Origin of the sequence: Cohnella sp. SGD-V74 (assembly GCF_003001675.1) — a bacterium.
In the GTDB taxonomy this organism is placed as follows: domain Bacteria; phylum Bacillota; class Bacilli; order Paenibacillales; family Paenibacillaceae; genus Cohnella.
On record NZ_PVYW01000028.1, the window covers coordinates 57,672 to 115,342 of the forward strand.

Annotated in this window: 53 protein-coding genes (2 of these 53 cut by a window edge); 48 read left to right on the forward strand and 5 right to left on the reverse strand. The window is 58.8% G+C overall.

Going from position 1 to position 57,671, the window contains the following annotated elements; genetic code table 11:
• The 11 genes from cobD to B0G52_RS31410 form a co-directional block, all read left to right on the forward strand.
• Positions 1 to 188, forward strand: the final stretch of a protein-coding gene (cobD, locus tag B0G52_RS31360) for a threonine-phosphate decarboxylase CobD (protein WP_094050377.1). 934 nt of this gene lie to the left of the window's left edge; 188 of the gene's 1,122 nt are visible here — the last part of the coding sequence; its start codon lies off the left edge, out of view; it ends in the stop codon at positions 186 to 188.
• Entirely contained in the window at positions 185 to 730 is a 546-nt protein-coding gene (locus B0G52_RS31365; RefSeq protein ID WP_094050378.1) for a bifunctional adenosylcobinamide kinase/adenosylcobinamide-phosphate guanylyltransferase, read from the forward strand. Before cobD ends, B0G52_RS31365 begins: the two co-directional genes overlap by 4 nt.
• Positions 727 to 1,482 (forward strand): adenosylcobinamide-GDP ribazoletransferase, encoded by a 756-nt coding sequence (cobS, locus tag B0G52_RS31370; protein ID WP_094050379.1) that lies wholly within the window; start codon positions 727 to 729, stop codon positions 1,480 to 1,482. Before B0G52_RS31365 ends, cobS begins: the two co-directional genes overlap by 4 nt.
• Before the next feature lie 4 nt (positions 1,483 to 1,486).
• Complete coding sequence (locus B0G52_RS31375) at positions 1,487 to 2,200, forward strand: adenosylcobinamide amidohydrolase (RefSeq protein WP_094050380.1); 714 nt, start codon at positions 1,487 to 1,489, stop codon at positions 2,198 to 2,200.
• Between the two features lie 2 nt (positions 2,201 to 2,202).
• Positions 2,203 to 3,213 carry an adenosylcobinamide-phosphate synthase CbiB gene (cbiB, locus tag B0G52_RS31380; RefSeq protein ID WP_094050381.1) on the forward strand — a complete coding sequence of 337 codons (1,011 nt, stop codon included), beginning with the start codon at positions 2,203 to 2,205 and terminating at the stop codon, positions 3,211 to 3,213.
• A 53-nt stretch (positions 3,214 to 3,266) separates the two neighbouring features.
• Entirely contained in the window at positions 3,267 to 3,938 is a 672-nt protein-coding gene (locus tag B0G52_RS31385) for an SOS response-associated peptidase (RefSeq protein ID WP_094050382.1), read from the forward strand.
• A 91-nt stretch (positions 3,939 to 4,029) separates the two neighbouring features.
• A complete protein-coding gene (gene wrbA, locus B0G52_RS31390; RefSeq protein WP_094050435.1) occupies positions 4,030 to 4,644 on the forward strand; it encodes an NAD(P)H:quinone oxidoreductase in 615 nt (204 codons plus the stop codon).
• 133 nt (positions 4,645 to 4,777) lie between these two features.
• A complete protein-coding gene (locus B0G52_RS31395) occupies positions 4,778 to 6,406 on the forward strand; it encodes a spore germination protein (RefSeq protein WP_094050383.1) in 1,629 nt (542 codons plus the stop codon).
• A 16-nt stretch (positions 6,407 to 6,422) separates the two neighbouring features.
• The gene (locus B0G52_RS31400; protein WP_094050384.1) at positions 6,423 to 7,517 is read left to right on the forward strand and encodes a GerAB/ArcD/ProY family transporter; all 1,095 of its coding nucleotides are present in this window, start codon (positions 6,423 to 6,425) and stop codon (positions 7,515 to 7,517) included.
• Entirely contained in the window at positions 7,514 to 8,680 is a 1,167-nt protein-coding gene (locus B0G52_RS31405; protein WP_094050385.1) for a Ger(x)C family spore germination protein, read from the forward strand. Before B0G52_RS31400 ends, B0G52_RS31405 begins: the two co-directional genes overlap by 4 nt.
• 84 nt (positions 8,681 to 8,764) lie before the next feature.
• Positions 8,765 to 9,349 (forward strand): thymidine kinase, encoded by a 585-nt coding sequence (locus tag B0G52_RS31410; protein WP_094050386.1) that lies wholly within the window; start codon positions 8,765 to 8,767, stop codon positions 9,347 to 9,349.
• 103 nt (positions 9,350 to 9,452) lie between these two features.
• Here the strand turns inward: B0G52_RS31410 and B0G52_RS31415 are convergent, their stop codons facing one another.
• Positions 9,453 to 10,553, reverse strand: coding sequence for an ATP-binding protein (locus B0G52_RS31415; protein WP_094050387.1), 1,101 nt, complete (start codon positions 10,551 to 10,553; stop codon positions 9,453 to 9,455).
• A 194-nt stretch (positions 10,554 to 10,747) separates the two neighbouring features.
• On the opposite strand from B0G52_RS31415, the gene B0G52_RS31420 reads away from it, so the two are divergent.
• The 23 genes from B0G52_RS31420 to B0G52_RS31530 all read left to right on the forward strand — a co-directional run bounded on the left by B0G52_RS31420 (position 10,748) and on the right by B0G52_RS31530 (position 39,774).
• A complete protein-coding gene (locus B0G52_RS31420; protein ID WP_094050388.1) occupies positions 10,748 to 11,689 on the forward strand; it encodes an ABC transporter permease in 942 nt (313 codons plus the stop codon).
• Between the two features lie 45 nt (positions 11,690 to 11,734).
• Positions 11,735 to 12,616 carry a carbohydrate ABC transporter permease gene (locus tag B0G52_RS31425; protein ID WP_094050389.1) on the forward strand — a complete coding sequence of 294 codons (882 nt, stop codon included), beginning with the start codon at positions 11,735 to 11,737 and terminating at the stop codon, positions 12,614 to 12,616.
• A 125-nt stretch (positions 12,617 to 12,741) separates the two neighbouring features.
• Positions 12,742 to 14,346, forward strand: a complete 1,605-nt coding sequence (locus B0G52_RS31430; protein ID WP_094050390.1) for an extracellular solute-binding protein — start codon at positions 12,742 to 12,744, stop codon at positions 14,344 to 14,346.
• 115 nt (positions 14,347 to 14,461) lie between these two features.
• A complete protein-coding gene (locus B0G52_RS31435; RefSeq protein WP_094050391.1) occupies positions 14,462 to 15,490 on the forward strand; it encodes a response regulator transcription factor in 1,029 nt (342 codons plus the stop codon).
• Positions 15,487 to 17,337, forward strand: a complete 1,851-nt coding sequence (locus B0G52_RS31440) for a cache domain-containing sensor histidine kinase (protein WP_094050392.1) — start codon at positions 15,487 to 15,489, stop codon at positions 17,335 to 17,337. The genes B0G52_RS31435 and B0G52_RS31440 overlap by 4 nt, the downstream gene beginning before the upstream one ends.
• Positions 17,338 to 17,375: 38 nt before the next feature.
• Positions 17,376 to 18,143, forward strand: a complete 768-nt coding sequence (locus B0G52_RS31445; RefSeq protein WP_094050393.1) for an SDR family NAD(P)-dependent oxidoreductase — start codon at positions 17,376 to 17,378, stop codon at positions 18,141 to 18,143.
• A 30-nt stretch (positions 18,144 to 18,173) separates the two neighbouring features.
• Positions 18,174 to 20,477 carry a DUF4962 domain-containing protein gene (locus B0G52_RS31450; protein ID WP_094050394.1) on the forward strand — a complete coding sequence of 768 codons (2,304 nt, stop codon included), beginning with the start codon at positions 18,174 to 18,176 and terminating at the stop codon, positions 20,475 to 20,477.
• 109 nt (positions 20,478 to 20,586) lie between these two features.
• On the forward strand, positions 20,587 to 20,904 hold the full coding sequence (locus tag B0G52_RS31455; protein WP_094050395.1) for a cupin domain-containing protein: 318 nt from the start codon (positions 20,587 to 20,589) through the stop codon (positions 20,902 to 20,904).
• Positions 20,905 to 21,671: 767 nt separating this feature from the next.
• A complete protein-coding gene (locus B0G52_RS31460) occupies positions 21,672 to 22,601 on the forward strand; it encodes an ArsR/SmtB family transcription factor (RefSeq protein WP_094050396.1) in 930 nt (309 codons plus the stop codon).
• A 206-nt stretch (positions 22,602 to 22,807) separates the two neighbouring features.
• Positions 22,808 to 24,148, forward strand: coding sequence for an ABC transporter substrate-binding protein (locus B0G52_RS31465; RefSeq protein WP_094050397.1), 1,341 nt, complete (start codon positions 22,808 to 22,810; stop codon positions 24,146 to 24,148).
• 88 nt (positions 24,149 to 24,236) lie between these two features.
• On the forward strand, positions 24,237 to 25,127 hold the full coding sequence (locus tag B0G52_RS31470; RefSeq protein WP_094050398.1) for a carbohydrate ABC transporter permease: 891 nt from the start codon (positions 24,237 to 24,239) through the stop codon (positions 25,125 to 25,127).
• Positions 25,128 to 25,934 carry a carbohydrate ABC transporter permease gene (locus B0G52_RS31475; RefSeq protein ID WP_094050399.1) on the forward strand — a complete coding sequence of 269 codons (807 nt, stop codon included), beginning with the start codon at positions 25,128 to 25,130 and terminating at the stop codon, positions 25,932 to 25,934.
• Positions 25,931 to 26,944, forward strand: coding sequence for an acyltransferase family protein (locus B0G52_RS31480; protein ID WP_094050400.1), 1,014 nt, complete (start codon positions 25,931 to 25,933; stop codon positions 26,942 to 26,944). The genes B0G52_RS31475 and B0G52_RS31480 overlap by 4 nt, the downstream gene beginning before the upstream one ends.
• A gap of 35 nt (positions 26,945 to 26,979) precedes the next feature.
• A complete protein-coding gene (locus tag B0G52_RS31485) occupies positions 26,980 to 29,439 on the forward strand; it encodes a family 43 glycosylhydrolase (protein WP_158223966.1) in 2,460 nt (819 codons plus the stop codon).
• A 30-nt stretch (positions 29,440 to 29,469) separates the two neighbouring features.
• A complete protein-coding gene (locus tag B0G52_RS31490; protein ID WP_094050402.1) occupies positions 29,470 to 31,230 on the forward strand; it encodes a glycoside hydrolase family 2 protein in 1,761 nt (586 codons plus the stop codon).
• Positions 31,231 to 31,402: 172 nt separating this feature from the next.
• Positions 31,403 to 32,206 (forward strand): alpha/beta hydrolase, encoded by an 804-nt coding sequence (locus tag B0G52_RS31495; RefSeq protein ID WP_369827178.1) that lies wholly within the window; start codon positions 31,403 to 31,405, stop codon positions 32,204 to 32,206.
• 66 nt (positions 32,207 to 32,272) lie between these two features.
• A complete protein-coding gene (locus B0G52_RS31500) occupies positions 32,273 to 33,676 on the forward strand; it encodes a sensor histidine kinase (protein WP_094050403.1) in 1,404 nt (467 codons plus the stop codon).
• Between the two features lie 155 nt (positions 33,677 to 33,831).
• Positions 33,832 to 34,491 (forward strand): response regulator transcription factor, encoded by a 660-nt coding sequence (locus B0G52_RS31505; RefSeq protein ID WP_233163243.1) that lies wholly within the window; start codon positions 33,832 to 33,834, stop codon positions 34,489 to 34,491.
• Positions 34,492 to 34,961: 470 nt separating this feature from the next.
• Positions 34,962 to 35,681: a YwaF family protein gene (locus B0G52_RS31510; RefSeq protein ID WP_158223967.1), complete on the forward strand. Its 720-nt coding sequence runs from the start codon at positions 34,962 to 34,964 to the stop codon at positions 35,679 to 35,681.
• 14 nt (positions 35,682 to 35,695) lie between these two features.
• Positions 35,696 to 37,297, forward strand: a complete 1,602-nt coding sequence (locus B0G52_RS31515) for a DUF2339 domain-containing protein (protein WP_094050406.1) — start codon at positions 35,696 to 35,698, stop codon at positions 37,295 to 37,297.
• A gap of 72 nt (positions 37,298 to 37,369) precedes the next feature.
• Positions 37,370 to 38,149, forward strand: a complete 780-nt coding sequence (locus B0G52_RS31520) for a formate/nitrite transporter family protein (protein WP_094050407.1) — start codon at positions 37,370 to 37,372, stop codon at positions 38,147 to 38,149.
• A 22-nt stretch (positions 38,150 to 38,171) separates the two neighbouring features.
• A complete protein-coding gene (locus B0G52_RS31525; RefSeq protein WP_094050408.1) occupies positions 38,172 to 39,101 on the forward strand; it encodes an L-lactate dehydrogenase in 930 nt (309 codons plus the stop codon).
• 16 nt (positions 39,102 to 39,117) lie between these two features.
• Complete coding sequence (locus tag B0G52_RS31530; protein WP_094050409.1) at positions 39,118 to 39,774, forward strand: SGNH/GDSL hydrolase family protein; 657 nt, start codon at positions 39,118 to 39,120, stop codon at positions 39,772 to 39,774.
• A 122-nt stretch (positions 39,775 to 39,896) separates the two neighbouring features.
• Here B0G52_RS31530 and B0G52_RS31535 read toward each other — a convergent pair whose 3' ends face one another.
• Positions 39,897 to 40,205, reverse strand: coding sequence for a hypothetical protein (locus B0G52_RS31535; RefSeq protein WP_094050410.1), 309 nt, complete (start codon positions 40,203 to 40,205; stop codon positions 39,897 to 39,899).
• A gap of 101 nt (positions 40,206 to 40,306) precedes the next feature.
• Between B0G52_RS31535 and B0G52_RS31540 the strand changes: the two genes are divergently transcribed.
• The 8 genes from B0G52_RS31540 (at position 40,307) to B0G52_RS31575 (ending at position 48,060) form a co-directional block, all read left to right on the forward strand.
• Complete coding sequence (locus B0G52_RS31540) at positions 40,307 to 41,233, forward strand: AEC family transporter (RefSeq protein WP_094050437.1); 927 nt, start codon at positions 40,307 to 40,309, stop codon at positions 41,231 to 41,233.
• 264 nt (positions 41,234 to 41,497) lie between these two features.
• On the forward strand, positions 41,498 to 42,622 hold the full coding sequence (locus B0G52_RS31545; protein ID WP_094050411.1) for a Gfo/Idh/MocA family protein: 1,125 nt from the start codon (positions 41,498 to 41,500) through the stop codon (positions 42,620 to 42,622).
• A gap of 11 nt (positions 42,623 to 42,633) precedes the next feature.
• Entirely contained in the window at positions 42,634 to 43,707 is a 1,074-nt protein-coding gene (locus B0G52_RS31550) for a Gfo/Idh/MocA family protein (protein ID WP_094050412.1), read from the forward strand.
• Positions 43,708 to 43,747: 40 nt separating this feature from the next.
• On the forward strand, positions 43,748 to 44,620 hold the full coding sequence (locus B0G52_RS31555; protein WP_094050438.1) for a sugar phosphate isomerase/epimerase family protein: 873 nt from the start codon (positions 43,748 to 43,750) through the stop codon (positions 44,618 to 44,620).
• Positions 44,613 to 45,476 (forward strand): AraC family transcriptional regulator, encoded by an 864-nt coding sequence (locus tag B0G52_RS31560; RefSeq protein WP_094050413.1) that lies wholly within the window; start codon positions 44,613 to 44,615, stop codon positions 45,474 to 45,476. Before B0G52_RS31555 ends, B0G52_RS31560 begins: the two co-directional genes overlap by 8 nt.
• On the forward strand, positions 45,463 to 46,230 hold the full coding sequence (locus B0G52_RS31565) for an SDR family oxidoreductase (RefSeq protein WP_094050414.1): 768 nt from the start codon (positions 45,463 to 45,465) through the stop codon (positions 46,228 to 46,230). The genes B0G52_RS31560 and B0G52_RS31565 overlap by 14 nt, the downstream gene beginning before the upstream one ends.
• 42 nt (positions 46,231 to 46,272) lie before the next feature.
• Positions 46,273 to 47,331 (forward strand): mannonate dehydratase, encoded by a 1,059-nt coding sequence (gene uxuA / locus B0G52_RS31570; RefSeq protein WP_094050415.1) that lies wholly within the window; start codon positions 46,273 to 46,275, stop codon positions 47,329 to 47,331.
• 51 nt (positions 47,332 to 47,382) lie between these two features.
• Positions 47,383 to 48,060: a bifunctional 4-hydroxy-2-oxoglutarate aldolase/2-dehydro-3-deoxy-phosphogluconate aldolase gene (locus tag B0G52_RS31575; protein ID WP_369827179.1), complete on the forward strand. Its 678-nt coding sequence runs from the start codon at positions 47,383 to 47,385 to the stop codon at positions 48,058 to 48,060.
• Positions 48,061 to 48,312: 252 nt separating this feature from the next.
• Here the strand turns inward: B0G52_RS31575 and B0G52_RS31580 are convergent, their stop codons facing one another.
• Positions 48,313 to 49,545, reverse strand: a complete 1,233-nt coding sequence (locus B0G52_RS31580; protein ID WP_094050416.1) for an aminopeptidase — start codon at positions 49,543 to 49,545, stop codon at positions 48,313 to 48,315.
• 195 nt (positions 49,546 to 49,740) lie between these two features.
• Between B0G52_RS31580 and B0G52_RS31585 the strand changes: the two genes are divergently transcribed.
• From B0G52_RS31585 to B0G52_RS31600, 4 genes are all read left to right on the forward strand, one after another.
• Positions 49,741 to 50,664 carry an AraC family transcriptional regulator gene (locus tag B0G52_RS31585; protein WP_094050417.1) on the forward strand — a complete coding sequence of 308 codons (924 nt, stop codon included), beginning with the start codon at positions 49,741 to 49,743 and terminating at the stop codon, positions 50,662 to 50,664.
• A gap of 109 nt (positions 50,665 to 50,773) precedes the next feature.
• The gene (gene melA / locus B0G52_RS31590; protein WP_094050418.1) at positions 50,774 to 52,282 is read left to right on the forward strand and encodes an alpha-glucosidase/alpha-galactosidase; all 1,509 of its coding nucleotides are present in this window, start codon (positions 50,774 to 50,776) and stop codon (positions 52,280 to 52,282) included.
• Between the two features lie 234 nt (positions 52,283 to 52,516).
• Complete coding sequence (locus B0G52_RS31595; RefSeq protein ID WP_094050419.1) at positions 52,517 to 53,137, forward strand: helix-turn-helix transcriptional regulator; 621 nt, start codon at positions 52,517 to 52,519, stop codon at positions 53,135 to 53,137.
• 15 nt (positions 53,138 to 53,152) lie between these two features.
• Positions 53,153 to 53,962, forward strand: coding sequence for a pyruvate, water dikinase regulatory protein (locus B0G52_RS31600; protein ID WP_094050420.1), 810 nt, complete (start codon positions 53,153 to 53,155; stop codon positions 53,960 to 53,962).
• A gap of 87 nt (positions 53,963 to 54,049) precedes the next feature.
• On the opposite strand, the gene B0G52_RS31605 is transcribed toward B0G52_RS31600, so the two are convergent.
• Both B0G52_RS31605 and arfA read right to left on the reverse strand, forming a co-directional pair.
• The gene (locus tag B0G52_RS31605) at positions 54,050 to 54,367 is read right to left on the reverse strand and encodes a LytTR family transcriptional regulator DNA-binding domain-containing protein (RefSeq protein ID WP_094050421.1); all 318 of its coding nucleotides are present in this window, start codon (positions 54,365 to 54,367) and stop codon (positions 54,050 to 54,052) included.
• Between the two features lie 388 nt (positions 54,368 to 54,755).
• Complete coding sequence (gene arfA / locus B0G52_RS31610; RefSeq protein WP_094050422.1) at positions 54,756 to 56,270, reverse strand: arabinosylfuranosidase ArfA; 1,515 nt, start codon at positions 56,268 to 56,270, stop codon at positions 54,756 to 54,758.
• Between the two features lie 178 nt (positions 56,271 to 56,448).
• Between arfA and B0G52_RS31615 the strand changes: the two genes are divergently transcribed.
• Both B0G52_RS31615 and B0G52_RS31620 read left to right on the forward strand, forming a co-directional pair.
• Positions 56,449 to 57,378, forward strand: a complete 930-nt coding sequence (locus B0G52_RS31615) for an ArsR/SmtB family transcription factor (protein WP_094050423.1) — start codon at positions 56,449 to 56,451, stop codon at positions 57,376 to 57,378.
• A protein-coding gene (locus tag B0G52_RS31620; RefSeq protein ID WP_094050424.1) for an RluA family pseudouridine synthase crosses the window boundary here: on the forward strand, positions 57,375 to 57,671 show its start. 636 nt of this gene lie beyond the right edge of the window; only the first 297 of its 933 coding nucleotides appear in the window; its start codon is at positions 57,375 to 57,377; the stop codon falls past the right edge of the window. Before B0G52_RS31615 ends, B0G52_RS31620 begins: the two co-directional genes overlap by 4 nt.

The following is a 57,671-nucleotide window of genomic DNA, read 5'->3' on the forward strand; positions in this document are numbered from 1 at the left end:
TGTCCGCCCACTGGACGGCGGAACGGCTGCAGGAAGCGCTTGGGCCGAGAGGCGTGCTTGTGAGAAGCTGCGCCAAGTACGACGGACTGACCGAACGGCATATCCGCATCGCGGTGCGCGGCCGCGCGGACAACGAGCGGCTGCTCGCGGCACTGGAGCAAGCGGACAGGGAGGAGACGCCGCGATGAATCTCGTCATGGTCAGCGGAGGCGTCCGCTCCGGCAAGAGCGCTTATGCCGAACGGCTCGTTCGGGAGCGCGCCGTCGTGCCCTCCAACGTTCTGTACGTCGCCACCGGCCTCCGCTGCGACGGAGAGATGGACGAGCGCATCGACAAGCATCGGGCCCGGCGGCCGGCCGAATGGGATACGCTGGAATCCGCGCTCGAGCTGTCCGCGGCGGCCTATGAAGGCTACGACATCGTGCTCGTCGACACGCTGTCCGCATGGATCGCCAACCGACTGATGGAAGTGCCCGAAGAGAAGCTCAGGGAGCCCTCGACGACGGACCGTATTTTGGGCCGAATCGACGAATATATCGACGCGCTGGCCGCGTCCCGGCTGCGCGAAGCGATTGTCGTCACCGACGAGGTCGGCTGGGGAGGCGTGGCGATGTCGCCGCTGGGACGCTGGTTCCAGGACGTCGTCGGAGAAGCGAACCAGCGGCTCGCTTCCTGCGCGGACGAGGCGTTCGTCGTCGTAAGCGGGCTGCCGTGGAGGTTGAAAGGATGAACGCATTTTGGCAGGCGGTCGGATTTCTGACGCGATTCCCCGTTCCGAAGCGGGCGCAGACGCTCGAAGGCTGGAACGGCAGCCCGAAATATTACCCGCTCGTCGGCTTGCTGCTCGGCTTGTCCATATGGCTCGTCGGCAGCTTCTCCGCCTGGCTGTTCGGACACGCTTCGCTGCCGATTGTCGCGGTCGTCGCCGTCGCCTTCTGGATTTACGCGACCGGAGCGCTGCACCTGGACGGCTGGATGGATCTTGCCGACGGGCTGGGCAGCCAGCGCGGACGCGAGCGGGCGCTGGAAATCATGAAAGACAGCCGCGTCGGCGCGATGGGCGTCGTGGCGGCGATCGTGCTGATTCTGCTCAAGGTCGCCGCCGTGCAGCAGTTGGCCGCTGCGGGAGCGCTGGCCGCGCTCGCGGCCGTTCCGGCGATGGCGAGAGCGGCGCTGCTCGCGGCGATCCGCTTTTTTCCTTATATTCAACAACAGGGACTCGGCAGCGGCTTGCGCGGCGGCGTCACACCCGCCGTCCTGCTCGTCAACGGGCTGCTTGCGCTCGCAGCTTCCTTCGGAATCGCGGGCTGGCAGGGCGCGATCGCCTTCGCGGCTGTGCTGCTGGCGGGCTGGTTGTTCGGACTATACATCGTACGCAGGCTGGGCGGGTTCACGGGAGACGTCTACGGCGCGCTGATCGAAGGCGCGGAGACGCTCGCGCTGCTCGTTCTGCTGGTTTTAATGGACGGGAGGCTCTTATGATACTATGACACAACCATTTCGCGGAGGCGCCGATTCGTATTCGTCGCTCTTGTGGCCGGAACTGCGGATCGGCTTTCGGCAAGATCATCTATCGGTGGAATGCGGACGCGTCTATCAAACGCTGAGCAACGCTCCCTACCGGGGAGGACCCGGCAGCGGCGAGCGGTTCGTCAATTGGAAGGTGCCGCTGAGTTACGATTGCACCGATCCGTCGGCGATGATGCGCGAGGCGCTGCTCGGCTGGGGCTACGATCCCGAATCGGCGGTCGGCCTGCAGACGGCGGCGCATCTGACGCATGCGTCCTTCTTCGAGGAAGCCGGGGACGAATGCCGGCTGCTCGTCTGCGCGTCCGCCGGAACGGGCAACGCTGCGAGGGCGGGCATGGCGCGAGAGACGTTCTCCGCTTACGAGCCGGGGACGGTGAACCTCATCGTCATGGTCGACGGGCAAATGACGGAGAGCGCGATGGTCAACGCGGTCATCAGCGCGACGGAAGCGAAGAGCGCCGCCTTCGCCGATCTGGACATCCGCGATCACAGCCACGGCTGCCCGGCGACGGGAACGTCGACGGATGCGGTGCTCGTCGCCGTCAGCCAGTCGGACCGCTGCCGGCACGTTCATCGCTACGCGGGAGCCGCGACGACGATCGGCAACGCGATCGGACGGCTCGTCTACGCCGCTGTGCACGAAGCGGTGCGCACTCAGGGAGAGCCGTAAAGATGAGCATCGACATCGCAATCGTCGCAAGCGCCTTCCTCATCGATCTGGCGATCGGAGATCCGCGGGCGCTGCCGCATCCCGTCGTCGGCATGGGGCGTCTCATCTCCAAGCTGGAACAGCCGCTCCGCAGAGCCGCCGCCGGCCCGCTGCTGCGGCGGCTTGCCCGTCCGCTGGGCGGCGCTTCCGACGAAGACAAGGCGCTCAAGCTCGCCGGAATCGCCTACCCGGTCGTCCTCGTCGGAGGCTCCATCCTGCTCGGCTGGACGATTCTTTTCCTGCTCGGACTGCTCCATCCTTGGCTCGCTTACGGCGCGGCGGCCTGGATGATCTCGACGACGATTGCGGCGAAGGGACTGGGAGACGCGGGTATGGACATTTACCGGCTGCTTAAGAAAGACAAGCTGCCGGAAGCCCGCTATGCGCTGTCGATGATCGTCGGAAGGGATACCGACAAGCTCGGAGAGAGCGAGATTACGCGCGGCGCGGTAGAGACGGTGGCGGAAAACATCGTGGACGCGATTGTGTCTCCGCTATTCTACGCGTTCATCGGCGGAGCGCCTCTCGCGCTTGCCTACAGGGCCGCGAATACGCTCGATTCGATGGTCGGCTACAAGAACGAGAGATACAAGGACCTGGGCTGGGCGTCCGCCAGGTTCGACGATCTGGCCAACTGGATTCCGGCTCGGCTGTCGGCGCTTGCCATCGCGGTCGCCGCGGCTCTGCTGCGGCTGAGAGCCGGCCGGGTGCTCGGCACGGTCCGCCGTTACGCCCGTCTCCATCCGAGCCCGAACAGCGGCTTTCCGGAATCGGCCGTCGCCGGGGCGCTCGGCGTGCAGCTCGGCGGATTGAACTATTACAAAGGCGTCGCGTCCGACCGCGCCAGAATGGGAGAGCCGCTGCGTCCGCTCGCAGCAGAGCATATCCGTCTGGCTGTCCGAATCATGTACGTCTCCTCAACTTTGTTCGCCGTCGCAGCCGCCGCACTGGCATTCGCTGTCGTTCGTACATAATGTTCCAGGCAAGAGCCCATACTGAGAACGAGTAAATTCTTGGAAATGGGCTGATGCACATGTGTAACCGGTACTCGTTGACGGCGGAGCTTAACGATTTGACGGAAAATTTTCGCATCGACAGAGTTCACGTGCCGTACCTGATGCGGTACAATATCGCACCGACGCAGCAAATTCCGATCATCCAGCAGATCGGAGAGGAACGCTGTCTCAACCAGCAGCGCTGGGGCTTAATGCCTTACTGGGGCAAAAATTCGATCAACGCGAACGTCGACACCTTGTCCGACAGACGGTACTTGCGCAACATGCTGACGAAGAAGCGGTGCGTCGTGCCGTGCAGCGGGTTTTACATCTGGAAGATCGAAGGGAAGACGAAGAGCGCGTGGCGCGTCGTGCACCGGACGAAGCCGACGTTCGCCATGCCGGGCATCTACGACGTCTGGCTCGATTCCGAGCGGAACGAATATCCGATGTGCACGGTCATTACGCGCGGCAACGCGTTCGGGACGAATCATCCGCTGCCGGTCGTGCTGGACGAGGAGTCGATCGAGCTGTGGCTGAATCCGAAGGAGACGAGAACGGAAGTGCTTCAGACGACGCTGCGCTCGCTCGAGGACGCCGACTTCAGAATCTATCCGGTCACTCCGTACGTCGAGAACTTGGCCTGGGAGACGCCCGACTGCATCGAGGAAGTGCATCCTTCCATGGCGCTCACCAAAGTGTAAGCCGGTCTTCCGCCGGAGCGGATCTGCATAATCGACTGGACGCAGAGGCATTCTTAAGGGGAAGTTCGATTACCCTAAGGAGATGATTCCGCTGTCCGACGTCAAATTAGCCGTGATCTACTATAGCTCTACCGGAACGAACTATCAGCTGTCGCAGTGGGCCGAGGAAGGCGCGAAGCAGGCGGGCGCAGAGACGAAGCTGCTGAAGGTGCCCGAGCTCGCTCCGGAGGCCGCGATCAACGCGAATCCGGGCTGGAAAGCCCATGTGGAAGCGACCAAGGACGTTCCAACCGTCACGAACGCCGATCTGGAATGGGCGGACGCCTATATTTTCTCCGTGCCGACCCGCTTCGGGAACATGGCTTCCCAGATGAAGCAGTTTTTCGATACGCTCGGCGGGCTGTGGTTCAACGGGAAGCTGGCCAACAAAGTCGTCAGCGCCATGTCCAGCGCGACCAACTATCACGGCGGCCAGGAAGCGACGATTCTGTCGCTGTACACGTCGATCTACCATTGGGGCGGCATCGTCGCCGCGCCGGGATATACCGATCCCGTCATTTTCGCGGCTGGAGGCAATCCGTACGGCACGAGCGTCACGGTCGACCAATCCGGCAAAATGATCGAGGACGTGCGCCCGGCGGCGATCCATCAAGGCAAGCGAACCGCGACGGTGGCGGGTTGGGTGAAGCAGGGTTTGCAAGGTTAGCGCTAGCGCGATAAGCGATATCGGGTAAGGGACTCTCACGATCATCTGCGGATGGTTGCGGGGAGCCCCTTGTTCGCGTTTCGGGATAAATTTGGAAAAGAGGGGGGAACCTATTCCGAAGGGGTTGGAAAGCATGCTCAAATGGATTATCGCCCACATTCCGAGTTGGTATTTATTCCTGCAGGCGGCGGCGGTGGGCTTGGTACCGTACGGGGTGTCCCGAATCGGCGCCAAATTGAACGCCATGGCCATGTTCAGCCAGCCGAACGGCAAACCCCGTCCCCCCGAAGAAGAAGCAGGCGATCCGCTGACGGGGAACTTCGACGACGATTTGGCCGTTTTCGAGCAGTGGATCGAAAACTATGCCGACGTCGGCATCCGGAATTTCGAATTGGGCGTCGACTCCGGAATCAAGGCGGCCGTTATTTACGCCGAAGGCTTGTCGGACCGCACGGTCATCGACCGGCAGGTGCTGCAGGCGCTGATGAACGCCGACTTCGAAGCCTCGCCCGACGTTCCGCTTGCCGAGCGGGTGCTGCGCCGGCTGCCGGTGCTCAAGACGATGGAGTGCGGCAATGTCCGGCAAGCGATGGGCCAGGTACTGATCGGCTGGGCCGCCTTGATCGTCGACGGGGTTCAGGGGGCGTTCATGCTCGGAGTGTTCAAGGGCGTGCCGAGGCAGATGGACGAGCCGGAATCGGAAGGGTTGATTCGCGGAGCAAGGGTCGGGTTTAACGAGAATCTGCACGACAATACGGCCATTTTGCGCCGATTCGGCGAAAATCAAAGCTTGTTCATTCTGAAAATGAAGGTCGGAAGACGTGCGAAGAGAAACGTTGCGATCGCCTATATCGAGGATGTCGCCGATCCGGCCATCGTCGAGGAGGTCAAAAAGAGACTCAGCCGCATCGACCTCGACAGCGTGCCGGAATCCGGCTATATCGAGCAGATGATCGAGGACAGCTCCTTGAGCCCGTTTCCTCAAATTCAAAGCACGGAACGGCCGGACCGCGTATTCGGCGCACTGATGGAGGGGCGGGTTGCCGTTTTGCTGGCCGGGACCCCGTTCGCGCTCATCGTTCCAGCGACTCTCTCTATGTTTTTGCAGTCTCCCGAGGATTATTTCGAACGTTGGCTGCCCGGAACGATGTTCAGGCTGCTGCGCTTTTTTGCCCTGATGGTGTCGTTGCTGGCGCCTTCCCTGTACATTTCGTTCATCTCGTTCCATCCCGGGCTGATTCCGACGAAGCTGACGATGTCCATCATCGGGTCGCGCGTGAACGTTCCGTTCACAGCGCTCGTCGAAGCGTTGATCCTGGAAGTGTCCATCGAGCTGCTGAGGGAGGCCGGACTCCGGTTGCCCAAGCCGATCGGACCCGCAATGGGCATCGTCGGCGGTCTCGTCATCGGTGAAGCGGCCGTACAGGCGGGCATCGTCAGTCCGATTCTCGTCATCGTTATCGCCGTGACCGCGATCTCTTCGTTTGCCATCCCGCATTACAATATCGGGCTAAGCTTCAGGATGCTCCGTTTCGTCTCGATGTTCTGCGCGGGCGTGTTCGGATTGTTCGGCGTCATTATGTTTTTTCTGGCGCTCTGCATCCATCTGGTCAATCTGCGGAGCTTCGGCGTCCCGTATGCAGGGCCGCTCGTCTCCTATCAATTTGAGGACTGGAAGGACTTTCTGGTGCGGGCGCCGCTGGCGGCCATGAAGCGCCGTCCCCAAATGCTGAAGCCGAAACAGCCGATCCGTAAAGGATGACAGGGAGGAACGAGTCGTGAACACCGGTTCCAACAATCAGATTTCCACGCAGCAGGCGATCGTCATTCTGATCAACTACATCCTTGCGGCCGGCATTCTGACGCTGCCTCGCACGAGCGCGGAGCAGGTCGGCACCCCCGACGTATGGCTCGCGGTGCTGATCGGAGGGGGGATTGCGATTGCGGCGGGAAGCGTGATGGCGAGGCTTAGCGCGCGATATCCGGGGCAGACCTTCTTTCAGTATTCGTCCGTCATCGCCGGCAGATGGATCGGGGGAATCGTCTCCCTTGCGATGATCGTCTACTTCATTTCGATCTCGGCGTTCGAGGTCAGGACGATGGCGGAGGTCACCTGCTTCTTTTTGCTGGAGGGTACGCCCAACTGGGCGATCGTGATCGCCTTCATGTGGGTCGGCATCTACTTGGTCTCGGGCGGAATCGATCCGATCGCCCGCCTGTTCGAGATCATTCTTCCGATCACGATTATTATTTTCGCGATCGTCACGCTGCTCAGCATGCGGATCTTCGATTTCGAGCGGCTGCGTCCGGTACTCGGTCTCGGCTTCTCCCCCGTTCTGAAAGGGGTCAAAACGACGACGCTCGCTTTCCTGGGGCCGGAAATCATGCTGATCATTACGGCTTTCATGAAGCGGCCGCCCGCGGCGATCAAGGTCGTTGTCGGCGGGGTGTCGATCGCAGCCGCTTTCTATCTGGCTACCGTCATTCTCGTGATCGGCGGCTTGTCCTTGGACGGCGCAAGGGCCAGCACTTGGCCGACTATCGATCTGATCCGCAGCTTTGAATTGAAAGGACTGCTGCTGGAGAGGTTCGATTCGCTGCTGCTCACGATCTGGATCATGCAGATTTTCTCGACGTTCACGATTACGCTGTACGCGGCGGCCAAAGGGGCCTCCGATCTGTTCAAGCGCGAATTCAAACCGTTTGCCTACTGTTTTCTGCCGATTATTTTTCTGTGCGCCATGTTGCCCAAAAATATTAACGAAACCTTTCAGCTAGGGGATACGATCGGTGATATCGCGCTTTATTTGTTCGGAGTCGTGCCGCTGCTGTTTCTCGTCCTGTCGCTCTTGAGGAGGAGGAAGAAGGGATGAACCTGTGGCGGCGCGTCGCATCGCTGGTGCTGGGGCTGACTGCGGGGTTGATGCTGGCGGGATGCTGGAGCAGCAAGGAGATCGACCAACTGAGCGTGCTGATCGGAGTGGCGCTTGACCGGAACGAATCGAAGAACGCCGCCTCCGAAGGCCGCCTTGAGGTCACGATTCAGACGCTGACGACCGGGGCAAGCTCGCTGAATTCTCAAGGCCAGGGGCAGACGACCAGCAAACCGTACATCAACATGATCGCCACCGGCAACTCCGTCTACGAGGCGATTCGCGAGATGTCGCTGCGCACGGACAAGCCGCCGATCGGACACCACTTGAAGGCGATCGTCGTCTCCGCAGATCTGGCCAAGCACAACAGCTTGGAAAATTTGCTGGACTTCTTCATGAGAGACAATGATATTCGGCCCGGCTCGCTCGTCTTCGTCAGCAGCGGCCAAGCCAACCGCGTGTTCGAGCTTAAGCGCAGTGAGGAAATCCCTTCCTTTCACATGGCGGGAATTACCGAGAATCGTTACCGCACTTCGAAAATTTTGCCCCCGACCACGCTCGGCAAGATCAAAGGGGAGATTAAGGGGGGCTCCAGCATGCTGCTGCCCAATATTATCGTCCGGGACGGCAAGCTCAAGCTTTCGGGAGCCGGCGTCATCCGGGGCAAGACGAAAAAGCTCGTCGGCCTGTTAAGCGAGGAGGAGGTGCTCGGAGTCGTCTGGGCGACCGGGTCGGGCAAGGGCGGAGTGATGTCGGCCGTCGATCCGGCGACCAAGCGGCCGCTCGTATACGAGGTCAATTCGATGCACAGCACGATCCGTTCGTTCGTCTCCGGCGATCGCGTTTCTTTTAACGTCAGCATTCGTTCGATCGGAAGGATGATGGAAAACTGGTCGAAACCGGAAGAGTCCTCGAACCAACAGTTTCTGGATGATCAGACGAAGCTGTTCGAGCGTAAAATCCTCGATCTGGTCGAGCAGACGATCGAGAAGGTTCAACGGCAGTACAAGACGGACGTGCTCGGCTTTGGAGACAGGCTGCGGATCGAGCATCCGCGCGCGTGGGAACGCCTCAAGGCGAATTGGGACGAGCGGTTCGCGGAGGCGGACATCAGAACCGACGTCAAAATCCGCATCGAGGACTACGGCCTGGTCGTCGAATAGAAGAGAGGGATTTGCCGCTACTGCATTGTCGAGATCTGTTGTATAATGTTTGCTATCTATCAACTTGGTTGCGGAGGTAGCGCATTGGCTCAGCTGTATTTCAAATACGGGACGATGAACAGCGGCAAATCGTTCGAAATTATTAAAGTCGCGCACAATTACGAGGAACAAGGCAAGCCGGTGTTGATATTTACGCCCGTCATCGATACGCGCAACGGCGCGGACCAAGTCGGCACGAGGGCGGGCTTCACGCGCCCGGCCATTCCCGTCGACGAGAACACCAACCTGTACGACGCCGTCAGAGATCAGCTCGACGAATCGGGCCGCTATTATTGCGTGCTCGTGGACGAAGCTCAGTGGCTGAAGAAGCGCCATATTCTCGAACTTACCCGAATCGTCGACGAGCTGGACGTACCGGTGATGGCGTTCGGGCTGAAGAACGATTTTCAGAACGAGCTGTTCGAGGGCAGCTACAATTTGCTCGTATACGCGGACAAGATCGAGGAGATCAAGACGATCTGTTGGTACTGCGACCGCAAGGCGACGATGGTCATTCGCTTCAAGGACGGAGTGCCGGTCAACGAGGGCGAGCAGATCCAGGTCGGCGGCAATGAGGACTACAAGCCGGTATGCCGGCGGTGCTATAACGAAGCTTTTAAGCGGAAATGAACTAAGAGCCGTCGGCGAGGGGCAATTGGATGCTCCCTTGCAGGCGGCTCTTCGACGTTTAGGGGAATCCCCTGACGGGGCGGCGGCGCAAAGCGGTGAAACGCTAGGCGTTCGAGCCGCAGCCTGCGGCATCGCCGGCCCGGGCGGTCGGCGGTTGATTCTGCCCGATGGGCAGACGTATTTTCACTCTCGTTCCTTCTCCCACTTTGCTTTCGATCTCTATGCGGCCCCCATGGTTCTCGATGATCTTGAAGCTGATCATCATGCCCAGCCCATTCCCGTTCTCCTTAGAGGTGAAGAAGGGCTGCCCGATCTTCTCCAGCTGGTCGTCCGGAATTCCGGCCCCCTGGTCGCTGACGACAATCTGAACTTCGTCCCCGAGCAGCTGCAGATCGATAAGCGCTTCTCCGCCGTCCGGCATGGCGTCGATCGCGTTTTTGACGAGGTTGATAACGACTTGCTTGATCTGGTTCTCGTCGCAATCTATGTATATCAACGGCAGAGCGCAGACAAACCGAATGCGCACGTTGCTCATGATCGATTGGGATTCCATCAGCGTCACGACTTCCGACAGCAGCTGGTTGAGATCCTTCGATTCCATTTTGGCTTCCTGAGGCTTGGCCAGCACGAGCAATTCGGTCAAAATCAGTTCGATGCGGTGGAACTCCGAGAACACGATATCGTAGTATTGCTCCTTCACGCCTTCGGACTTCATCAATTGCAGAAAGCCTTTTACGGCAGTCAGAGGATTTCGGATTTCATGGGCGACGCCTGCGGCCATTTGTCCGACCAACGACAGCTTTTCCGAATTGTGCAACAGCAGTTCGGTCTTCCTCCTGTCCGAGATGTCCTGGATTTGCGCAAGGATGTAAGGCGCGCCCGTCGACTCGCTCATCACCTTGGAGGCATGAACCGCTACCCAGATCAGCTGCCCGTTTTTATGAACATAGCGTTTTTCGAGCTTGACGATGTTGATTGTTCCTTCGATAAGAAGGTTGAAGTTTTCCCAGCTTGTTCCGCGATCCTCATGAAAGGTAACGTCGGAAAAAGTACGTCCCAACAGCTCGGCCTCGGGGTACCCCAATATGTCGCATAGCGATCGATTGACGCGCAGCCACGTTCCGGAAGCGGATACGAGCGCCATTCCTATCGGGGCATGATTAAAGGCTGCGGAAAAAAACAAGGTATCATTGGATTTCAACAAGTTGTGGCCCCCCCATATGAATGCATGCTTCGACTTATCTAGTTCTATAGCCGTTGGACTATACCTTCCGATCAGAATGATTATTTCCGCACACGACTCGGGCCGACCGGCGCGGCCGTTGGTCGGGACACCTAAAAAAAACACAAGCCGTATTAAAGCGATTCCATTGTTCGGGAATGCCCCCAGCGACTAGGATGAGAGTATGTACACCGCCATTGAACAACAAGGAGGGACGGCTCTTGCTCGGTTTCATGTGGAAGTACCGGACGCTGTATGTGATCTCGATCCCGGGCATCTTGTTTTTTCTCGTTTTCAAGTACGTGCCGCTGCTCGGCTCGGTCATCGCGTTCCAAAATTACAATCTGTTCGCCGGGTTCAAGGGGAGTCCGTGGGTCGGCCTGGAGCATTTCGAGCGGATGTTCCGGCATCACGACTTCCTCCGCATTCTGAAGAATACGCTGCTGCTCGGCACCTACGACATCCTGTTCGCGTTCACCGCGCCGATCGTGCTGGCGCTGCTGCTGAACGAAGTCAGGCTTGCGCTGTACAAAAAAATCGTCCAGACGATCATCTACGCGCCGCACTTCCTGTCGTGGGTCATCGTCAGCGGCATTTTCGTCGGCATGCTGTCTCCTTCGTCAGGCATCGTCAACGTCATTCTCGGCTGGTTCGGCGTCGAGCCGATTTATTTTCTCGGAGAAGATTCGTTCATTCGCACGATCCTCGTCGGCTCCGGCCTGTGGCGGGACGTCGGCTGGGGAACGATCATTTACCTGGCCGCGCTGACCGGCATCAATCCCGAGCTGTACGAGGCGTCGCAGATCGACGGGGCGGGCCGCTGGAAGCAGACGCTGAGCATTACGATTCCCGCGCTGCTGCCCGTCATTACGGTGCTGTTCCTGCTCAAGATCGGCGATTTCATGGACTACGGCTTCGAGCGCGTGTTCGTGTTCCAGAATCCGCTCAACATTCAGAACAGCGAAATTTTGGACACGTACATCTACAAGGCCGGTCTGAAGCAGCTCCAATACAGCTACGCCACCGCGATCGGGCTGTTCAAATCGGTCGTTGGACTGTTCCTGCTGGCGATCGCCAACACGCTCAGCCGCAAAGCCACGGGCGAGTCACTTTATTGACGCGATCAAAATCGGACTTTTTGAACCACCACTCAAAGGGGGGGGATGGCCTTGACTGGACGCGAGCACTGGAGCAGGAAGCTGTTCCTCATCTGCAACTATTTGTTTCTGACGGGTTTGTCCTTGTCGATGCTGCTGCCGTTTCTGAACGTCATTGCGCAGTCGTTCAGCGGAGCCGTCGCGATCGACCGCGGGGACGTGCTGTTCTGGCCGGTCGACTTTACGCTCAATTATTATCAGTACGTCTTCGACGACGCCTCGATCTGGCGCGCGTTCGGAATTACGGTATACATTACCGTCGTCGGTACGCTCATCAATTTGGCGGCGACGTCGTCGCTGGCGTACCCGCTGTCGCGCACCGAATACGTCGGGCGCAAGTACGTGCTGCTGTTCGTGCTGCTGACGATGATTTTCACCGCGCCGCTTATTCCCCAGTTCATCCTGATGCGCGAGCTGGATCTCGTCAATACGCTGTGGGCGCTCATGATTCCGACGGCGATCAGCGCCTTCAATCTCATTGTTCTGCGATCGTTCTTCGTGCAGATTCCACCGGAGCTGATCGATAGCGCCAGAATCGACGGCTGCGGGGAGCTGCGCATTTTGTGGAGCCTCGTGCTGCCGCTCTCCAAGCCGGCCTTGGCGACGATCGGCATTTTCTACTCGGTGACGAACTGGAACAAGTACATGGACGCGTTGTATTATTTGAATGACCGCAAGCTGTATCCGCTGCAGGTCAAGCTGCGCGAGCTGCTGATCAACGACGATCTGGTCGACACGGGCAACCTGCCGTTCGACGTTTCGTCGCAATCGGTGCAAGGCGTGCAAATGGCCGTCATTCTCGTCGCGACCGTGCCGATCATTATGCTGTATCCGTTTCTCCAGAGGTACTTTATTAAGGGCATGCTGATCGGATCGATCAAATCGTGACGACATAAAAAAACGACAAACAGAGCCAAACGCATTCCATTGTGGCGACCCTCCGCCCTTCCTATACTGAGGTTGAGTTTGAAAGCGCTATAACGTCACTAATCCATGAGGAAAAGAGGGAGTCCATGAAAAAGGTATGGGTACTCGCACTAATCGCGTCATTGGCCGCCACGAGCTTGGCGGCCTGCTCCAAGAAGGAGACGCCCGGAGCCAGTCCTTCGGCCAGCTCTCCGGCCGGCGCTTCGGCTTCCGCCGAGCAGCCGTCCGAATCGGCCGCGGCCGGACCGACCGCGTTCTCGATCTCGATGCGGACGCTTAACGTCGCATACGTGGAACAGCATCCGGACATCAACAAGGACAAGTACGTGCTCGAGCTGGAGAAAATGACGAACACCGATCTGGACATTCGGCTGATTCCGCACAACGAGTATCAGGACAAAATGGTGCAGATGTTCGCGACGAACGACATTCCGGACGTCGTGCAGGGAAGCGGCGGCATCAGCGGCTCGGAGCTGGCGGGTTCGGTGGAAAGCGGCGTCTTCCTGCCGCTGAACGACCTGCTGCAGGAGCATGGGCAGAACCTGCTGAAGTTCATTCCGCAGGACGCCTGGGACCGGATGACCGATTCGAAGACGGGCAACGTCTACGGCATACCGGAAGTGCTCAGCAACCCGTCCAGAAGGGCGACGTGGATTCGCACCGACCTGCTGGAGAAGGCCGGCAAAGCGGTTCCGACGACGGTGGAGGAGACGCTGGACGTGCTGCGGGCGTTTAAGCAGCTGGGCGTCGAGCATCCGTTCGCCGGCCGCAAAAACTTCAAATACGCCGACACGTTCTTCGGTTCTTACGACGTCTTCGGGTATTTGAACCAGTTCAAAGAGTTCCCGGACGGCAAGGTGAAGCCGAGCTTCTTCGACGTCGAGGCGATGAAGAAAGCGATCCAGACGTACAAGACGATGTTCGACGAAGGGCTGATCAGCAAGGAGTTCGCGACGGTCGAAGCCGCCGACTTCAAGAGCATCGTCACGAGCGGCAAGGCGGGCATGTGGTCGATGAACGCCAACGAGCTGCCGATCTGGGGGGCGCAGCTGATCGCCAGCGTTCCCGACGCCCAAGTCGCGCTCATTCCGTCTCCGGTCGGCGACGACGGCAAAGGCGGGTACGCGCACTACAATCCGGTGACGAGATCTTATCTGATCAACGCGAAGGCGAAGGATAAGGCGGCGGGCATCGTCCAGTTTTTCGATTGGATGGTCGGCGAGCAGGCGGAGCTGTTTTTCAGCTACGGACTTGAAGGAGAAGACTACCAGAACGAAGGCGGCACGATCAAATACGAGCAGCCGACGGATACGGAGGGCACGAACAAGCAGCGCTACTTGAACTATTGGCTGTGGATGGTTCAGGACACGACGTACAACAAGCGCATCTCCGAGCTGTCGGAGTCCGGCAAGCAAATGGTCGACGCGTTCGACAACATGCTCGCCAAGGAAGGACGCAGAGGCATCGAATTCGATCCGCGGCTGGACGCGCTCGTGAAATATCCGGATTTGAGCCCGATATCGGACCAGCTTCCGCCGCTCGTTCTCGAGCATGTGCTGAAGATGGTGTACGGCAAGGAGCCGATCGACTCGTTCGAGCAAGTGCTCGAAGAGTATTTGTCCAAAGGCGGCAGCGAAGTGATCGAGGAAGCGACGGCCCGTTACGCCAACAAAGAAAACGCATTCAAATAAGGGTCGCGAACGCTCCCCGCTTGTACTAGAATGACTGTATAACGGCAAGATGCCCTCCGCGCGGGGGCATCTTGCTCCCATTCCGGCTCGTCCCGAGCGCGAGGAGGACGCATCCATGTACCGCATTCTAGTCGTCGACGACGAACCGATGATCCGCAGAGGATTGCAGAAGCTGATCGGAGACGCCCACCCGGCGATCGTGTCTTCGGACACGGCCGACAACGGCGTCGAAGCGTTGGAGAAGATCGCTTCCTGCCGTCCGGATCTGCTCTTCACCGATATCAAGATGCCGAAGATGGACGGACTCGAGCTGTGCCGCGCAGTCAGCGAGCGGTATCCCGACTTGCCGGTCGTCGTCATCTCGGGCTACGGCGATTTCGAGTATGCCAGACAATGCGTCGCTTACGGCGTTAAGGAATATATGCTGAAGCCCGTGACCAAGACGGCCGTCGGCCGCACGGTAGCGAAGCTGATCGAAGGTCTGGAAACCCGGCGGAACGCCTATATTCCGCTGTCCGCGACGGAGGAGTGGCTGGATCGGCTGCAGGATGCCGTCTGGCATCTGCGGACGGACGACGTCGATCGGGCCGTGGAGCAGGCGGAAGCGTTCTGCGTATCCGCCAAAATCGAGCCGTCCCGTCTGGAGGAACTGGTGCGGGAGTTGGGAGACAAGCTCGTCGACAGACTGAACGCGATGGACGTGTATCCGTTCGAGCGGCTGCATTGGGAAGGCGGTTCGAGCTCTCCGTTCGCTTGGCTGGGAGAGTCGGCCCGTTCCATGCTGGAGCAGCTTCGCGTCAAGCGCAAGGGAAACCTGAAGGAGCCGGTCGAGGAAGCGAAAGCCTATATCGAGCTTCACTTGAGCCGCGAGCTGTCGCTGGAGGAAGTGGCCGACAGGCTCGGCCTCAATCCTTCGTACTTCAGCCAGCTGTTCAAGCAGATGACGAAGGAAACGTTCGTGCAATATCGGACGAAGCGGCGAATGGAGCGGGCGAAGAAGCTGCTCTCGATGCCTCACCATAAAATTACGGACGTCTCCGCTGAGGTCGGCTTTGCCGATCATCCGCACTTCACAAAGACGTTCAAGAAAGTGTGCGGCGTAACGCCGTCCGAATACCGGGAGTCGCTGGGGATTCGGGGATGAGGCTGAATTTGTCGCGCAAGCTGTTTCTGTACTTTTTCATCGTCATTTTGTTCTCCCTGTCGATGGTCGGCATTTTCAGCTATCTGGAGTCTTCGGACGCAATCGACAAGCAGGTGGAGAAATATATGGCCACCGTCATCAATAACGCCGGCATGCAGACGGACCTGCAGCTGGAGACGTTCGAGCGGGTCAGCAACTCCATTTTGTCGCAGGTGTCCGTGAAGAAGTTTCTCGACATGGACCCGGCCGACAGCTACGAGTATTACCGCTTCACGAACGTTATTCGGCAGGACGTCTTTCAGAAAATTTTCATCACGTACCCGACGCAAATTCATATGATGTACATTTTGGGCGATCACGGCCGGTCCATTTTCGATCAAAATCAAAGCTTCTCCTCGCTCTCGGTCGATCCGACTGCCAGATACGAGGAACTGAAGGCCAAGACGCCGGGCAACGGAGAGATCGCCATTCTGGGAACGGGGCTGACGAACAGCGAACGGGTCATCACGATCGCGCGCAAGATCAGGGGCTATTCCTCCTACTCGGTCAAAGGCATTCTGGCGATCGAGATGAACGAGCGGCAGCTGTCCAATCTATGGAACCAGGTCGATCTCGGGGACAACGGCTTCTTCTTCATTCTCGACGCGCAAGGGGCCGTCGTCTATGCGCCGGACGGCGCGATTCGCGAAGAGCTGCTCGGCTCCGGCGTCGCGCAGCGGATCGAGGGCAGCAACGACTCCCGGTTTCCGTGGCGGCTGAACGGGAAGGACATGATGATCGTCACGAAGCGTTCGGACTATTCCGGCTGGAGTCTGGCGATTGCGATGCCGCTCGACGAGCTGCGGGCCCCGATCTCCGGCATTCGTTCCACGACCGTCACGGTCGGAGCGATTACGCTGGCGATCGCCCTCGTGCTCGCTCTGCAATTCGCCAGTTCGATCGTGCGTCCGATCCGGACGCTGAAGAACGGCATGCGCGAGACGGAGAAGGGCAACTGGAAAAGCGTGGAGATGAAGCCGCGCGACGACGAGATCGGCGGTCTCATTCACAGCTACAACCTGATGGTCAGCCGGCTGTCGGACATGATCGAACGAGTGTACGACACGGAGCTGACGAGTCAGAAAACGAAGCTGCAGCTTCAGGCGATCGAGCTGGAGCGGCACAAGGCGGAATTCCAGGCGCTGCAGCTGCAGATCAACCCGCATTTTCTGTACAACACATTGGAGACGATCAACTGCTACGCGATCGTGCAGGATTCGGACGAAATTTCGGAAATGGTCGAGGCGATGGCGTTCATGCTGCGCTATTCGATCCAGACGAATCTGGAGGAAGTGACGCTCGCCAACGAGCTGAACCATGTGCGCAACTATATGATCATTCAGAAGCACCGCATCGGACGCGATTTCGAGATTGAGGTGGCGACGCCGCCTTCGCTGCTGTTATCCCGAATGGTCAGGCTGACGCTGCAGCCGATCGTGGAAAATATTTTCCAGCACGCATTTTCCGAAGGCATCGAACCCGAGCATACCATTCGCATCGACACATACGCTGATGGGAACGAACTGCTTGTTCTCGTGGAGGACAACGGCGTCGGAATGTCGGAGGCGAGGCTGGAGGAGCTGCGGCGCAGGCTGGGGAAAAACAGGCTGGCCGAGGAGGAGATTGCATCTCGTCCGGGGCGAAGAGGCGGGATCGGGCTCGTGAACGTTCACCGGCGCATCCAGATGGTATACGGCGACGAATACGGACTTCGCGTCGATAGCGCCCCAGGAAAGGGCACGCGGATCGAACTGAGAATGCCGCAAGAAGATCGCGCGCGGGAGAAGACTCGGACAGAGTCGGCTTAGCGATGCGGATATCACATACGGAGCAGGAGGAACATCGAATGAATATCGATTTGACGGGAAAAGTCGCGCTGGTGACCGGCGCAAGCGGAGGCATCGGCCGGGCGATTGCGGTTCGGCTGGCGCTGTCAGGCGCGAAGGTCGCGCTTAATTATTTGAACAGCAAGGAAGCGGCGGAGGAAGCCGTCAACGCGATCCGGGCCGAAGGAGGAACGGCGGTTGCGATCCGCGCCGACGTCTCGCAGCCTGAGGAGGCGCAGCGGCTCGTTCGCGAAACGGAGCAGGCTTTCGGGCGTTCCGTCGACTTTCTGGTGAACAATGCGGGACATCTCGTGCAGCGGCTCGCGAACGAGGAGATGACCGAGGAGCTGTACGATCGCATTATGGACGTGAATGTGAAAAGCGCAGTTTTCGTCGCGAAGGCGGTCATCCCCGGCATGAAGGCCGCGGGAGGAGGCAGCATCGTCAACTTGACGTCGGTCGCCGCCCACAACGGCGGAGGGCCGGGCGCTTCGATCTATGCCGCGAGCAAGGCGGCCGTGCTGACCTATTCGAAAGGGCTGGCCAAGGAGCTGGCGGGGCACGGCATTCGCGTCAACGCGATTTCTCCCGGCTTCATCGGGGGGACGGCTTTCCATGCGACATTCACGCCCCAAGCGGCCAGGGAAGCGACGATTCAGACGATTCCGCTGCGCCGCGAAGGCACGCCGGAGGACGTGGCGGGCGTCGCCTTGTTCCTCGTCTCCGAGCTGGCCGCTTATCTCACCGGGGAGACGATCGAAGTGAACGGCGGCATGTACATGCGCTGATACAACATGAGGAGAAAAGAGGGGAAAGGCATGTCCAAGCTATTCGAGCCGGCCAGCGGTCTGCTGACGGTGCCGTACGAACCGAACGAGCGAACCGAGCTGGCCGAAAATCCGCCCAGATTTACGTGGATGCCGGCGAAGCCCGAGGAGGACCGCTACGCGCTGCAGGTGTCTTCCTCCGCCGATTTCGAAGCGAACGAGACGGAGACTTACGAGCCGATTCCATACAATTTCTATACGCCGGATCGCGTGTACGAGCCGGGGACTTACTACTGGAGATACGCTCTGCTGGAAGAGGAGGGAGCGGGGCGTTCGGATTGGAGTTCCGTCCGATCGTTCGTCGTGCCGGACGGGGCTGTGGAGACGCCGCTGCCTTCTCGCGAACGGAGATACGAACAGGCGGCCGTCGTCCATCCCCGCCTATGGCTGCAGCCGGACGGGATAGAGGCGTTCAGGAGGCGCATTCGCGAGGAGTCTTCCGCGTACGGTTGGGACGTTTTCTACGAGAAGTCCGTGCTGCCGTGGCTGGAGAAGGAGCCGATTCCCGAGCCGGAGCGATATCCGGACAACAAGCGCGTCGCCAAGCTGTGGCGCCGAATGTACATGGACTGCCAGGAAACGCTGTACGCCGTTCGTCATCTGAGCGTGGCCGGCGTTATTCTGGAGGACGAGGCGATTCTATCCGCCGCGAAGCGATGGCTTCTGCACGTCGTTTCCTGGGATCCGAAAGGCACGACGTCGCGGGATTACAACGATGAAGCCGCGTTTCGCATCGTCGGGGCGGTGGCATGGGGCTACGACTGGCTGCACGGCTATCTGAACGAGGAGGAGCGTGCGGCGGTTCGCGCCAATCTGCTCGAGCGGACCGAGCAGGTCGCCTTCCACGTCATCGAGCGTTCGCGCATCCATCGCGTTCCCTACGACAGCCACGCAGTGCGGTCGCTGTCCTCCGTGCTCGCTCCGGCCTGCCTGGCGATGCTGCACGAGGAGCCGAAGGCGCGGGAGTGGCTGGACTACGCGCTGGAGTATTTCTCGTGCCTGTACACGCCGTGGGGAGGCAAGGACGGAGGCTGGGCGGAAGGTCCGATGTACTGGACGACGGGACTTGCCTATTTGATCGACGCGTTTAATCTGATTCGCAATTATACGGAGATCGATTTGTTCCGCAGGCCTTTTTTCGCGAAAACCGGGGATTTCCCGCTATACTGCAACGCGCCAGGCACGATTAGGGCCAGCTTCGGCGACCAGTCGACCCTCGGCGAGCCGCCGAGCCTGAAAACGGCCTACAACATCCGGCAATTCGCCGGGCTGACGGGCAACGGGCTGTATCAATGGTATTTCGAGCGGGTCAAGGAGGCCGATCGCGACGCCGACGCGAAGTTTTACAACTACGGCTGGTGGGATTTCCGTTTCGACGACATGCTGTACCGGCACGACTATCCGGATGTGAAGCCGGTTGCTCCGGTTCCGGGGGCGATCGAACCGGTCAAATGGTTCCGCGACGTCGGCTGGGTAGCCATGCACCGGCGGATGGACGATCCGGACGAACATATCCAATTGCTTGTCAAGAGCAGTTCCTACGGCTCGATCAGCCACAGCCACGGCGACCAGAACGGCTTTCTGCTGCACGCTTACGGCGAGCCGCTGGCCATCGACAGCGGCTATTACGTCGCCTTCGGCAGCACGATGCACCGCAATTGGCGGCGTCAGACGATCTCCAAAAACACGCTGCTCATCGACGGGATCGGGCAGTATGCGGACGGGGACAAGGTGCTGTGCAAGGAAGCGTACGGCGTCGTCGAAGAGGTGCGCTCCGAGCCGGGCGCCGGTTACGTTCGGATGGACGCCTCCGCGGCTTATCGAGCGACGGTTCCGTATTTGCGGCGTTTCGTCCGCGAAGTGTATTGGCTCGACGAATCGTACATCGTGATCGTCGACTCCGTCGACCTCGACCGCCCCGGCAGGGCGGCGTGGCTGATGCATACGCTGAATCGGATGAACCTGAAAGGCCAGACGTTCCGCGCGATCGGCGAGAAAGCGGAGCTCGAGGGCAGATTCGTCTACTGCTCGTCGGGCGAGCTGACGCTGAGCCAGCACGACCGCTTTACCGGCGTAGACCCTTCGGAGCTGGACGGGCTGGCAAATCAATGGCATCTGACGGCGGAGACGCAGGCGGCGACCGGCCATCGGATCGTCTCCCTGCTCGTGCCGATGAAGAAGGGGGAGAACAAATTCGTCTCCTATTTCATCGACGATCAGGATCACGGCATTCATCTGTATTTCACGGACGAACGCGGCACGACGCGCAGGGTGGCCGTGAACAAAGCGTATTAGGCGGACTCGGTTGGCAGACATATTGAGGGTCGCAAGATAGATTTCCGGCCGGGCGCATCGTCAGGAGGAATAAGTGAGCGCAGGCTTGCAAAGAAAGGGGAATGGGCGAATGAGCAACATCGGAGTTTGGGAACCGGCCGAGCCGGGCGTGAAGCGCAAAATATTGCGCGCCGAGGGCGGCATGATGATGATGGAGGTCCATTTCGAGGACGGCGCGGAAGGGTACGAGCACGAGCATCCGCACGAGCAGATGTCGTATTGCCTGCGCGGCGCGATGGAATTTACGATCGACGGCGTACGCACGGTCGTCCGGCAGGGCGAGACGATCTACATTCCGGGAGGCGCGCGTCACGGAGCGAAGGCGCTTGAGCCGTCGGCGCTGCTCGACGCGTTCACGCCGGTCCGGGAGGATCTCGTTCGGCGTTGATCTCCCGCGGAAGCTGCGCAATACAGAAACGCGTCGGGGCGTCCTACTAGGGCGTGTATGCATACTCCGAGGAAAGCAGATGTTGCCGAATGTTCGTTCCATGCAAGGAACTTTTGTGAAGGCGTACTGGAGGTACGTCAAGCAAAAGTGACGAAGCAGGGGGCGAAAAGGCGGTGATAGATGCCCCTGAGCGGGTTTGCATACACGCCCTAAGGGCGACTGGCGCGTTTTTTCGTACGCTGGGAAGGAGGTCGGAGGGTAAGGGAGTGCCGCGTGGCGTGCGTGTACGTAGGCTAAAGTGGGAAGTAGTACCGTGCGGCGTGCTAATGGAGCGAGTCCGGAGGCTGGAGAGGGAAATAGTACCGCGTGGCGCGCTTATGGTGCGGAACGTAGGCTGGAGCAGGAGATAGTACCGTGCGGCGTGCTAATGGTGGGGGAACGAGGACTGGAGCGGTAAATAGTGCCGTGTGACGTGCTTACGGTGCGGGAACGTGGGCTGGGGCTGGAAATAGTACCGTGCAGCGTGCTTATGGTGCGTGTACGTAGGCTAAAGTGGGAAGTAGTACCGTGCAGCGTGCTTATGGAGCGGGTCCGGAGGCTGGAGCAGGAGATAGTACCGTGCGGCGTGCTTATGGTGCGGGGCTGAGCGAAGGGGATAGCTCCATTAATTAAAACTAAAATTATGTTTTAATACAAATATATTGATGAAACGAGGGTATTGAGATAAAATAAATGTAATAGTGATAATGAGAGAAGGTGGCCGGAAGATGCTGGAGCTTAGTTTTAACGAACCGGACAAGCTGGTGGCGGTAGCGCACGCGTTGTCGACGAGAGCGAGGGCGGATATGCTGCGCTTGCTGAGCACGAGGAAGATGAACGTCGTGGAAATCTCCGAACAGCTGGGCCTGCCTGTGTCCACGGTGGCGAACAACGTGAAGATTCTCGAAGCGGCCGGCCTGATCAATACCGAGCTGCTGCCTGCGACGCGCGGCGCGATGAAGGTGTGCAGCCGGAATTACGACGATATCCATTTCGATTTCAATGTCCAGAAGACGCTGCCGAAAGGCGAGAGCGGCCAATACTTGGTTGAACTCCCGATCGGCCACTACAGCGACTGCGAAGTGTATCCGACTTGCGGACTGGCCGGTGTGGACGATTTTATATGCAAGGAGGACGAGCCGGCGCAATTTTATCGGCCGAGACATATCGAAGCGCAGCTCATCTGGTTCCGCAAAGGCTACGTCGAATATTTGCTCCCGCTCGAAATTCCGTCCGGCGCCCGCATCGAGGCGTTGGAGCTGTCGATGGAAATCTGCTCCGAGGCGCCGAACTACGACAACAACTGGCCTTCGGACATTACGCTGTGGGTGAACGAACGGGAAATCGGCACCTGGACCAGTCCCGGCGATTTCGGCGGCCGACGCGGCAAGCTGAATCCGTCCTGGTGGGGAGACATGGCGACGCAGTACGGCTTGCTCAAGACTTGGCGAATTACGCACGAACGGACGCTGCTGGATATGATTCCGGTATCCGATACGTCGCTCGCCGATCTGAACTTGAGCAGACGCCCGAGCGTTCGGCTGCGAATCGGCGTCAAGGAGAATGCGGTCAACAAAGGCGGGGTAAACTTATTCGGAACGCGATTCGGCGATTACGAGCAGGATATCCGGATGAAAGTGGATTACGTTATGGACTGAGCTCTTTGATAAAATGACCTTTTGTTACACGATTCGTGAACTTAAAGGTCATTTTTTATTACTTATATTACAAAAATATTAGATGAAACCGTTGACAATATAGAATTAAAGCCCTAATATGAGTGTATAGAAACAAGATTCATGTAATTAAACATTATATTTATTTTGTTTCTAAATAAGCTCGGCAAAAGATAAGGGAGGCAAATATGAAAAAGAGCTATTCGATCGTACTTGCAACACTGCTGTCCACTTCCTTGCTATTAAGCGCCTGCGGAGGCAATGACAACAAAGGCGGCAACGCTTCTCCGGCTCCGTCCGACGCGTCGTCCTCGGAAGCTTCCGCTCCGGCGGACGCGGGCAGCGGCGCCAAAGTCACGCTGTCGTTCTGGACGCTGTTCGACGGCGGCGACGGCGAGAACATGCAGACGCTGATCGACGAATTCAACAAGTCCCATCCCGATATCGTCGTCAAGAACACGAAGCTCGTATGGGGCGAATATTACACGAAACTGATTACCGCAGTCGGCAACGGCAACGGTCCGGACGTCGGCATTTCCCACACGTCCCGTCTGCCTGACCTGATCGACCAAGGCGTCGTAACGGAGCTTGACGACGTGGCTGACGCAGCGGGCGTCGACTGGGCTTCTTATAACCAAAACCTGTTGAACGCGACGGTCGTGGACGGCAAGCACTACGCGGCTCCGATCGATACGCATCCGTTCATTATGTACTACAACAAAAAACTGCTGAAGGATGCCGGGCTGCTCGGCGACGACGGCAAGCCGGTTCTGGAACAGTCCGCCGAAGGTTTCGACACTTTCCTGAAGACGCTTAAGGAGAAGCTGCCGAGCAAGGTAACGCCGTTCGCGCTCTCCAATTCCAACGACGATCCATACCGCCTCTGGTGGGCGCTGTACTCCCAATTGGGCGGCAACGACATCGTATCCGACGACCTGCAGTCCGCAAGCGTCGATGCCGAGAAGGGCGCAAAAGCGGCCGATTACGTACAGAAGCTGTTCACGAACGGCTATATCAAGAAGAACGATCCGGACTTCTACAAAAACTTCCAAAGCGGTACGGCCGCCATCATGATGACGGGCGTATGGGCGACGGGAATTTGGGAATCGACGAAAGACTTCGAGTTCGGCGCCATGCCGATTCCGAAAATCTTCGATCAAGAAGCGACATGGGGAGATTCCCATACGATCATTCTTCCGACAACGAAGAGCAACGATCCGGAGAAACGCAAAGCCGCGCTCGTATTCGCCGACTGGGTCGCTTCCAACGGTCACATTTGGGCGAAGGCAGGCCACATTCCTTCGAAGCCTTCCGTCATCGAAAGCCAGGAGTTCAAGGATCTGCCGTACCGCAGCGACTACGCGATGGTAGCCAGCACGGTTAAATTCAACAAGCCTTCCACGAAAAACTGGCAAATCCGCGACAACGCCTCGTTCAAATTCCTGAACGAAGTCTGGGCGAACAAGATGTCTCCGGCGGACGCCATGGTCAAACTGCAAGAGGGCGTCCAAAAAGTGCTTAGCGAATAAGACCGAACGATAGACATACATGTTCCGACAAGCTTGCGGTTCGCGCAACCGCAAGCTTGTCGACCACAAAGGAAGAGGCGAGGCGCGAATGAGGATGAACAAATGGAGGGCGGACGTACAGGCGTTCCTGTTCCTGTTGCCGTTCCTTCTCGTTTATGTACTGTTTACCTTCTGGCCGATGATCAAGGGCGTGCAGATGACGTTCTACAAGTGGACGTTGATCAAGAAAATGCAATACGTCGGCTGGGACAACTATCGGCGGATGCTGCAGGATCAGGAAATGTGGGACGCTCTATGGCATTCCACGATTTTCGTTCTGTTGACGACGCCGACGATGCTCGTGCTCGCTATCGTGCTGGCGATGATCGCCAACCGCAAGTCGCGGCTGCAGAAGTTTTATCGCAGCATTTTTTTCTTGCCAAGCGTATTGTCCGTTGCGGTCGCATCGTTTCTGGGACTGTTCGTGTTCCAGCCGTATACGGGACTGGTGAACTCCGTACTTCATTTGCTCGGCGTGTTATCGGATCAACGCGAGATCTTCTGGCTGACGGAAACGAATCTCGCCTGGATTGCCATCTCTCTCATTACGCTGTGGTGGACGGTAGGTTTTAATTTCATCTTGTATTTGTCCGCCATGCAGGATATTCCCGATGAAATTTACGAGGCCGCCCGGTTGGACGGCGCGAACGATAGACAGGTGTTCTGGCGCATCACTCTTCCGTATTTGAGCCCGATCACCAAGACGATTACGATGCTTCAGATCATCGCTTCCTTCAAAGTCTTCTTGCAGATCTACATCATTACGGGAGGCGGACCGCTCGATCAGACGCGTCCGATTATCCAATTGATCTACCAGACGGGCTTCAGGAAGAACGATCTCGGCTATGCGGCCACGATGTCGTATATGCTGTTTGCGATTTTGCTGGTGCTGTCCATTATCCAATACGTCATTAACAACCGGAAAGGAGCGAATGCCTAGATGAAATGGTTCTATCGCATCGTCTCCGTGGTGATGGCCGCCATCTTCCTCTTGCCGGTCATCTGGATGCTCGTCGTCTCGATCAAGGAAGAAGGCATGAAGATTGTAACCGTCGTTGACTGGTTCACGCCGCCTTACTCCTTGGCGGTATACGATCAAATTTTGAACGGCACGAAGCTGACGGACTGGCTTCTGAACAGCGTGCTCGTGGCGGTATTCGTCACGCTGTTGACCGTTGTCGTCGCGGCCATGGCGGGGTTTGTCCTCTCCAAGGTTCCGTTCCGCTACCGCGCGGTCGCTTTCTTCTTCATTCTCTCCGGCTTGCTGATCCCGGGCGAGGCGATCATCATTCCGCTGTACCAAGTCGCGAAAGACATGAACCTGCTGAACTCCTACGAAGGCTTGATCATTCCGGTGCTGGCGTCTCCGGTCGCCGTCATCGTTCTGAAGAGCTTCTTCGACGGCGTGCCGAACGATCTGCTGGAAAGCGTACAGATCGACGGAGGAGGCACTTGGCGCATTTTCACGAGCATTATGATTCCGCTTATCCGTCCGGCTCTCGCCTCCATGGCGATTCTGACGTTCATCGGTTCCTGGAACAACTTCCTGTGGCCGTTCTTGTCCATTACCGACGATAACTTGTTTACGCTACCGATGGGTATCCCGACGTTGATGAGCCAGTATTCGGAAGATTACGTCAAGCCGATGGTCGTCAACACGATCGCTTCCTTGCCGATCATGCTGCTGTTCATCATCTTCGAGCGCCAGATCGTGAAAGGCGTCAGCCTGTCGGGGATCAAAGGGTGACGGAGAAGGCGGCGGAGCGCAAGCGGGAGAGGGCCATCGACCTCTTCAAAGGCTTGCTCGTTCTCGGCATGGTGTACTGCCATACGCTGCAATTTTTCAGCGATCCGCAAGTGTATCCGAACGGACAGAAGTTTATCGAAGTCATCAATCTGATCACGTTCTCAGGCTTCGTATTCAGCTTCGGTTACGTCTCCCAGCTGTCGTATTACGGGAAGCCGTTCCGTCTGGCTGCGCCTCGCATGCTGATGGCGGCGCTCAAGACGTTGGTTGCTTTCTACGTATCCGGAGCGGCCTTTCGGCTGTTTATCGACGGCAGAGTGCTTTCCTGGGCGAACATCAAACCGATTTTGACGCTGAACGATATGCCCGGCTGGTCCGAATTTCTGGCCTCGTTCACGTATTTGATGATTGCAGGTTTAATCTTGTTCGTGCCGCTGCGACGGCTGGCCGAGATCAAATGGCTCGGCTTCGTCGTCGCCGGCGCGCTGCTGCTGACGACGTTTATCCCTTACGGCTCGATTCATTGGATGAAGTGGGGACCGCTTATCGGAACGAGGGATTTTGCCTCCTTCCCGGTGCTGCAATACTTTCCTTATTATTTGCTCGGCATGCTGTTCGCGCGCTACCGCATCGTATGGGATTGGCGCGTGCTCGCGGGGGCGATCGTCGCTTCGGGCGCGTTCGTGTGGAAGTGGCTGTCCACGGAAGGGCAGCCGCTTCCCGAGCGGTTTCCGCCTTCGATCTGGTGGATCGTCGGACCCGCGCTGCTGCTGTACGGCTATTACTTGCTTAGCCGGTTGATGGAGAAGTATCCGGCTCCGTTCGTTCCGCTGGAAGCGATGGGCCGCAACGTGCTCTGGTATCTGGTCATGAGCAACGTCCTGATCTTCGCGCTCAAGGGCAATCAGCAGGACAACTTGCTGCTCAGCGCATGGGACGGATTTCTGATGGCGCTCGTCTTGCTCGGAGTCGTGTCGTTCAGCGTCTGGATTATTACGAAGAAACGCTAAAAATGCTTATTAAGGCAAGAGTGCGGAGGGTGCAAATGAAGAGATTGGGGTGGGCGGGCATTCTGATGGTCGCGTTAAGCGTGGGTGGCTTCGGATGTGACGCGAATCGCGACGATAAGCCGTTGCCGCCGCAGCATACGTATGCGAATCCGATCAGCTTGCCCGACGAATGGAGCGAATACGGGCTGGGAGATCCCTTCGTGTTCTCCTATAACGGCTACTATTATTTGTACGTCAGCACAAGGGACACCGACCCGGGCGTTAAAGTGTGGCGCTCGGACAATCTGATCGATTGGACGTACGAAGGGCTGTGCGCCGACGATCCGATAACGACCGCGGCTTACGCGCCGGAGGTCCGCTACTGGAACGGCAAGTTCTATATGTACACTTCGCCGGCGGGACAGGGGCATTACGTCCTGGTCGGCGATCGGCCGACCGGACCGTTCGAAGTCGCGACGGACAACTTCGGCCGAACGATCGACGGATCGACGTTCGTGGACGACGACGGCAAGTGGTATTTCTACTACGCGGGCACGCAGGGCATTCAAGCGGCTCCGATGCCGGATCCGCTGACGGTGGGACCGGAGGAAATCCAGACGGGCGCGTACATGGGCGGCTGGACCGAAGGGGCGACCGTGTTCAAAAGAAACGGCAAGTATTATATGACGTATACCGGCAATCACGTGTTCAGCAGCGGATACCGGGTGGACGTCGCCGTCAGCGACGATCCGCTGCGAGGTTTCGCAGAGCAGGCGAACAACCCGGCGCTGCTGCGCACGGAAGGAGCTACCGTCGGACTCGGCCACAACTCGGTCGTGACCGGACCGGATCTGGACACGCAGTATATGGTGTACCACAATCTCGAAGGCCATGGCGTCGTCGGACCGCTGCGGCATATGAACCTCGATCGGATCGTATGGAACGGAGACCGCCTGCGGGTGGCCGGCCCGACCTCCGATCCGCAGCCCGTGCCGGCGATGCCGGCATTCTCGGATCGTTTCGAAGGGGAATCGCTGGACAAGTCCTGGAAGCGCGAGGGCAAGGCGGAGTGGACGACGAGTCCGGACGAAGGGCTGCTCGCGGACGCCGCGGGCGGGGAAGGTCTATCGATGCTGCTGTCCGATGCTCGCACAGGCGTGGATTACACGGCGGAATTTCATGTTCAGCACCTTTCCGGCGAAACCGGCCGTTCGGGAGTCGTCTTCTCCTATCGGGACGACGATCATTACGGTCTGGTGCAATGGAAGGCCGAGACGAGAGAAATCGAAGCGAGGTTCGTGCAGGACGGCCAAGCGGTCCCGCTTGACGGCGCGACCGCGCGGATTCCGGATAATCTCGATATCGGAGAGCTGCAGAAGCTGCGGCTTGAAGTGAGAGGGAGCACCGTTCGCGTCTACGCGGAGGGCATGCGCCTGCTGACGTTGACGCTGCCCGGCGAAGCGGGCGAAGGACGGATCGGTTATGCCGTCGAAGGGGCGCAAGCGCGTTACGGCTATGTCGCCTTCAGCAATGTCGTCGACGGCAGCGGCGCCAACGTTGCTTATGCGCCTGTACCTGGAATCGTGGACGCAATCCACAACGAGAAAGGCCCGGCGGCCGGCTACTCGCTCGCCGAAGACGGCAACGGAGGCTTCGCCGCGGCGCAGCTTGGCAAGGGATCGCGGTTGACGTATGTCGCGAACGTCGCGAAGGGCGGCGAATACAGCTTGCGATTCCGCCTGAACGCGGGCGCGGCGGGAGCGAAGTTCAAGCTGCTGGAGGACGGCTCCGCTGTGGCCGGCAGTGTGGAAGTTAAGCCCGATCCCGCTGCGAACGCGTGGCAGACGGTCGTCGTGAACGGGGTAAAGCTCAGCGAGGGCGTCCACCGATGGACGTTCGAGGTCGAGAAGGGCGAGATGGCGTTGTCCTGGATCGAGGCGGCGGTCTACGTTCCCGTCGAAGCAAGGACGGACGAGTTCGACGCGAAGCTCATATCGGGCTGGACGAGGTACGAAGGGGATTGGTCCGTCAAGGACGGAGAGCTTCGCTCCTCATCGACGACGAACGGCAAGCTCGTGACAGGCGAAGACGGCTGGACGGATTACGAAGTGCAAGCGGACGTCTCCGTGCCGGAAGCGGGCAGTCAATCGGGCATCGCGGTACGGGTGACCGAGCCCGCGAACGGCATGGAGCTGAATCAGAATCGGGACGATTTCCTGCGGGGCTATTACGCCTATGTCGACGAGAGTGGCGTCCATCTCGTGAAGCACGATTACAATACCGTTCCGCTGGCGGACAAGGAGATGGCGATGCCTGCCGCCGGAGAGATGATTCAATTGAAAATCAGAGCCGTCGGCAACCGGATTTCCGTATTTGTCGACGAGGCCGAAGAGCCGGCGATCGAGTACGCGGACGCCAGCGTGCGGACGTTCTTGAACGGCCGAATCGCGCTTAAGACGGTTGCCGCCGCCGGCCGATTCGACCATGTTCGGATCGAGCCGATACTACACAGATAACGCATGACGAAGGGAACAGGTGAGTACACGATGACTTTAAGCCTATATCGGCCGGACTATCCGCGACCTCAGTTCGTAAGACAGGAATGGATGAACCTTAACGGGGAATGGGACTTCAGATTCGACGACGGCAACCAAGGAGAGACGGAGCAGTGGTTCCGTTCGTTCGCCGGAGACCGCACAATCGTCGTGCCGTTCTCCTACGAGACGAAGGCGAGCGGCATCGAAGATCCGACCGCGCACCCGCACGTCTGGTATCGCCGCGCGTTCGACGTGCCGGCTGAGCAGCGGGGACGCAACGTCGTGCTTCATTTTCAAGGCGTCGATTACTTGGCCAAAGTATGGGTGAACGGCGAATACGTCGGTTCCCATGAAGGCGGTTATGCCGCTTTCTCATTCGATGTCACTTCGCTGCTCCGCTCCGACGGCGCCAACGAAATCGTCGTGAAGGCCGAAGACGCCGAGAGCGGCACGCAGCCGAGAGGCAAGCAGCGCTGGCGCACCGCCAATTTCGGGTGCTGGTACGTGCAGACGACGGGAATCTGGCAGACGGTATGGCTGGAATACGTCGACCCGAGCCATCTGCAATCGGTCAAAATGACGCCGGACGTAGACGCGAACGCCGTCCGCATCGATTACCGGGTCAGCGACAAGTCCGCAGCTGGGCAACCGCTGCGGTTGACGACCGCGATCACGATGGACGGGGAAATCATCCGGGAAACGACGCAGCTCGTCGACCGCTCGGCTTTCTCCGCGACGTTCGATCTGATCAGCGAGAAGCGCGAATGGCGCGTCGAGTACTGGAGCCCGAGCAATCCGAAGCTGTATGAGGTAACGTTCACGCTGACGGAAGGCGACCAAGTCGTCGACCGCGTCTCCTCCTATTTCGGCTTGCGCAAAATCGCGATCGTCGGCGAGCGGATCATGCTCAATTACGATCAGTTGTATCAACGTCTGATTTTGGATCAGGGATATTGGCAGGACAGTCACTTGACGCCGCCATCGGAAGAGGCGATCATTGCGGACATCGACGCCATCTTGGCGATGGGTTACAATGGGGTGCGCAAGCATCAGAAAATCGAGGACGCCCGCTTCCTGTACTGGTGCGACGTCAAAGGCCTGCTCGTCTGGTCCGAAGCGGCCGCGACTTACGAGTTCAACGACGAGGCCGTCGATCGGTTTACCCGCGAATGGCTGGAAATCGTGCAGCAGCAATACAACCACCCGAGCATTATTACGTGGGTGCCGTTTAACGAATCGTGGGGCATTGGCAACGTGTTCTCCGATCGCCGTCAACAGCAGTTCACGGAAGCGATCTACCACCTCACGAAGGCGATCGACCCGAACCGGCCGGTCATTGTGAACGACGGATGGGAGCATACGGTGTCCGACATTCTCACGCTTCACGATTACGAGGAAAACGGAGACTCGTTCTTGCAGCGTTACGCCGACAAGGACGCGATTGCCGGCAACAAGCACTCGTTCAACAATTGGCGGTTCGCGATGGCCCAAGGCTACGCTTATCGCGGGCAGCCGGTCATCATCAGCGAATTCGGCGGCATCGCGTTCAAGGACGAGAAGGGATGGGGCTACGGCAACCAGGTAGACAACGAAGAATCGTTCCTCGCCCGCTTCAGAGGCATCACGCAAGCGATCAAGTCGACGCCGTACGTCAGCGGCTATTGCTACACTCAGATCACCGACGTGCAGCAGGAAGTGAACGGATTGCTGACGGAAGACCGCAAGCCGAAAGTTCCGCTGGAAAAAATACGCGAGATCAATCTGGCGTAACGAAAGCCGACTAGTCGCCCCGCATCCGCTCCGGATGCGGGGTTGTCTGCGTTATTGCCGAGTCTTCCGCTGACGACCGGCGGGTGCGGCGGCTTACCAGACGCCAAAAAGCGTTGTTGGATCGTTCGACAGCCATTAGAATAGGAAGAAACGACAATCAGGGGGAAACGCGATGGGTATGGACAGAGAATGGATCAGATTGTGGCCGGGCGACGCTCCGGGCGCGCAAGGCGGCGGGGACGAGGATACTCCGGCGATTCAAGCCTACCCGGTTCAACAGAGAGGAAGAGGGGCGGTCATTGTGCTCCCCGGCGGCGGATACGGCACGCGCGCGGGCCATGAGGGAGAACCGATCGCGCTTTGGCTGAACGGCATCGGCATTCCCGCATTCGTGCTGCGCTACCGGGTCGCGCCGTATCGGCATCCGAGCCCGCTGACCGATGCGCAAAGAGCGGTGCGCTATGTTCGGCATCATGCCGGACAATGGGGGATCGATCCGGGGAAAATCGCCGTGCTCGGCTTCTCCGCGGGAGGGCATCTCACCGTATCGGCCGGGACTCATTACGACGGCGGCAATCCGGAAGCGGCCGATCCGATCGACCGGGAATCGTGCCGTCCTGACGCGATCGTGCCTTGTTATCCGGTCGTGACGATGCAGCGTCCCTTCGTGCATGAAGGATCGCGGGCGAATTTGCTGGGCGAAGATCCCAATCCGTCGCTTGTGGAGTCGTTCAGCGGCGAGAAGCAGGTCACGCCGGACACGCCCCCGGCCTTCATCTGGCATACGGCCGACGACGGGGCCGTACCGGTCGAGAACGCGCTGTTGCTCGCCGGGGCGTACAGCCGGAACAAGGTGCCCTACGAGCTGCACGTCTACGAAACGGGGCAACACGGGCTGGGACTCGCGAAGGAAGACGAGCGCGTGGCGACGTGGACGGATTTGTGCGGTTCCTGGCTGATCAAGCGGGGCTGGTGACGCACGGCGCGGGAGTTAAAGCGCCGTCGCAACGGCAACGGATCTGAGTGAGATGGGAGCTGCGTCATGTTATTCGTGTGGATCGCGTTATGGGCGGTCGCGCTGATTTTGCTGATCGCGGACCCGCGTTCCGCCGTGAACCGGAGGCTGAGCGCGGTCGCCTTGAGCGGCGGAGCGGGCGCTCTCGCGGCGACGCTGTCGGATTCTTTTATTCCGTATATTCGCGAGAGCCGACCCCATGCCGGTTTGGAGGAAGCGCTGTACTCTGTGCAGGTGGCGGCTTCGTTAACCTCGTATTACGGTCTGCCGTACTTTTTTATTCTGTTCGCCCTGGCTTATCGACCGGTTCGGCTGCAAGGCGCTCTGCGATGGGGCGTTCCGCTGCTCCTGCTGCTGCCTGTCGTCTATTGTCTCGCATTTACGCCTCCGTACAACGAATATCAGCCGGTCTCCCACTCGATCATCGTCTGGTGGGCCGTGCCTTATTTTCTGACTGCCGCGGCAATCGTCCTGTCCAAAAAAACGGGGCATCGCACGCTGTCCCACACGCATTGGATCATCTGTCTGGCGGTGCTGCCCACCACGCTGCTGGGGATGGTGATGAGCTACGTGCTTCCGAGCCTGGGCATGCTGCGCATGTGGCGGTACAACGTGTGGTTCGTAGGCATCGGGGTCGCGGTGTTCCTGATCGGGCTGTTTACGTACGGATTTCTCGGGATGAGGCTGCTTGTCGACAGACGGCGGCTCGATTCCACGCTGCGGGCGGTCACGTCGGGGACGGCGATTCTTCATCATGCGATCAAGAACGACGTAGGGAAAATGCGGCTTTTTACCGAGAAAATGAAGAGCTACGCGGAGACGACGAACCAACCGGAGCTGCTCGAGGATCTGGCGGTCGTGCAGAAGGCTTCGAGCCATATCCAGGAGATGATCTCCCGCGTGCATCGGCGGACGGAGGATCTGGAAATCCGACCTCGGGACGTTCGGCTGGACGAGCTCGTTCGCGAGACGATCAAGCCGTTCGTTCCTCGGCTCGGGCAAGTCCGGTTGGAGCTGGAGCTGGCGGAAGGCTGGAACTGCCGGGTCGATCCGGCGCAGACGGGAGAGGCGCTGGGCAACGTCGTATCCAACGCGCTGGAGGCGATGAACGGGCGGGGGACGCTGGTCGTGGCGCTGAAGGAAGGCAAGCGCGAGCTGACGCTGGAGATTCGGGATACGGGACCGGGGATGACCAAGTTTCAAGCCGTGCAGGCGCTGGAACCGTTCTATACGACGAAGGGGGGAGCCGGCGGATTCGGTCTGGGACTGCCGTACGCCTACCACGTCATGCGCAAGCACGGAGGTTCTCTGCATCTGAGCAGCAAAATCGGTGAGGGCGCGAGCGTGTACTTGGTTTTTCCGAAAAAGAGCGTAGGGGCGGTCAAAGCGACTAGCTCGATATCCCCTTCCATCAGTGGATCGCCGGGATGATCGCTTCGGTTGGGGAGGAGAGGAGTATCCCTTTCGGTCAGGGAGCAGGCTTAGGGGCCGGTTTGTCCCGGGAAGAAGATGAGATATCCCTCTTGCTCAGGCTAAAGTCCGGTTGACCCGCACAGGGAAAAGAGACAAAGAGGAGGCGTATGCGGATGGATCTTATCAAAGTCGGAATCGTAGAGGACGACAAGGATTGGCTTCGCGGCCTGCGCGCCTATCTGGACGGGCAATCGGACATCGAAGTGGTGTTCGCGACGGACGATCCTCAAGCGCTGCGGGATGAGCTGGCTCCGGGCGGGCTTGCGGCGGATGTCGTCCTGATGGACATTATGCTGCACGGCGAGCCGGAGGGCATTCGATTGGCAGAGGAAGTCGCGGCGGCCACGGGAGCCCGGGTCGTCATGCTCACTTCCATGGAGGAAAAGGAGCTGATCTTCCGTTCCTTCCAGGCCGGGGCGATCGACTACCAGATCAAAGGCGACTTCGAATCGCTTCCGAATGCGGTCCGCGCCGCCGCGAGACGGGAATCTCCGATCAGTCCGGCGGCCGCCGAGCGGATGCGCGAGGAGTTCCGCAGGCTGAAGCAGCTGGAGCTCGAGTTCGAGAAGAAGAAGATGCAGGATCTCATCACGCCTTCCGAGCTGGAGCTGTTGAAGCTGATCGACAAGGGCTATACCCAGACCGAGATCGCGGGGCGGCTCGTCCTGTCGATCCGCACGGTCAAAAACCACGTTAACCACATTCTGAAAAAGCTCGGCTCCAAAGGTTCCAAAGAGGCCGCGCGCGAGGCGAAGGACAAGGGTTTGTTTTGAGAGTACAGTCGGTCCCCGCCGCTCTCGCGCAATAGAGCCGCCGCGCGTGCTTATAGTTGCCAGCCCCCTGGGTTCGCGCACAGTAGAGCCGTCGCACGTGCTTATAGTTGCCAGCCCCCGCCGCTCCCGCACAATAGAGCCGTCGCACGTGCTTATAGTTGCCAGCCCCCGCCGCTCCTGCGCAATAGAGCCGTCGCACGCGCTTATAGTTGGCAGCCCCCGCCGCTCCCGCGCAATAGAGCCGCCGCACGTGCTTATAGTCGCCAGCCCCCTGGGTTCGCGCACAGTAGAGCCGCCGCACGTGCCTATTGTCTCCATTCCCTCCATGCCAGCTAACCTCAGAGAGTTTATGACAAGGTACCAAGAAAAGTTGGTACTTTTTTTCGTGCGTCAATTTTCTAGAATGAAGTTGTAAAGAGTGACGCACAATTTCCAAATACACCCTATGGAATGGGGCGAGGAGGATGGGCATGGCTACGACGGATTTCGCGCCGTTCTCGGCGGCGCATGCGCTGGGAATGGCGATGGCCGCGGCGATCGTTGTCGGCATCGTTCTGTTCCGGCGGCGGTTTCGCACCCCGCGCGCGAACCGGGGCGCGAGGTATGCTCTTGTCGCGATACTGGTCGTCTGCGAGCTGTCGCTGCAAGCGTGGTACGGAATAACGGACAACTGGGGCCTGCATTCCTTGCCGCTTCAACTGTGCAGCGTCATGATGTGGCTGTCGGCGATCGCGCTGCTCACGCGCAGCCGCAGGCTGTACGAGGTAACGTTCTTCCTCGGCATTATCGGCGCGATGCAGGCGCTGCTCACGCCCAATCTGGACGCGGGGTACCCGGAATTCCGCTACTTTCATTTCTTCATCGCGCACGGCGCCATTATCGGGGCAAGCCTGTTCCTGACCGCGATCGAAGGCTACCGCCCGACGACGGCGTCGGTGTTCCGGGCGCTCGGCTGGCTTCATGTCATCGCGGTTCCCGCCGCCGTCGCGAACGCGCTGACGGGCGCCAACTTCATGTTTCTCGCCCGCAAGCCGAGCACCGCATCGCTGCTGGATCTGCTGGCTCCGTGGCCGTGGTATCTGCTTCAACTTGAGCTGGTCGCGCTTGCGCTCTGTTTTCTTATGCTGGGCATCGTCAGACTTATCGATCGTCTGCTTCATATTCGCGCCGCCAAGGCGCGCCAATTCTAGGAGGCTGATGCAAGATGGATACGCTTCTCCGCAAGCACTGGACTTCCCTGCTCGGCGTATTGTTTATTCTGGCCGCATTCATTACGCTCTTCAAATACTCGATCGAACAAGGGTGGATAACCGACGGAATGAAGATCGCCGCGGGCTTGCTCAGCGGGGCCGGTCTATGCATCGCAGGCCAAGCGCTGGCCGGTCGCGCTCCCAAGTGGGCTGCGGGCGTTCAGATCATGATCGGCCTGGGCGCCTGTCTGCTCTACGCGACGTTCTCGTTCGCCGGGGTCTACTATCGGTTGTGGAACCCGATGACCGTGCTCGTCGGGATGACCGCGGTAACCGCGGCAGCGTCGGCCTACGCCTATCGCTTCGACTCGCGGCTGTTGATGAACATCGCCCTGGCGGGCGGGCTGCTGTCCCCGCTCCTGATGCAGCCGGAGACGGACCAGGTGTTTACTTTGTTTCTCTACCTGTTCGTCCTGAACTCGGCCTTCTTCTTCCTGAGCATCGCCAAAGGCTGGAGCGAGCTGCGAATCGGCGCGTTTATCGGCACATGGGTCATCTACGCGGCGTATTACGTGCACTTCGATCCGCCTACGGACGGGCTGTGGAGCATGCCTCTTCGCTACGCGACGGCGGCCTTCGTCTTCTACCTGGCCGGCTTCCTGATCGCGTCGTGGCGGAACAACCGCTGCTTCGACGGCTGGAACCTGTATCTGACCTTGGCCAACGGCGTGTTGTTCGGCACGTGGTCAATCTTCATCCTGCATGGAGAACTGCATTACGCCTACGTTCTGGCGCTGATCGGACTGAGCTACCTTGTCTCGGGGACTGTCGTCCTCCGGCTCGCCAAGCGTCTGCAGACCGCATCCGCCAGTCAATTGGCCGGAGGAGGGGCTTTGCTGCTGCTCGCATTCTCTCATCTCGGAAGCGGGATGGACGCCAAGCCGCTCGTCAACGTGTTTTTCTGGGGCGGAATCGCCGCGGCGCTGACCGTGCTGGGACATCGCAAAAAATACGGATGGGCAAGTCTGATCGCAATCGCCGTCTGGATCGTTGTCGGGGTCTACTGGTTTCTGGTGACTTGGGATACGCCGAGAGGAGATTGGTTCGGCACGTTCATCCCTTTCCTGAACTGGGGCGCGCTGTCGTGGGCGCTGCTGGCCTTCGTCGGCTTCTACTTGTCCGTTACAGGAATATCTTTCAGATTGACAAAGGAAACCGCCGCGTTTCTGTCGAATTTAATCGCAGTATTCTCCCATCTCATCGTGGGCGGACTGCTGACCGTGCAGATCGAAACCGCGTTTCTCGTCTACGCCGAGGACGCTCCGGGCCGGCTCGTTCAGTTGTCGCTAAGCGTATCTTGGGGAGTTTACGCGTTGCTGCTTACTCTGTGGGGCACTGTCGCCCGCCAGCAACTGTTTCGCATTTTCGGAGCGGCAGTGCTGCTGCTCGTCGCCGGCAAGGCGTTTTTCCTGGACCTGGAGGGCGAGGAGATGCTGTACAAATGCGGCGTGCTGCTGGTACTGGGCGGGATTTCCTTCTTGATCACCTGGATTAACGGCAAGCAGCGCGAGAGCGCCGGAAAGTCCGAATCCGCGCCGGCCGAACCGGAAATGTGAATGCTTTTACATTCGAACGGAAAGGAATGTGGTACATTTTCAACAACGGCAATGCGATAGGAGGGGACGTCCGTGGAGACGGAAGCGCTGCAGAAAGTTGAACAATTGGCTTTGAAAAAATCCCGAATCTACGAACAGAGCTTGCTTCGCTACATTGCCAGGTCCATGCTCGCCAGCATGTTCATCGGCTTCGGCGTCATCGTCGCGTTCAAGACGGGAAGTTATTTTTACAACGTGCAATCCCCGATGACTTACCCGATGGCGGCCATTACGTTCGGCTGCGCGATCATCCTGATTGCTTACGGCGGAGGCGACCTGTTTACCGGCAATACGTTCTACTACAGCTACGCGTCGCTGCGCCGCAAGATGAGCTGGCTGAGGACAGTGAAGCTATGGATCATCAGCTATGCGGGCAACATACTGGGAGCCGCCGCGTTCGCGCTGCTTATCTATACGACCGGTCTGTTCGAGGAATCGTCCGTTAACGGGTTTCTGCTCAGCGTCGTCGAGAAGAAGATGCATGCGCCGGCGATGGAGCTCTTTTTCCGGGGGATTCTGTGTAACTGGCTCGTCTGTCTCGCGTTTTTCGTGCCGATGTTCATGAAGTCCGACGGGGCGAAAATGTTCGCGATGATGCTGTTCGTCTTCTGCTTCTTCATCTCGGGCTACGAGCACAGCGTCGCCAATATGTGTACGTTCGCGATCGCGCTCGTCCTGAATCACCCGGGCACGATTACGTGGGCCGGCGTCGCGCACAATCTGATCCCGGTTACGCTGGGCAACCTCATCGGAGGCGGATTGCTGCTCGGCTACATGTACTACTACGTTAACAAACCTTTTATGGAAGATTAGAATAGCGGAGGCTGGTCCCAATATGGCAAAAATCGCGAAAAAAACAAGAGTGGTCATTATCGGAGCGGGAGCGGTCGGATCGACGACGGCGTACACGCTGCTGCTCAGAAATCGGATGGACGAGCTCGTGCTGATCGACGCCAATCACAAGAAAGCCGTAGGGGACGCGCTGGACATGAACCACGGCATGCCGTTCCTGGGCGGAGCCAAAGTGTGGGCGGGTACATACGAAGACTGCCGCGAGGCGGACATCATCATCATTACGGCCGGAGCGGCGCAGCGCGACGGAGAGACGCGCGTCGATCTGCTTAAGCGCAACGTCGCCATCTTCGAGAGCATCATTTCGGAAGTGCTGAAGGTCAACTCCCACGGCATTTTGCTGATCGCATCGAATCCGGTCGACATTATGAGCTATTTTTCCTGGAAGAAGTCCGAATGGCCGGTCCACAGAGTCATCGGTTCGGGAACGCTGCTGGACAGCGCCCGGTTCCGCTACCTGATCGGCGACAAGCTGAACATCGATCCGCGCAGCGTCCATGCGCACATCGTCGGCGAGCACGGCGATTCCGAGCTTCCGCTCTGGAGCCTCGCGAACGTGGCCGGAGCCGAAGTGAAGCTGAGCGACGCCGAACGGGACGAAGTATTCGTCAATACGCGCGACGCGGCTTACCAAATCATTAGCGCCAAGGGAGCGACCTATTACGCGATCGCCCTCGCGCTCGACCGGATCTGCACGGCCATTCTGGACGACGAAGGCGCGGTGCTGAACGTATCGACGCTGCTGCAGGATTATCACGGCGTATCCGACGTCTATCTCGGCGTTCCTTGCGTCGTGGACCGTACCGGCATTCGCGAAGTGATGGACATTCCGATCACCGACGAAGAGAAGGCGCTGCTTCACCGTTCGGCCGACAAGCTGAAAGGGCTGATCGAGTCGATCGCTTCGATCTAAGGGGGAGACTGTGACGATGCAGCTGCAAAAAGGTCAGAAGCTGTTGTTCATCGGGGATTCGATTACGGATTGCGAACGGGCCAGACCGGTGGGGGAAGGGCTGTTCGGAGCGCTGGGCAAAGGTTACGTATCCGTGGTAGACGCCTTCCTGCAGGCGGTCTATCCAGAGCTCGGCATTCGCGTCGTCAATATGGGCGTCAGCGGGAACAACGTTGTCGATCTGGAGAAAAGATGGCAGGAGGACGTGCTCGATCAGAAGCCGGACTGGCTGTCGATCATGATCGGCACAAACGATGTCTGGCGGCAGTACGACACGCCGTTCATCAAGGAATGGCACGTCTATCCAGACCGTTACGAAGCCGGGCTTCGCGCTCTGGTCGAGAGAACGAAGCCGCTCGCGGGCGGGCTCGTGCTGATGACGCCGTTTTATCTGGAGAGCAACAAGCAGGATGCGATGCGCCGGACGATGGACGAATACGGGGCGATCGTGAAGCGGGTGGCGGAAGAGGCCGGAGCGTTGTTCGTGGACACTCAGGCCGCATTCGACGCCGTGCTGAAGGAGCTGTATTCGGCGACGCTGGCCTGGGATCGCGTGCATCCGACGCAGGCGGGTCATGCCGTGCTGGCCAGAGCTTTCCTGAAGGCCGTCGGCTTCGATTGGAATAAGGATTAGTCCGCACATGAACAAGGAGGCGTTCCCTAATTCGGTTAAGCCAGGTTGGGGAATAAGCCTCCTTGTTTGTTTGGATCGGCTGCTCCGGCAATTCGCTCGAATTCTCCCGGGGTCAGCTCTTCCTAGGATTGATTTAGCTTAAACCGCTCCAGATGATGATGAAGATCTTCCTTGAGCAAAATTTCCTTCTGCTTCTCTCCAAGCAAGTCGAAGTGAGGGAAGGGAGAGCGGGCGTGGATGTATGTCGGGTTCAGGCCGTTGGCTCTGCACCAGGCGGCGAGTTTGTCGAAATCGGCGTTGCCGACTTTGGTCACCGTACGAAATTGCGGAAACCTCGGATCGTACCAAAAATGGGTCAAGAACGCGGTTTCTCCGCGGGAGACGGCGGCCTTCCACGCGTTCAGTTCCGCCCTGTCGATGCCGAAAGCCACTTCACTTCATCCCCAGTCCGTGTTAGTCTTGTCTAATCATACTAGTATAACATGCCGAAGAGGATTTGGCGGTTAGCGAGACGGAGAGGCTGATCGGCAGCATGGACATTTTTCTGCACATATTATGGAACAACGTACTTCCTTTGTCGCTTGTCATCGGTTTGGGAATCCTGCTGCACCGCATTTTTTCGCTCGATATCAAGACGCTGTCCAAATTGAATTTCTACTTGTTTTCTCCCGCGATCATGTTCGAGCTGCTGTACGGAACGGCCATCTCGATGCAGATGTTCGGGCAGGTGCTGCTCTTCTTCGTTCTGTTCATGCTGCTGCAGTATGCGGTGCTGGAGGTTATCGTCCGGCTGCGCGGTTACAAGGGCGGCATGCGCGCGGCGATGAGAAACAGCGTGCTGTTCTACAACAGCGCCAACTACGGCATCCCGATCAATCAGCTTGCGTTCGCGGGCAATACGTACACGCTGTCGGTGCAGATCATTATCATGATGATGCAGTCGCTGATTCCGAATACATACGGCATATACAGCGTTAACGCCCACAAGGCGGATTGGCGCGCCATCCGCAAAGTGATTCTGTCGATGCCGGTCATCTACGTCATTCCGGTCGCGCTGCTGATGCGCAGCTTTCAGGTGCCGCTTCCTGGCTTCGTGGACATCTCGGTCGGCTACTTGTCCGACGCGTTCATCGGGATGGCGCTGTTCACGTTGGGCGTGCAGCTCGGCGACATGAAGGTGTTCCTGACGCGGAAGCTGGCCGCCGACGTCGGCATCGCCACCGGGCTTCGCTTGATCGCAGGCCCGCTGCTCGCTTGGGGAGTCGTGCTGCTGCTGGGCGTCGACGACATGATGGGCGCCGCGCTGATCGTCTCGTCCGCCGTCCCGACCTCGCTGTCGAGCGTGCTGCTTGCCGTCGAGTTCGACAACGAGAAGGACTTCGCCTCGCAGAGCGTGCTCGTATCTACGGCGCTTAGCATCGCGACCGTTACGGCGGTCATTTATTTGCTGGGGGTTTAAGCGAGAGGTTGCGCGACGGCATACGGGAGAAGAGACGTATCCGCAAAATCTAAATCGTGAACAGAAGAGCAGGGGGTCCATAGTCATCTTTTATGACTTATGAGACCCTCTTTTTTTCTTGCCGACGATCGCCAGCGCTCGACAGTAGAGTAGACTCACAGTTAAATGTAACGTGATTTTCAGGCTTGGGAGTGAAGTTCAACCACAGTTAACATGGTACAATGACCAAGAAAGCGATTATAATCGAAAAGGGGCGACTTCCTCTTGAGCACAGTAAGAATCGGGATTGTCGGATTAGGAAACATGGGCAAAGGCCATGCGCAATATTTGATTGAAGGTCAAGTAAAAGGGGCGGTCCTGACGGCGGTCAGCGACGTGCGTCCGGAAAGTCTGGCTCAGGCCAAGGAAAATTGGGGCGACCATCTTCTCACGTATGCAAGCGCTTCAGACATGTTCCGCTCGGGCGAGATCGACGGCGTGCTGCTGTGCACTCCGCACTACGATCATCCCCAGCAGGCGATCGAGGCGCTTCAAGCGGGCTTGCACGTGCTCGTCGAGAAGCCGGCCGGCGTCTACACGAAGCAAGTGCGGGAGATGAACGAGGTCGCGGCGAAGAGCGACCGGGTGTTCGGCATCATGTACAATCAACGCACGAATCCGCTGTACGCCAAGCTGAAGGATTTGATCGCATCGGGCGAGCTGGGTGAAGTTAGGCGGACGAACTGGATCATCACGAACTGGTACCGTCCGCAAGCGTACTACAACTCCGGCGGATGGAGAGCGACCTGGGCCGGCGAAGGCGGCGGCGTGCTGATCAATCAGGACCCGCACCAGCTCGATCTGTGGCAGTGGACGACCGGTCTGATGCCGAAGCGGGTGCGCGCGTTCTGCGGCTTCGGCAAGCATCGGGACATCGAGGTCGAGAACGATGTAACGGCTTACGTCGAATACGAGAACGGCGCGACGGGCGTATTCGTCACTTCGACGTACGAATGTCCGGGCACGAACCGGTTCGAGATTTCCGGAGACCGCGGCAAAATCGTCATCGAAAACGACCGCATGACGTTCTGGCGGCTCAGACAGCTGGAATCCGAGTTCAACCGCGTTAACACGGAATCGTTCGCCCAGCCGGAATGCTGGCAGTTCGACATTCCGGTTCAGCCGGGAGGGGCGCAGCACAAGGAGATTACGCAGGACTGGACGAACGCGATTTTGCACGGCACGCCGCTGCTCGCGCCGGGCGAAGAAGGCATTAAAGGGCTGACGATCTCGAACGCGATGCAGTTGTCGACATGGATCGATGGCTGGGTGGACCTGCCGATCAACGAGGATCTGTACTACGAGAAGCTGCAGGAACAAATCTCGCGTTCGGCGGTTGCCGCCCGCTAAGGAGGAACATCGTGGCTAACTCGAACGGAATGAACTACGCGCCGCAAGGCAAGCCTCGCCCGGTCGTGGAGAAGGGCGGTTTCGTCTTCGCGGCTATGGCGCTGGATCACGGCCATATTTACGGCATGTGCAACGGCTTGATCGAAGCGGGAGCGACGCTCAAATGGGTGTACGATCCCGATCCGGACAAAGTCGGGCAGTTCGCGAAGACGTACCCGCAAGTCCGGATTGCCGCTTCCGAGCAGCAGATTTTGCAGGACCCGGAGGTGGCGCTCGTCGCGGCGGCGGCCGTTCCCAGCGACAGAGGACCTCTGGGCGTGAAGGTGATGGAGCACGGCAAAGATTATTTTACCGACAAGACGCCGTTCACGGGGCTGGACCAGCTGGAGCACGCCAGACGTGCCGCCGCGGAGACGGGGCGCAAATACGCGGTGTACTACAGCGAGCGGCTGCACGTGGAGAGCGCGGTGTTCGCGGGACAGCTGGTGCAGGACGGGGCGATCGGACGCGTCGTTCAGGTGCTCGGGCTCGGACCGCATCGGCTGAACGCGGCCCAGCGGCCTGCGTGGTTTTTCGAGAAAGCGAAGTACGGCGGCATTCTGTGCGATATCGGGAGCCATCAGATCGAACAGTTTCTTCATTTCGCCGGATGCGCGAACGCCGAAGTGCTGCACAGCAAGGTGGCGAACTATAACTGCAAGGCGTACCCCGAGCTGGAGGATTACGGCGACGCGACACTGGTCGGGGACAACGGGGCGACGAACTATTTTCGCGTGGACTGGCTGACGCCTGACGGCTTGTCGACCTGGGGGGACGGCCGCACGGTCATTCTCGGCACGAACGGTTATATCGAGCTGCGCAAATACGTCGACATCGCCCGGGACAGCCAAGGCGATCATCTGTATCTGGTTAACGGCGAAGGCGAGAAACATCTGGAGCTGGCGGGCAAGGTCGGGTATCCGTTCTTCGGAGAGCTGATCCTGGACTGCTTGAACCGGACGGAAAAGGCGATGACGCAGGCGCACGCCTTCAAAGCGGCGGAGCTGTGCCTGCAAGCCCAGGCGAAAGCCGTTAAAGTCGAATAACCGGCGCCTCGCGCCCAACTTTAAGGAGGACATACGAATGATGAAGCTGTCTGTGTTTACGGTCGCGACGCCGGAGCTCGAGCCGGCAGAACTGGCCGCGGCCGCCAAGGAAGCGGGACTGCACGGCGTGGAATGGCGGTACACGGAAGTGCCGGAGGAAGTCCGGGGACAGGCGCCGTCCTATTGGGGCAACAACCGCTGCACGATCGCGCCTTCCAAAGGCTTGGAGGAGGTCGAACGCTTTAAGCAGGCGGCGCTGTCGAACGGACTGGAAGTCGTGAGCGTTACGCCGTACTTGCGCGCGGGGGATTTGGCGGCGACCGAGAAGGTGCTGGAAGCGGCCCGGCACGCCGGCGCGTCGATGATCCGGCTTGGCGTTCCCGGCTACGACCGGAGCCGGCCGCTCGGAGAGCTGCTGGAGGAAGGGCGCGCGTACTTGCAGGAGGCGCAGCATCTGTGCCGGAAGTATGGCGTGAAGGGAGTCGCGGAAATTCATCACGGCACGATCGCGGCTTCGGCTTCGGGCGCGAGACGGCTCGTCGATGGGCTGGACCCGCAATGGGTCGGCGTCCTGTTCGATCCGGGCAACATGATCCACGAAGGCGTCGAGAACTACCGGATGGCGTTGGAAGCGCTCGGCCCGTATCTGGCGCACGTTCACGTCAAAAACGCGGGCTGGCGCGCCGGCGAGACGAATGAAGCGGGAGAAACGGTCTGGAAATGCGAGTGGGTCGGCCTGAAGGAAGGGGCCGTGCCGTGGCGCCAAGTGCTGACCGATCTGCTGGCGGTCGGATACGACGGCTACCTGGGCGTCGAAGACTTCAGCGGGCAGTTCTCCGAATCGCCCGTGATGCTCCGCCATTTCTCCGAATACATCGGAGGATTGCTGCGGGAGCTGAGCCCGAATGCTTGAGTACGCTTACCGTTCGTCGGGGGCGTTCGAACCGGTGTTCCACTCGCACCCTTTCTACGAGGTTTATTATTTTCACGAAGGCAAATGCAATTATTTGATCGGGGACCAGATCTACAATCTGGCCCCCGGCGATCTGATTCTGATGTACGGAATGACGCTGCACTGTCCGAAGATCGACCCGTCCGTCCCGTACATCCGCTCGATCGTCCATTTCGAACCGGCCATTCTCCGCTTCTATACGGATCTGCCTCAGGCGGCCCCGATCCTGCAGCCGTTCGAGCAGTTCAAGAATTATCGGCTCTGCTTGCGGGGAGAGGACAAGGAGGAGGCCGAGCGGATTTTGCTGCGGATGCACGGGCATCAAGCCCGGGGAGATCAGGTCGGAGCCGGCCGCTTGCTGCTGGCGTTCGCCGATCTGCTGCATTTCGTCTACGACCGCTGCCTGTCGTCGCTGAGCGAGAAGCGGGAGTTTCCTTCCGACAAGGAGAAGACGGTTCAGGACATTATCGCGCTGCTTGAGCGCAAGTACACGGACGACGAGCTGGACATGGAGAGCCTGCAGCGGGAGCTTCATCTGAGTAAATCTTATTTGGCGAAAATATTCAAGGAAGTGACCGGAGCGACGATCTTCGAGTACGTGTACCGCAAAAGGATCAACGAGGCGAAAATTTTGTTCCTGCTGCAGCCCGACTTGGCCGTGACGGAGGTAGGCTTCCGTCTCGGCTTTAAGCATCTCGCGCACTTCAGTCGGCTGTTCAAGCAGCAGGTCGGGGTGACGCCGGAGCGGTACAAGCGACAGCTCAAGCTCGATCGTTCCGGTTTTCCGGATACGGGGGTGCGGCATGAATTTGTTTGATCTGCGCGGCAAAACGGCGGTCGTCATCGGCGGTTCGTCGACGCTCGGAGGCATCATGGCCGAGGCGCTGGCGGCGTACGGGGCGAGGGTCGCGTTAACGGGGCGCAAGGCGGATAACGCCGAGCCGATTCGCGCGCGCATCGCGGAGGCTGGCGGCGAAGCGCGCTGCTACGGGGTGGAAGCGACTTCCCGCGGCGATCTGGAGAGGCTGCTCGCGGAAGTGGAGGCGTGGACCGGAGGGGCGGACATTTTGCTCAACTGTCCCGGCGTGAACAGCGCGACGCCGTTCTTCGACATTACGGAAGAGGAATGGGATCGAATCATCGACGTCAATGCGAAAAGCGTGCTGCTCGCCTGCCAAGTGTTCGGCAAGCATATGATCGGTCGGGGGCAGGGCGGCAGCATCATCAATTTGTCCTCGGCTTCCGCAGCCACGCCGTTGTCGCGGGTGTTCACGTATTCGGCCTCCAAGGCGGCCGTCAACAATATGACGCAGTTTCTTGCACGCGAATTCGCGCCTGCCCGCGTGCGGGTGAACGCGATCGTGCCGGGGTTCTTCCCTGCGGTGCAGAACCGGGCGATTCTGTCGGAGGAGCGGATCGCTTCGATTATGGCGCATACGCCGATGAAGCGGTTCGGAGAGCCGGCGGAGCTGCAGGGAGCGGTCGTCTATTTGGCGTCGGAACGGGCTTCCGGCTTCGTGACCGGATCGCTGCTGCGCGTCGACGGCGGTTTCGGGGCAATGACGATCTAGCGAAACGATCGGAAGAAACGGAATCGAGAGGAGACTGGAAAGATGCAAATGACGTTTCGCTGGTACGGCGACGACGATCCGGTGAAGCTGTGGCAGATCCGGCAAATTCCGGGGGTGACCGGAATCGTAAGCGCTGTCTACGACGTTCCGGTAGGCGAAGAATGGCCGCTGGAGCGTATTTTGGAGTTGAAAAGGAAGGTCGAAGCGGCGGGACTGCAGCTTAGCCTCATCGAAAGCGTGCCCGTGCACGAGCATATCAAGCTCGGCTTGCCTGATCGCGACCGGCTGATCGACAACTACGGGCGCACGCTGCGCAATCTGGGGAAGGCCGGCGTGCCGGTCGTCTGCTACAATTTCATGCCGGTGTTCGACTGGACGCGTTCGCAGCTCGATTACGAGCTGGAGGACGGGTCGACGGCGCTTATCTACGAGGAGGAAGTCGTGCAGCGGATGAACCCGCTGACCGGCGAGCTTCAGCTTCCGGGCTGGGACAGCAGCTATCGCAAGGAGGATTTGCAGCGGCTGTTCGAACAATATGCTTCGGTGGACGAGGAGAAGCTGTGGGACAACCTGTCTTACTTCGTCAAGGCGATCATGCCCATCGCGGAAGAAGCGGGCGTCCGCATGGCGATTCATCCGGACGATCCGCCGTGGCCGATCTTCGGCCTGCCGCGAATTATTACGAACGAGGCCGCTTTGGAGAGGTTTCTGCGGCTGTACGACAGTCCCGTCAACGGGCTGTGCCTGTGCAGCGGCTCGCTCGGGGCGAATCCGGCGAACGACTTCCCCGCGATGGTGCGGCGGTTCGGCAAGGAAAATCGGGTTAATTTCATGCACGCGCGCAACGTCAAAATTACGGGAGAGCGATCTTTCCAAGAGTCGGCGCATCTGTCCTCGGCGGGATCGCTGGACATGGCGGAGATTATCCGCGCCCTGCGGGATATCGATTACGCGGGACCGATCCGCTCGGACCACGGCCGGATGATCTGGGGCGAGACGGGCAAGCCGGGCTACGGCTTGTACGACCGGGCGCTCGGCGCTGTGTACCTGAACGGCATGTGGGAAGCGACCGGCAAGGAGCGGGCGGCGGTCGGACGGTAAGAGAAGCGGTTTCTTCGCGGCGGCGACGGTGGTACAATGGGAGACGACAGCTTGACCACAACGACCGACAAAGGGGTTATCCGAATGCCTTCCGAACTGTTAGGAGAATTGTCCAGAGAGAAAATCGTCGCAATCGCTCGCGGCTTTACGCTAGAGGAGACGTTATCGGCGGCGAAGGCGCTTGCCGACGGGGGAGTCGTGTTCCTGGAGGCGACGCTGAATACCGATGACGCACTGAACATCATTTCCAAGCTTCGCGAGCAATTCGGGGACCGGATGCGCATCGGCGCGGGAACGGTGCTCGATATCGGCCAGGCGAAGGAAGCGATCGCCGCCGGAGCCCAGTATTTGATCTCGCCCAATGTGGACGAGGAAGTGATCTACCACGCCGTCGAGCAAGGGCTGGACGTCTGGCCCGGCGCGATGACGCCGACCGAAATCGTGAACGCGTACAAGGCGGGCGCTTCCGCGATCAAGCTGTTCCCGATGGGCACGCTCGGCATCGGCTACTTGAAGGAGGTTCGCGCCCCGCTGAACCACATTCCGTTCATTGCCACGGGGGGCGTCAATCTGCAAAACATCGCCGACGTGCTGGACGCGGGAGCGATCGCCGTCGGTATGGGCGGCAAGCTGCTCGACCCGGCTCTCGTCAAGGCCGGCAAGTTCGACGAGCTGCGGGATTTGGCCCGCTCTTACGTCGATCGGGCTCACGGAGCCAGCTTGGCCTAATCAAAGAGGCTGTCCCATAAGCGCTTTAAGTTGCTTTAAAAGATGATCGACGATACAAGTGCGAGGGGTATGTACCTCCTTCCGATGCTATACGCTCCTGAAACCTGAATGGGTAAACCCGTGATAAGGTGGTTTCAGGAGCGTAGGAGGCAGTCTCCAGGAGGTACATACCCCTCTTTGTCTATCGATCATCTCAAGCAACTCTGCTTATGGGGCAGCCTGTCTTTAATGAGGCATGCCGGGGCCGCCGCTTCAGAACGCCCAGTTGCCGTCGCGGAAGATCGGCTCGGCGCTGCCGTCTTCGGTGATGCCGTCGATCTGCAGGTCGGCCCGCCCGATCATGAAGTCGACGTGCGTCAGGCTGTGGTTGATGCCTTTTTCCGCCAACTGCTCCTTGGTCATCGCCGAACCGCCTTCAACGGCGAACGGGAAGCCGAAGCCGATCGCCAGATGGCAGGCGGCGTTCTCGTCGAACAACGTGTTGTAGAAGATAAGATTCGTATCCGAGATCGGCGAACGATGCGGCACGAGGGCGAGCTCGCCCAGATAATGAGAGCCTTCGTCCGTCTCGACCAGCCGCTTCAGCGTCTCGTACTCCTTCTCGGCCGTGTAATCGACGATCCGCCCGTCCTTGAAAGTGAACGAGAAGTTGTCGATCAGCTTGCCGCCGTAGCTGAGCGGCTTGCTGCTGGACACGGTTCCGTTGACGCGGTCGCGATGCGGCGATCCGAACACTTCCTCGGTCGGCATGTTGGGGATGAACTCGGCGCCTCGGGCGTTCGTCTTGCCCGCGAACGACCAGATATGCTCCTCGGGCAGCCCGACGGTCAAATCCGTGCCCGGCGCGCGGTAGCGCAGCTCCTTGTACTTTCTTTCGTTCAACCTGGCGGCTTTCGTTCCGAGCGTCTCCGCATGGGCTTTCCACAGCCGGACCGGGTCGCTCTCTTTCGCGCGCGTCGCCGAGAAGATCGCGTCCCATAACGCCGCCACGCGCTCCTCTTCCGGCAATTCCGGGAACACTTTGTCCGCCCAAGCTTGCGTTGGGTAAGCCACGATTGACCAGGCGCAGACGTTGTTCAGCGTGTAGGGGCGAAAAGGCTGCGCCGCCTGCTGCTGGGCTTTGGTCGCGAGCGCGATCCGGGCCGGATCGATGCCCCGGAGCGCGTTCGGATTTTCCGACACGATCGTCAGGAACGCGGCGCCTTCCTCGGCCAGCTCGATCCGTCCGGCGATGTTCCAGGCGGGAGCAAAGCTCAGCGATTCCTCCGCGGCATGCTCCAGGCGGGCGCGCGTGACAAGATCGTCGTTCCAGTCGACGTGAACGTATTTGGCCCCGGTCTTGTACGCGTGCTTGGCGATCTCGCGCACGAATTCCGCCGCCGCGACCGGCGCGGCGATCCACAGCGGCTGTCCCGGCTGTATGTTGACGCCCACTTCTACCGCCAACGCGGCATATTGCTCCAAATGCTTATTGAAGTTGTCCATCGCATTCTCTCCTTAGCAGGTATAGCTTGTCGTTTCGATCCACGCGGATATCGGACCGTTCGCTTTCGGTTTCAATGAATAACATACCGGATCGTTTCCCCGGCCGTCAAATCGCTTTCCGGTTGACTCCCGCGGCAAGATCTCCGATAGTTAAGTTATTCGCAAGCAGGACAGACGAACGGACGGGAGGACGCCATGGACATCGGGAGCCTTTTCGACTCGGCCTTGCTGGACCGGCACTATTCGCCGAGAATATTCGCATATTATTTCAAACATTGGAACGGTTATGACATGGCCTTCCATCGGCACGACTCGACGGAGATCATGTACGTCATTCACGGGAGCTGCGCCGTCGAATGGCAGGAGGAACGGAAAGCGGCGGCATCGGCCCGGCTGGGCAAAGGGGAGTTCATTCTGCTTGACGCCGGGGTGCCTCATCGGCTCGTCGTGGAAGGCAGCTGCCGCATGCTGAACGTGGAGTTCGGATTCGCTCCCCATAAGGGAGAGCTTCCTTCGGTCAAGACGTTCGCCGAGGAGGACGCCTCCTTGCGCGAACTGCTGGCTGTGCGGAGAGCGTCGATGACGCTTCAAGACCCGGACGAAGTCTATCACGCGCTCAAGAGCCTCGTGCTGGAACTGGACTACCAGGGCGGCGACGGCAAGCTGCTCGACCGGATGCTGCTGATACAGCTGCTGATCCGGATCGGCAGACTGCGAACCGAGACGGAGCGCAACTTTGCGCCGCAAGCGGGACAGTACGTGAAGGCGAGCATCGCGTATCTCGTCCAGAACTACGACCGTCCGCTGACGGTCAAGGACGTCGCCGCTTCCGTCAATCTGCATCCCGGGTACCTTCAGCGCATTTTCAAGGCGCAGACGAACCGCACGATGATCGAATATTTGACGGATATCCGGATTGAGAAGGCGAAGATGCTGCTGGAGCGGACGGACGTCCCGGTGGCGGACATTTCCGATTATGTGGGCGCGGGCAGCAGGCCGTATTTTCACGCGTTGTTTAAGAAGCATACTTCGATGACCCCGGTGGAATACCGCATCGCCATGGGTAAACAACGGTTTGCTGGAAGCGATTTTTCGAGTGAGAAAAGTGAGGATTTCTGACAGAGTCGGCGCACAGAAGTGACGATCCTGATAACGCTTCCTTAAGGAAGGCTGTTACGATTGGAGTGAACTTGATTATTCCAATTTAACAGTTATGGAGGCGTGGATTATGGCTTTCAAAATTGCCTTTGTCGGAGCAGGAAGCATCGGATTTACGAGAGGCTTGCTGCGGGATTTGCTCAGTGTGCCGGAATTCAAAGATATTGAGGTTGCTTTTACGGACATCAGTCCGGACAACTTGGACCGAGTCGCGCGGCTGTGCCAGAGAGACATCGAGGAGAACGGCCTGGCCATTCGAATTCAGTCGACGACCGATCGGCGCGAAGCGTTGGCGGGAGCGAAATACGTCATCTGCACGATTCGCGTAGGCGGCCTTGAAGCGTTCGCCACCGACGTGGAAATTCCGCTGACGTACGGGGTCGATCAATGCGTCGGGGATACGCTGTCGGCGGGCGGCATCATGTACGGGCAGCGCGGCATCGCCGAGATGCTGAACATCTGCCGTGACATTCGGGAAGTTGCGGCGCAAGACGCGCTGCTGCTCAACTATGCGAATCCGATGGCAATGCTGACCTGGGCGTGCAATCAATATGGCGGCGTCCGCACGATCGGGCTGTGCCACGGAGTCCAGGGCGGACATCGGCAGATTGCCGAGGCGTTCGGCTTGAAGAAGGAAGAGGTCGACATCATCTGCGCGGGTATCAACCATCAGACATGGTACGTTCAGATTCGCCATAACGGCGAGGATCTGACCGGCAAGCTGCTGGAAGCGTTCGAACAGCATCCGGATTTCAGCCGCACGGAGAAGGTGCGCATCGACATGCTCCGCCGCTTCGGCTACTACAGCACGGAATCGAACGGACATCTGAGCGAATACGTGCCGTGGTACCGGAAACGTCCGGAAGAGATCGGCCAATGGATCGATCTTGGAAGCTGGATCAACGGGGAGACGGGCGGATACTTGCGGGTGTGCACGGAAGGCCGCAACTGGTTCGAGACCGAATTCCCGAACTGGATGAAGGAGCCGGCGATGAAGTACGCCCCCGAGGAGCGGGGCGAAGAGCACGGTTCCTACATTATCGAGAGTTTGGAAACGGGGAGGGTCTACCGCGGGCACTTCAACGTTCGCAATAACGGCGTTATCGACAACTTGCCGGACGACGCGATCATCGAAGCGCCGGGGTACGTGGACCGCAACGGCGTCTCGATGCCGCTCGTCGGGAAGCTGCCGCTTGGCCCCGCCGCCGTGTGCAACGTCAGCATTTCCGTGCAGAGACTGGCCGTAGAGGCGGCGGTCAATGGGGACGACAAGCTGCTGCGCCAGGCGTTCATGATGGACCCGCTCGTCGGCGCGGTCTGCAATCCGAACGAGATCTGGCAGATGGTTGACGAGATGCTGGTCGCGCAGGAGAGATGGCTGCCGCAGTATGCAGAGGCGATCGCGGCAGCGAAGGCCAGACTCTCTGAAGGCAAGCGCGTGCCTACGAAGGAAGGGTATCAGGGGGCGGCTCGCCTGCACGTCAAGAGCGTCGAAGAGATGATGCAGGACCGCGAAGCCGCGAACCGGAACGCGGGGGAGTCGGACAAGGGGAAGGAGCGCGCGAAAGTTTCGGGATAGAGCGCTCCGGAAGGACGCCCGCGATCGCAGACACGGAATTTCTGCGGTTGCGGGCGTATTTGACGTATCATTGAACGATTAGAAAGGGGGATTATTAGGCGCACTAAAACTAAATGTTGTGTCATAAATCGGTTTATGGTATACCATAAATAGCGATTCCATCGTGTCCGCGAAGCGGCATGTTTTGCATGGAGCAAGGGGAGTGAGCCGATCATCGAACTTACGGTCAGGCAAATCGCGATTATCGATCTCGTGAAGAAGCACGCGCCGATTACCGGAGAGCAGATCGCGGAAAGTCTCGGCGTCAGCCGCCCGACGATCCGGTCGGATTTGTCCGTGCTCGTCATGCTTGGCTACATCGACGCCAAGCCGAAAGTCGGCTACTTCCTGGGCAAGGTCATGACCCCGGAAGGCCGGCAGAGCGTGAAGGTGTTGAATCTTAAAGTCAAGGACGTCATGAACCGCCCCGTCGTCATTGTGGAGACGGCGACGGTCAACGATGCCGTTATCGCGCTGTTCGTGGAGAATACGGGGTTTCTGACCGTGACCGACGACCAGGGGGCGCTTGTCGGCACCGTGTCCCTCAAGGACTTGCTCAAGGTCACCCTGGGCAATCCGAACGCGGCTTCGATTCCGATCAGCATGGTGATGACCCGCGTGACGCGGCTCGTGTACGTGACGCCGGAAGATTCGCTGCTGGACGCGGCCAGGAAGATGTTGGACCATCAGGTCGGAGGTTTGCCGGTCGTAAGCGCGACGGGCGAACGAGCCCGGCTGGAAGTTGTCGGAAGAATCACGAAAACCAACATGACGCTGGCCTTGGTGGACTTATCCTCCGGGTTTATCGCGGAGTAGGGGGAAAATAGACGGATGTCGGAGGAACGGCAGAAGATCATATTCGTATGTTCGGACGCGGTCGGGGAAACCGCCGACGCGGTCGCCAGGGCGACGGCCCGGCAGTTCGCCACCGAACAGGTGAAGATCAAGCGGTACGGCAACATCAAGCACGAGGACGAGATTAAAGCGATTATCGCCGAAGCGGGCCAATCGGGCGGCTTTATCGCCTACACGCTGGTTCAGCCGGAACTGCGCGAGACGATGCGGGAAGAGACGATTCGCCTCGGCGTCCGCGCGGTCGACGTGATGGGGCCGATGATGCAGGCGTTCATCGATACGTTCAACGATTCGCCCAAGTACAAGCCCGGCCTGCTGCACGAGATGGACGAGAACTACTATCGGAAGATCGAAGCGATCGAATTCGCGGTCAAGTACGACGATGGCAAGGATGCCCGCGGGCTGCTTCAAGCCCAGGTCGTGCTGGTCGGGGTTTCCCGCACTTCCAAGACGCCGCTCAGCATCTATCTCGCGCACAAAGGCATCAAAACCGCGAACTATCCGCTCACGATCGAAGTGAAGCCTCCGCAAGAGCTGTTTACCTCCTCCAGCCGGCTCATCGTCGGCTTGACGATGCAGCCCGAACGGCTGCTTAAAATCCGGACGGAACGGTTAAAGGCGCTGGGATTGCCGAGCCAGGCGAACTACGCGTCCATGGACCGGATCGAGAAGGAGCTCAAGTTCGCTTCCGATATTATGGAACGCCTAAGATGCCCGGTCATCGACGTGTCCGAGAAAGCGATCGAAGAAACGGCCGGTTTAATTATGGAGCTGCTGGTTCCTTAAGCGACAAAGCCTGAGCTATCCGAAGGAGTCGTTCCCGCGGATCGCTCAGGCTTTGTCGTTCTCGTCGCTATGGACTTGGTGGATGGATCAACCGAGAAGCTGGCGAATCATTTGTTGCTTGCGTCCCGAGCAAGGCAACCGTTTCGAGGTGTCGTCGAAGAAGAGATGGTGTTCGCCGATGACGGAAATGTTTCTGACGTTGACGTAGCAATCGGACGAAACGCGGAAGAACGTCGCGGAATCCGCGATGAGGCGGTTTCTTTCATCGGCGGACAGTCTCTTTTTGATGTTGTAATTCCGTCCGTGAAAGCTGATCAACCCGTGTGCCCCGACCTTGAAGAACAACGTGTCTTGGCGCGGATCGAAATCCTCGTACACATTTTTCTCCTGAAGCGCTGCATTCATCGTTTCAATCCCCCTTATGAAGAATGACATTGCTTTGGTAGCGCTTTCAGTATAACACAGTTTTTTGAGTTTTGGGAGACTTTCCGAAAAAAATTATAAAAAGCTACAACGGGCGATATCGGTTAAACCGACGGACGCCGCTAAGAGGCTGTTACATTAAGTAGAGGCGTACCAGATTATCGATGCAAAGAAGAAGGCATCTATCTCCTGGAGACTGCCTCATACGGTCCTGAAATGACCCTGTCACGGGTCTATCCATTCAAAATTTCAGGGCCGTATAGCAGCGGAAGGAGATAGATGCCTATCACCCTGCATCCATCGATAATCGTCTGGTACGCCTTTTTTACTTATGAGATAGTCTCTTCACAGTTTGACCTGTATATCCCCGTTATTCAACCACGCGAACGCGAATGACGTTCCAGGACGCTTTGCCGAGCGTCGCCGTGATTTTAGTGCCGTCGCTCGACGCGTTGCCGTTATCGCGAGGCTTCACGCGGTCGGGCGAAGCGGCCGTATTGGTCGCTTTCAGATTTTCGTGTTCGAGCACGGTATGCCCGATCACTTCGCACCTGCCGAAGCTTCTCAAGTCTACCTCCAACGGGAGCGCGTTCTCGAGATCGCGGTTGACGGCGAACACGGTCACTTCACCGGCCTGGTCGTCGTACACGGCGATCGATTCCAAATAAGGAATGTCCGTAATGTCCTTCGTATCGTATTTCGGAGACTGCACGAGCGGCACGAGCGCTTGTCCGCGGCCGTAGACCGAAGCGTGGAGATAAGGATAGTAGATCGTTTGCGCCCAAGCGGCGCCGCCGTTCTCCGTCATAATCGGCGCGATGACGTTGACGAGTTGGGCGAGACAAGCCATTCTGACGCGGTCCGAATGCTTCAGCATGGCGATCAGCAGACAGCCGACGACGAGCGCGTCTTCCATCGTATAGACGTCTTCGAGCTGCGGCGGGGCCACTTGCCAAGGCTCAATTTTTCTGTCGGCTTCATTGGAGTGGAACCAGACGTTCCATTCGTCGAACGAGAGCATCATCGTTTTCTTGCTTCTTTTCTTGGCTTTGATGTAATCGCAGGTTGCCGTCACGCTGCGGATGAAATCTTCCATCTCGAGAGAACGGCCAAGGAAAGTGGCCGTATCGTTATCGGCGTTGCCATAGTAGCTGTGCAAGGAAAGATAATCGGCATGATCGTACGTATGATCGAGAACGGTTGCTTCCCATTCGGGGTAAGTCGGCATGCCTCGGCTGGAGCTGCCGCAAGCGACCAGCTCGATGGAGGGATCGACCCATTTCATGACTTTCGCGGATTCGGCGGCGATCCGTCCGTATTCCACGGCCGTCTTGGCGCCGATCTGCCATGGCCCGTCCATCTCGTTGCCCAGACACCAGGTTTTGATGGCGTGCGGCTGCTTGTAGCCGTGGCTGATTCGCAGATCGCTCCAGTACGAGCCGGAAGGGTGGTTGGCGTACTCGACGATATTGCGGGCTTCGTCGACTCCATGCGTGCCGAGGTTGATCGCCCACATGACGTCCGAACCGGCGGCGCGAGACCAGTCGGCGAATTCGTTCAAGCCGAACAAATTCGGCTCGACGGTCCTCCAGGCCAGTTCCAATCTGCGCGGACGCAGCTCCTTCGGTCCGATGCCGTCCTTCCAATCGTAGCCGGAGACGAAGTTGCCGCCGGGATAGCGGATAATCGGGACGCGAAGCTCGCGGATGAGCTGGAGCACGTCCTGTCTGAAGCCTTGGCTGTCGGCCTGCGGGTGGCCCGGCTCATAAATGCCGCCGTACACGGCGCGGCCCAGATGTTCGATGAACGAACCGTAGAGGCGGTCGTCAATCCGGGAGATGACGAAGTCTTTGTCGACGATCATGGAAGCTTTGCGTGCGGTCATGCAGATAACTCCCTTCAAATTGTTAATAATTATATTAATCAATAAACAAAAATAGTATTTCAACTAGTATTTAACACGACATAGAAGTAAAATGCAAGTGTTGAATTTGCGCAGTGATTTGCGTTTTGATGAATTTATATTTATATTAATTGGCGGGACACGGAGGAGGCCTGGGACGATGATTAAAGCGAATACGGACCGCAAGTGGCTTCCTCTCTACGAAGCGCTTGCCAGCGACGTCCGATTGACGATTATGGAGCTGCTGGCCGAGAATCCGATGAACGTGAAGGCAATCGCCGAACGTTTGGAACTGAGCAGCGCGATCGTCACGATGCACGTGCGCAAGCTCGAGCAGGCCGGCTTGATCGCGACGAAGATGGTTCGCAAGCAGGGCGGCACCCATAAGATATGCTCCTTGGCCGAAACGGCCGTCGAGATCGAACTGCCAAGCGCTCGCTCGGAAGAGCGAGAGCACTACGAGCAGTCGATCCGCGTCGGGCATTACACCTCGTTCGAGGTGTATCCGACATGCGGCCTGGCCACCCGGGAGAAGCTGATCGGCCAGTTCGACGATCCGCGCTATTTTCTTGATCCGGAGCGAGTCAATGCTTCGATTCTCTGGTTCGGCCGAGGGTACGTGGAATACAAGACGCCGAACTACATTTTGCCGAGCCAACGGCTCGAAGAGCTGGAGATTTCGTTCGAAATCGCATCAGAGGCCCCCGGGGCGAACGAGCACTGGCCCTCGGACATCCGGTTTTATTTGAACGGAGCCTATCTTGGCGAATGGACGAGCCCGGGCGATTACGGGACGGAAGCGAGAGGACGCTTTACGCCGGATTGGTGGGGAATTCAGCTGAACCAGTACGGACTTCGCAAAATCATTCGCGTGAACGGCGAAGGGTGCTTCATGGACGGACAGCGCATTTCCGATACGAAGCTTGAGGAACTGCGGACGGATCAGCCGTTCTGGACGCTGCGCTTCGCCGTCGAGGAAGAATCGCGCCATGTCGGAGGCTTGACGTTGTACGGAACCGGCTTCGGGAATTATAATCAAGACATTCAGTTTCGCGCGTATTACAGTCAGAGGAGAGAAACGAACCGATGATTAACCGCAAGATCACGCCTTCCGAGAGCGGCAAGAGATTGCATCGCTTTCTGAGAACGTTGATGCCCAACCTCCCGCTGGGACAAATCTATAAAATGATCGACAACGGCAAAGTCAGAGTGAACGGCAAGCGGAAAAACCAGAACTACGAGCTGGCGGCCGGGGACGAGCTCGTCCTGTACGTAGAGGAAGACGCGTACAAGGAGGCGAGCATCGGCCAGAAGAAAGCGAAGTATGTCGGAGTGAACGCGAACGTGGACGTGCTGTACGAGGACGCCGAGCTGATGGTCGTC

Coding starts and splice junctions, on each gene's coding strand:
- B0G52_RS31365 (WP_094050378.1), top strand. CDS start 185: ATGAATCTCGTCATGGTCAGCGGAGGCGTCCGCTCCGGCAAGAGCGCT.
- cobS (WP_094050379.1), top strand. CDS start 727: ATGAACGCATTTTGGCAGGCGGTCGGATTTCTGACGCGATTCCCCGTT.
- B0G52_RS31375 (WP_094050380.1), top strand. CDS start 1,487: ATGACACAACCATTTCGCGGAGGCGCCGATTCGTATTCGTCGCTCTTG.
- cbiB (WP_094050381.1), top strand. CDS start 2,203: ATGAGCATCGACATCGCAATCGTCGCAAGCGCCTTCCTCATCGATCTG.
- B0G52_RS31385 (WP_094050382.1), top strand. CDS start 3,267: ATGCACATGTGTAACCGGTACTCGTTGACGGCGGAGCTTAACGATTTG.
- B0G52_RS31395 (WP_094050383.1), top strand. CDS start 4,778: ATGCTCAAATGGATTATCGCCCACATTCCGAGTTGGTATTTATTCCTG.
- B0G52_RS31405 (WP_094050385.1), top strand. CDS start 7,514: ATGAACCTGTGGCGGCGCGTCGCATCGCTGGTGCTGGGGCTGACTGCG.
- B0G52_RS31420 (WP_094050388.1), top strand. CDS start 10,748: ATGAGAGTATGTACACCGCCATTGAACAACAAGGAGGGACGGCTCTTG.
- B0G52_RS31425 (WP_094050389.1), top strand. CDS start 11,735: ATGGCCTTGACTGGACGCGAGCACTGGAGCAGGAAGCTGTTCCTCATC.
- B0G52_RS31430 (WP_094050390.1), top strand. CDS start 12,742: ATGAAAAAGGTATGGGTACTCGCACTAATCGCGTCATTGGCCGCCACG.
- B0G52_RS31435 (WP_094050391.1), top strand. CDS start 14,462: ATGTACCGCATTCTAGTCGTCGACGACGAACCGATGATCCGCAGAGGA.
- B0G52_RS31440 (WP_094050392.1), top strand. CDS start 15,487: ATGAGGCTGAATTTGTCGCGCAAGCTGTTTCTGTACTTTTTCATCGTC.
- B0G52_RS31445 (WP_094050393.1), top strand. CDS start 17,376: ATGAATATCGATTTGACGGGAAAAGTCGCGCTGGTGACCGGCGCAAGC.
- B0G52_RS31450 (WP_094050394.1), top strand. CDS start 18,174: ATGTCCAAGCTATTCGAGCCGGCCAGCGGTCTGCTGACGGTGCCGTAC.
- B0G52_RS31455 (WP_094050395.1), top strand. CDS start 20,587: ATGAGCAACATCGGAGTTTGGGAACCGGCCGAGCCGGGCGTGAAGCGC.
- B0G52_RS31460 (WP_094050396.1), top strand. CDS start 21,672: ATGCTGGAGCTTAGTTTTAACGAACCGGACAAGCTGGTGGCGGTAGCG.
- B0G52_RS31465 (WP_094050397.1), top strand. CDS start 22,808: ATGAAAAAGAGCTATTCGATCGTACTTGCAACACTGCTGTCCACTTCC.
- B0G52_RS31470 (WP_094050398.1), top strand. CDS start 24,237: ATGAGGATGAACAAATGGAGGGCGGACGTACAGGCGTTCCTGTTCCTG.
- B0G52_RS31475 (WP_094050399.1), top strand. CDS start 25,128: ATGAAATGGTTCTATCGCATCGTCTCCGTGGTGATGGCCGCCATCTTC.
- B0G52_RS31485 (WP_158223966.1), top strand. CDS start 26,980: ATGAAGAGATTGGGGTGGGCGGGCATTCTGATGGTCGCGTTAAGCGTG.
- B0G52_RS31490 (WP_094050402.1), top strand. CDS start 29,470: ATGACTTTAAGCCTATATCGGCCGGACTATCCGCGACCTCAGTTCGTA.
- B0G52_RS31495 (WP_369827178.1), top strand. CDS start 31,403: ATGGGTATGGACAGAGAATGGATCAGATTGTGGCCGGGCGACGCTCCG.
- B0G52_RS31500 (WP_094050403.1), top strand. CDS start 32,273: ATGTTATTCGTGTGGATCGCGTTATGGGCGGTCGCGCTGATTTTGCTG.
- B0G52_RS31505 (WP_233163243.1), top strand. CDS start 33,832: ATGGATCTTATCAAAGTCGGAATCGTAGAGGACGACAAGGATTGGCTT.
- B0G52_RS31510 (WP_158223967.1), top strand. CDS start 34,962: ATGGCTACGACGGATTTCGCGCCGTTCTCGGCGGCGCATGCGCTGGGA.
- B0G52_RS31515 (WP_094050406.1), top strand. CDS start 35,696: ATGGATACGCTTCTCCGCAAGCACTGGACTTCCCTGCTCGGCGTATTG.
- B0G52_RS31525 (WP_094050408.1), top strand. CDS start 38,172: ATGGCAAAAATCGCGAAAAAAACAAGAGTGGTCATTATCGGAGCGGGA.
- B0G52_RS31530 (WP_094050409.1), top strand. CDS start 39,118: ATGCAGCTGCAAAAAGGTCAGAAGCTGTTGTTCATCGGGGATTCGATT.
- B0G52_RS31540 (WP_094050437.1), top strand. CDS start 40,307: ATGGACATTTTTCTGCACATATTATGGAACAACGTACTTCCTTTGTCG.
- B0G52_RS31555 (WP_094050438.1), top strand. CDS start 43,748: ATGAAGCTGTCTGTGTTTACGGTCGCGACGCCGGAGCTCGAGCCGGCA.
- B0G52_RS31560 (WP_094050413.1), top strand. CDS start 44,613: ATGCTTGAGTACGCTTACCGTTCGTCGGGGGCGTTCGAACCGGTGTTC.
- B0G52_RS31565 (WP_094050414.1), top strand. CDS start 45,463: ATGAATTTGTTTGATCTGCGCGGCAAAACGGCGGTCGTCATCGGCGGT.
- uxuA (WP_094050415.1), top strand. CDS start 46,273: ATGCAAATGACGTTTCGCTGGTACGGCGACGACGATCCGGTGAAGCTG.
- B0G52_RS31580 (WP_094050416.1), bottom strand. CDS start 49,545: ATGGACAACTTCAATAAGCATTTGGAGCAATATGCCGCGTTGGCGGTA.
- B0G52_RS31585 (WP_094050417.1), top strand. CDS start 49,741: ATGGACATCGGGAGCCTTTTCGACTCGGCCTTGCTGGACCGGCACTAT.
- melA (WP_094050418.1), top strand. CDS start 50,774: ATGGCTTTCAAAATTGCCTTTGTCGGAGCAGGAAGCATCGGATTTACG.
- B0G52_RS31600 (WP_094050420.1), top strand. CDS start 53,153: ATGTCGGAGGAACGGCAGAAGATCATATTCGTATGTTCGGACGCGGTC.
- B0G52_RS31605 (WP_094050421.1), bottom strand. CDS start 54,367: ATGAATGCAGCGCTTCAGGAGAAAAATGTGTACGAGGATTTCGATCCG.
- arfA (WP_094050422.1), bottom strand. CDS start 56,270: ATGACCGCACGCAAAGCTTCCATGATCGTCGACAAAGACTTCGTCATC.
- B0G52_RS31615 (WP_094050423.1), top strand. CDS start 56,449: ATGATTAAAGCGAATACGGACCGCAAGTGGCTTCCTCTCTACGAAGCG.